Raw genomic sequence first — 57,671 nt, forward strand, 5'->3', positions numbered from 1 at the left:
AAGCTCAACCTCGCCGAGATCCTGAAGCGGCCGGCCGCGTTCGCCTCGATCAGCCAGAACAACTCCCTCTATCGCCCATGGGGTGCCCAAGCGGCCGAGCGGCAGTGGGAACGGGGCACCATCGAGGCAACCGTCAAGGCCGCCGAAGCCGCCCGAAGAGCCGCCAACTTCAAGTCGTTCAGCTGGATCGGGTACTCGGTCTTCCGGGAAAATTACCCGCAATCGATCTTCGACAAGGTCCAGTACGAGACCTGGGTCGAAGGTCTGACTTTCGACGAGGCGAAGAAGAAGGCCGACAATGAGCTCGTCGACGAGTTGAAAGCGCTGGTCCAGCCGGGCGACCTCCAGTTCAACGAACTCGCTCTTCAGACGGCGTTTGTCGGAACCCAGCTTCCGCTCGAGCTGTCGCGCAATAAAATCGAGGTCATCGTTCTGACGGGCATCCACCTCGATTGGTGCATCGAAGGCAATGCCCGGGCTGCCCGAGACAACGGCTATCTCCCGATCGTCATCGGCGACGCGACCGCAACGCAGAAGCCTGAGCAGCAAGCGGCCGCCTACGAGCGGATCAACAATTTCTTCGCGCCCGTGATCTCATCGGATCACTTCGTCAGGCTCCTGTCCCAGCCGGCTTGAAACGGAACGGCGCCCCGATACAGCCAAGCCAGCCCCGGCTGAGGCTGGCTCTTCATTGAAGCCGCTGCAAGCCCGGTCCAAGTGGATCATGCCTGCAGTACGGTCGTGATAGGAACCCGAGTTTACCCTATGGATTGCTCAGGATCGCCACAGCGTAGGTGCAGGGCGCGGCACTCTCGTTCTTGAACACGCAGTCGCTCGGCGGTCCCAACTCGAGACAATCCCCCTCCTCCGTTTCATGACGGGCCGAGCCCTTCAGGAAGACGAGGGATCCACTCAGCACCCAGATCAACTGCCGCATGAATGTAGGCCGAGGCCGGCATCGGGATCTCGGCTCCCACTCCCAAGGCAGATGAGGCTTGTCACTTGGGTGCGGTCACGCAAAAATTGGAGCGGACCTTGCCATCCTAGGACCTGGACAGCAGCCTGATGGATCTGACCAGCGCATTCTCATGGGCGAGCCTTTACCTGATGTCCGAGTGGATCATCAGGGTACTGATGCTGGCGATCATCCCGTCCCGCCGGTCTCCCGAAGCCGCAAAGGGGTGGCTGCTGTTTGGGTTTTTTCTGCCCTGGCCGGCGCTCGCCCTCTATCTTCTCATTGGGCGGCCTGACTACCCGAAATGGCGGCGCATGCAATTCGCGAAACTGCCCCATGTGCTCAAACGGGAAGTCGCCCGCGTGAGAGAGCTCAATGCCCGCCAAGAGCCGAATCTGCCATCCAACTTGGCGCAAGCCGCTCGGCTGATCCAAAATCTTGGCCATTTCCCAGCTCTGAACGGCAACGGAGCCGACCTTCTTGATCAATATGATGAGACCCTCGAGCGCATCGCAGCCGACATCGACGCCGCCACTGATCACGTCCATCTGCTCTTTTACATCTTCGCCTTTGACACCAGCGGCAAAACGATCATCGCGGCCCTGGCGCGTGCCGTCGAGCGGGGCGTCGTATGCAGGGTCCTCATCGATGCGCTGGGCTCGCACGCCTGGGCCCCACAGGTCATCAAGGCTCTCGTAGGGGTTGGCGTATCAGCCCATCTCGTGCTTCCCGTCAGGTTGCTGCGCCGCAGATCGACCCGTGCCGACCTGCGGAACCACCGCAAGATCGCCGTGATCGACGGTCAGATCGGGTATGTCGGGTCCCAGAACATCGTTGACGCCGACTTCAACCCGCGTGTCACCAACCAGGAGCTTGTCGTCCGGGTCCGCGGACCTGTCGTACTTGAGCTGCAAGCCGTCTTCGTGGCCGACTGGTTCCTTGAGACGGACCAGGTGCTCAAGGAGCCTGGCCTGTTCCCGGATCCGGTCCACGGCGGCAATGTTGTTGCACAAGCCCTGCCGAGCGGCCCAGACTATCCTGCGGCTGGGGTCGAACGTGTCATCGAGGCCTTCATTCATGGAGCCCGGGAAAAGGTCGTGATCACAACGCCGTACTTTGTCCCGAGCGAGGCGCTGCTTCATGCGCTGGAAACGGCGGTACTGCGCGGAGTTGAGGTCCATATTGTGTTGTCGAAGCCTGTTGACCAAATGCTGGTTCATCTGGCGCAACGCTCTTACTACACGGAGCTTCTCGAGGCCGGGATCAAGATCCACCTTTACCGGGACAAGCTCCTCCACGCCAAGCACCTGAGTATCGACCAGGATATTGCCCTGATTGGATCGAGCAACATGGATATGCGCTCGTTCACGCTAAATTCCGAGATCAGCCTGGTGCTATTCGACCGCGAACTGACGGCGCGGCTCATCGACGTGCAAGCCCGCTACTTCGCGAGCTCCGATCTCCTGCGAGGCGAACAGTGGAAGTCGCGCTCGTTTGCAAGGAAAATTATCGAGAACATCGCCCGCCTCCTCACGCCTCTTTTGTGATGCGTTGGCACTGCGATTTTTCCTTTGACGTCTGAGTGAATGACGATGGCAGCTCGGCCGGCGCCTCGGCGATGAGCAACGCAAAATCGCTCATCGCCGATAAAAGACCGGCGCGTTTCACTTGCCTTTCTTGGAGCCGATCTCCTCGTCCCAGCGACGGAACGCGACGACCATTTTTTCGGGGGGCAGCGGCAATTCGATCGGATTCCCGCTGATCAGTTCCGCATATTCGGGCCGGCCGAACTCCCTGATGACGTCCTGGCTTTCCTTGGGCGCCATGGAGAGCGGCACGTTCTTTACGGCAGGCCCCGGATAAAGGTATCCCTCATCGTAGGAGAAAGCCTGCTGCTCGGGCTTGAGCAAAAAGGCCATCAGGTCGACGAGGACAGCGAGCTTCTCATCCGCGACACCCTTGGGCACGACCATGAAGAATGCATCGGAGACCCAGTGAAAGCCTTTGAGAGTTCCGATCCGGGCACTCTTCGGCACGATGCCGAGCGCGCGCGGGTTGATGTCCCAGCCCGTCGTGGAGATGATGATATCGCGGGAACCTTCCCCGAACTCCTTCATCGTGGCCGTGGTTCCGGAGGGATAGTATTCGATGGAAGAGTTCAATTCGCGCAGATAAGACCAGGTTTTCTCCCAACCGTTGACGGGATCCATCGGATCCTTGTCTCCAAGGATATAAGGCAGTCCCATCATGAAGGTTCGGCCCGGCCCCGAATTGGCAGGACGGGCATACATGAAGCGGCTGGGATGCGCCTTCGCCCAGGCGAGCAGTTCTTCCGCGGTCGTCGGCACATCCTTCACGCGTTCGGGCGCATATTCGAGGAGCGGACCGGACGGATAGTAGTTGATCACCACTCCATAGCCTTGGCCCTGGGCCCGATGCAGGTTCAAAGCGGCAGGCTCGTAATTCTCCTCGATGCCAGGGAACTTGTCGGCATAGGTGGGAAGGAGCTTGATCCAGAGGCCCTGGTCCAGTCCGGCCGCGAGACCGTCGCTTCCCGTCAGCACCATGTCGATATCAATGCGGCCGGCGTTCTGCTGGGCCTTGACCTTGGACGCCAGCTCGGGGGCCGGTGCCTTGACGTAGGTGATACGGGACACGAGGTCGGGCTTGGCCTTCCGGTACTCCTCGAAGGCCTTCTGCATCAGCGCAAGAGCGCCGCCCACATCGATCACGTTGAGTGCTACAGGCGATTTCGGAAGAGCAAGTCCCTGGGCGCGGGCGCCCGTGGAGGCCAGGACGGCCATACTGGCAGCGCCCCCAATGAGTGTACGGCGATCGATGTGCTTCTGCTGACCTTCCATGTCTTCTTCCCCTTCTGGTTTGTTACACGACACGCGTTCCGGCCGATGACGTCCTTCTTCAGCGCATATCGACCCAGCCGCTACGTTCGACGATGCACGGTGCCTCCGTGTTCGACCTGCAGAATCTCTCCATCCTCAGACCAGCTGACATGCCCCGCCGGGGGGATGGGTAATCCGTGTGCTCTCAATGCCGGAGCCAGCATCGATCGAGGATTATCGCAGGCCATCCGGATCGCCTCTTCAGGGCTTGCGAGCTGCCATCGCACGACGTTACCGACTGCCTGGTCCAGGGTCAGCGCGGAGCCGGCAAGATAACGGCTGCCCGGCAGCCGGACACTGCCGTCCGTCCCATGCTCGATGTCCATTCCGGCGAAGGAATAGCGTCCAGGGCAAGCGGCAGCGGCGGAAACCGCATCCGACACCAAAATGGAGCGATCGATCCCTTTCGCACGAAGCATCGTTTTCAGCGCCGGTCGTGGGAGATGAATGCCATCGGCGATGAAGCTCGCATGCAAGTGCTCCTCGGCGAGCTGGGCAAAGATCGTGTTGTCGAGTTTATGCAGCGTCTGCGGAACGCCGTTGCCGAGATGCGTGGACATGCGTGCACCCGCCTCAGCCGCCATCGCAACCGTATCCGCATCGGCGGAAGAATGGCCGACAGCGACGATCTTCCCGGCCCTACTCAGCACTCGAATGACGGCTTCGCTGCCCGGCAGCTCGGGCGCGAGTGTCACGAGGAGAATCGGCCGCGACAGGTCCGCTTCGAGCCCGAAGACAAGTTCGGCGTCTGGCGCCGTCATAGCCTGCGGCGGATGACAACCCGCATAACCATCCGCTGGGTTCAAGAAAGGGCCTTCGAGATGGTATCCCGGCACCATGATCGGGCCCAGCCGGCTCTCCGCCACCGCGCGGTCCAGTGCGGCAAAGCGTTTGGCCAGGTCCTCGGCAGACGCTGTGATGATCGTTGGCAGGCAGGTCGTCACCCCCGTACCGAGCATCGCCGCAAGAGCACGATCCAGCGCATCCGCGTCCAGATCCGGCGCATTGAAGTCGACCCCGGCGAAGCCGTTGACCTGAAGGTCGAGAAGGCCCCTGCTCTGCATCGAGAACTCCGCTCTCGCGGTTAATCATGGGCGGCATGCGCCGCCCATGATTCCGCGTCCCGTGATTCCATGGAAAAGTGGTTGCTGGAAGAGCCGCTACTGCTTCATCTTCGCGCTGCCGATCTCGCGGTCCCACTTGTCGAACATTGCCACCAGAGGCTTTGCATCGAGTGGCGGCTCAATCGGATTGTCGGCAATCATGCTCGCATATTCCGGCCGGCCGAACTTCTTGATGGTGTCCTGGCTTTCCTTCGGGGCCATTTCGAGTGGCACCCCATGAATGGCGGGCCCCGGATACATGTAGCCGTGATCGTACATGTACGCTTGCTGCTCCGGCTTGAGAAGGTATGCGATCATCTGAAGAAGGGCATCGACCTTCTCCTGGGAAACGCCTTTGGGAATAGCCATGTAGTTGGCATCGCCCACCCAGTGGAAGCCCTTGAGGGTCGCGACCTTGAACTCCTCGGGCACGATGCCGAGATAGCGCGGGTTGATGTCCCATCCCGTCGTGGTCGCGATGATGTCGCGCGACCCCTCGCCCAGCTCCTTCATCGTTGCAGTCGTGCCGCCAGGATAGTAGTCGATGCAGCCGTCGAGTTGCTTGAGATAGGCCCACGTCTTCTCCCAGCCATTGACGGGATCCATCGGATCCTTGTCACCCAGGAGGTAGGGGAGCCCCATCACGAATGTGCGGCCCGGTCCGGAGTTCGACGGACGCGCGTACATGAACTTGCCTGGATGCGCCTTGCACCAGGCGAGCAGCCCTTCCGCCGTATCGGGAAGGTCCTTGACGCGGTCCGGCGCATATTCGAGCAGCGGACCGGACGGATACCAGTCGATCACGAAGGCCTGCCCTCGGCCCATCTTCTGCATTGCATAGGCCCCCGGATGATAGAGCTTCTCCAGGTCCGGGAAACGATCCTGGTATTTCGGCAGGATCTCGAGCCAGATGCCCTGTTCCATGCCGGCCGCCAAGGCATCGTTGCCGGTCAGGACGAAGTCGATGTCAACACGACCTGCGTCCTGCTGCGCCTTCAACTTCGCAGCAAGCTCCGGTGCGGTCGCCTTCGTGAAAACGAAACGCGAGACGAGATCCGGATGATCCTTCTTGAAATTTTCGATGGCTGGCTGACTGATCTGGAGATCGCCAGCCACGTCGATGACATTGATGGTGAGAGGGGCTTTCGGCTTGGCCGCGGGAGTTTGGGCAAAGCTGCCGGTGGTCAGAACGACTCCAGCCGTCAGGCACGCGGCTGCACTCAACGCGTTTCTCAGTTTTGTACTCATTGGACGTTGCTCCTTCCTCTGGTTGTTCTCTTGAGACCCGCCCTGGTCCGCCTCACTCCGGATCCCGATCTGCTCCAAGAAGAGAAGTCGATGAGAGCTTGCCGGCAGATGCAGGGTCGAGAAACACGTGGCAGGCCGGATGCCTTTGAAGGATAGACGCTGGACAAGCTGGGGTGACCGGCCCCTCCAGCGCCTTTTGAACCGCATCGGCCTTTCGCGCGTCGGGCACGGACAGGACGACGAGGTCGCTGGCCATGATCTGGCGAATACTCATGGAAATGGCGGTCTGCGGCACGTCGTCGAATGTCGGGAACCATCCTTCCCCGAATTGCTGCCGTCGGCAGACATCATCGAGTTGAACGACGATGTATGGATCATCCACATTGAAATCGGCTGGCGGATCGTTGAAGGCGAGGTGCCCGTTCTCCCCTATGCCGGCGAAGGTCACGTCGATCGGGTGCGCCTTGACCAAGTCCCCGATCCGTGACACCTCCGCCTTGAGATCGCGCGCATCCCCTTCGATAAAATGAAACGCGCCCAGGGTCGGGAGCTTCGACGTGAATCGTTCACGCAGATAGCGCCGGAAGCTTGCCGGATGCCTATCCGACATCCCGATATACTCATCGAGATGGAATCCTGTCACCTTCGACCAGTCGATATCCGGCTCTCGCACGAGGGCATCAAGCATTTCAAACTGGCTTGCGCCGGTTGCGATAATGATGCGAGCCCGGCCCTTTGCCGCGATCGCGTCGCGAATGGCCTGGGCGCCCATCGCGGCGGCGGCTTCTCCAAGGGCTGATTTTGTCGGATAAAGGTGGAGTTTCATGGGGTCCTGTTCGTTTCAGCTTCTGTTATGAGCTCTCGTCCGTGGCATGGATCGGGGTTTGGCATCCTCGGTGTGAGGCCGCTTTGCCGGTCGGCCCGTCGTTGCCCGAACAATGAGTTCCGTCGGGATGATGATACGTTCGTCCTGGATCTGGTCCTTGCTCAGGACCTCCGTCAGCAGCTTCACGGCCTGCGTACCTGCATCGGCGCTATGCGCAGCAACCGTCGTCAAGGGCGGATAGGTCGTGGCTGCCAGCACGTCGTCGAATCCGACGATGCTCATGTCTTGGGGAATGCGCCAACCGAGATCGGCAAGGCCGGCCATGATGCCCTGAGCCACGAGATCGTCGAACGCGACCGTTGCCGTGACAGGCATCTTCGCGAGTTCACCGGCCGCCTTCCGGCCAGCCTCGTAATTCGGGTGATAAGCAGGAACGGAGGTCAGACGGATTCCGAGTTCTTCGGCAGTCGAGATGGCAGCTTGCTGGCGCTGCTCGTTGGCCCAGGAGGCGGGTGGACCACTCACGTAGGCGATGTCGCGGTGGCCCAGGCTCGCAAGATGCTCGATGGCGGCGGCGATCCCTGCGCTGACATCCATCAGAATTCGCGGCAGCCCCTCGATATCCCGGTTGATCAAAACCAAAGGACGGCGCGCCGCGTGAGCTCGCACCCTCCCCTCGTCAAGGCGGGGCGAGGCCAGGATGAAGCCTTCCACCTGCGCCGCCATCTTGGTCAGAAGCATGTCTTCACGCTCCGGCTGCTCGTCCGAGTCGCCCAGGAAGACTGCATAGCCCACGTGATCGGCGTGAGCCTGCGCGGCGCGAATGAGCGGCGGGAAGAAGGGATTGGCGATATCCGGGACCACGAGGGCGATATTACCCGCGCGACCCGTACTTAAGGCGCGCGCAACCTGGTTCGGGACATAGCCGAGCTTTTCGGCCACTTCGTGGACACGTTTTATTGTTTCAGTCTTCAGGAGGTCGGGCCGGCTGAAAGTCCGCGAAACGGTGGCGCGCGAAACGCCAGCAGCTTCCGCCACTTGGCTGATCGTAGGCAGTCCCTTTGGGAGGCCTGTCAAACCGAAGCTCCTCGTCAAGGCCTCTTATGTAACCGGTTGCATAAGGATCCTGTCAAGCGAACTCCTACAGCCCATGCTATCGTGCGCCTGCTTGGCGTCGGCGAGCAGCTGTTCAATCACAATCTTGGGTCCGCGCGGCAGATCGGATTCGGCCTCTTCGATCCGCCAAGGTTTATGCGCCACGCCGCCCACAGCGACGCGTCCTGTGCCGTCCCGCTGAATGATCGCCGCCACCGCGACGAGAGCAAAGGCGTAAGATGCGCGGTCTCGCACCTTGCGGTAGATCTGCCGGCCGCCGGTGGGCGGTGGCAAGGTCGGTGCCGTAATGAGCTCACAGGGTCATGGGGCCAGCCTCCTAGAACCGTTCCGGCTTGAGCAGCGCCAGGACGAGGTAAACGGCGAGGCCCAAGGCGACGATGCCGCCGAGAAGAAGATCGAGGAACATGGCTTGGCCTCCCTCAGAGCCGTTCGGCGGCGCGGGCATACAGCGCCATCAGCGCAAAGAACCCGAGGCCGACGAGAAGATAGACAAGGTCGTACATGACAGCACCCTAACGTGAGTGCCGAACGCTACGCCCGGAGGCCATCAAATCTCGATTGGGAAGTGCGGCCCCGGAAATAAAGACGGCATAAAAGCCGCTTTGTACCGGCATGGGACGGCATCCATCGCGGTCCGCCTCAGAGACCATCCATCGGTGTCAAAGCGAACATTAGCAAGGTCGGCTCGGGGTCAAAATTGCCGCTCCGACCGCTTAACGAATGTCGGCCCTTGAGCGAGACGAACCGAACTCGTTGGGCGCGATTCAGGCTTGCCCGCACAGGAGACGCAATGTCTAAGCCCGCCAGTCTTCGTCGCGATCTGGCGGGCTCCATTGGCTTACACGGGGGATGCGGCCGACGGCCTCGCATGCTCCAGGAAGAAGCGCATCATCTCACGGCTGGCATCAGGTCCCCGTGACTCGGTGTAGGACCCACTCGGACTTCCACCAGACCAGGCATGGCCTGCCCCATGAAGAACCCAATGCTCGAGCAGCGGCTGCCCGCTGTCATCGTACGCGACCGTGCGGGTATAGCCGATCCCACCGGGAGCCTGCCCGTGGTTGACCGTAGTGCGGAGCTTCGCGCCCGCCCCCGACTGAGCAATGACTTGCTCCCCATTGACGGGGTGCACGGTCGTGTCACGATCGCCATGGAACACGATGGTCGGCACAGGCTGCTTGTCCCCACTGTGATAAGGCGCCCCGCCCTGCCGCATGGCGGCAAACGCCGAAGGCATGTCACGCGCGGCCCCACAGGCCAGGCCCGAGTGGACCCCCACGGCCGCATAGAGATCCGGGTAAGCCGAGCCCATGATCGCCGCCGCCGCGCCTCCGGCCGAGAGCCCGGCGACGTAGACCCGTCCGGGCGCGACCGAGAAGTCGCTCATGATCTGACGAGTGAGGCCGGCGATCAGCGAGGGCTCGCCCCGATCCCTCTGCTGATCGGCCGCGTTGAACCAGTTCCAGCACCTGGAGATGTTGGCCGACTGGGTCTGCGCCGGATAGGCGACGAGGAACGTCTGCTCCTCGGCCAGTTCGTTCATCCGCGTGCCTGCGGCAAAATCATCGGGCGATTGGGTGCAGCCATGCAGCATCACCACGAGCGGCACAGGCTGACCCGCGTAGCCGCTTGGAACGTAGAGCTTATAGATGCGGCTTCCCGCTGGGTTGGCAAAGGTCCGCTCGTCGAAGCGGGCTCCCTCCGGCAACGGGGCTGGCGCACGTGGCGGGATTGGACCGGCCAACCCGTCGAGGCCGAGCGCCGAGCCGGGCTGACCCATGCGGTTGAGGAAGCCTCGTAGCGCCTCCGGCACCTGCGGCTGGGCCGGGCCTCCGTCAAGACCGGGAATCTCTGGGACAAAGTGCGAAGGGTTGAAGTTTGGTGGAGTCCAGGCTCCTCCCCTGGAGGATGGCGGTACCATGTCGATGATCCGAGTGGCCCGCCCCAAGGGATATTGGCCGGCATCTTCGCCGGTATTGCTGGAGGAAGCCGGCGGATTGGTGCCTGAAAGCCCTCCCTGAAGGATAGCCATGGCTTCCGCGAGCCGGCCTTCTCGGGTCAGACGGGTTGCTTCGAGAACATTGCTCTGCAGTCTTGCGTTCATCAGTTTGGTCCTGTTGTCGGGCAAAGCGGAACCTGCCCCTTCCTGTGGGGAAGGGTTGGGTAGGCTCCGGAGCATCGGGCGCAAAAGCGGGAACCGGTCTTGCCTGGAAAGATGCTCAAAAACAGTGCCTTACAGCGCCGGATGTGCGTTCGATGCTGTAAACACGGTGAGACGGGCGTGAGCCCTGGCGGTCAGCGAATGCGGTCCTTCAGCGCCTCTTTGACAGCGGGGCTGGCGTGCAAGGCGCCGAGCACGTGAACGGAGGCGATTGTCTGTCGGGCCAGCTCGGGCGCGACATCGCCGGCGATGCTGGCGAGACCGAGAACCTGGATGTGCAACACTTCGCCGGCCGCTTGCACGGCCTCGAGGTCCTGGCGGCTGTAGTGGCGCAGGCCAAGGTCGAGTTGGTGTCGTGCGACGGATTTCGTGACCGCGTCGTTATGCCGGTCGAGCTGGTTTCGTATCGCCGTCCGGATGAAGTCTGTCCTGTTTGAATAGAATCCCTCCTGGACCAGGAGGTCGACATGGCCGAGGTCGACATAGCCGAGATTGATCGTGATTTTCTCGCTGTCGGACGGCCTAGGCCGAAGTTCGTGCACGTTGTTTGCCATAATAACCATCCTCATACCATCCACCTGGATGGTAGATAAGAGTGGTTACAGAGGGATTCAAGACCCAATTCCGATTTGCGCTGAACGCCTCTGTTGCACCAATGAGATTGGGCGAGCTGTCTCAGGAGCCTGGGCCCCTGGGTCACATCAGCCTGTCACGTTGGTTCTCTGTCGTGACCCGATATGCAGGGTGGGCCTGGAGCATCGGACCCAAAAGTGGAATCCGCTTTTGGGATTGAATCCGATGCTCCCTTCTTGGAAAGAGCGCATCGTTCATTGCGGACCCGAAGGGCCGCGTCAGCGAATACCGGGTCCACTTTTCGCTAGCGCGGCCCGCTGGGTCCGCACGATGCGCTAACTGTCCGGATGTGAGCCTCCTTTGCAGCTGCGACAACTTGGAGGGCTTGCGGCAACGCATCTGGATCGGGCGGCTTCGCGTGCCGGTTGGCTGACTTCGGCTCGGCGGGGCAGACCGTCAAAGCGCCAAGCATATGCCTCAATCGCGCAACGCACCTGATCCCCAACTACGTCTCGCCACCAACAGATTAGACAAACCGGAAATCATCGGCGTGGAGGCTTGAGCGCTGCACGTTCTTCAGCGTGATCGTGTTGCTCGTATCGACCGTAATCACCACATCGGAACCGACTTGAGATGCTGCCGCCAGCACGGTTGTCACATCTGCAAAGAGGCTCGTGCTGAACTCGATCACATCACCGGATCCGGCACCGGCCTGGAAGTCGGTGACGACGTCCTTCCCGAAGCCCGTCGTAAACGCGAACACGTCGGAACCAGCACCTCCCGTCAAAGTATCGTTTCCTGCGCCGCCGAAGAGGATATTGGTCGCTGCATTGCCGATCATCACGTTGTTCAGGGTATTGCCTGTGCCGTTGATCGCCGATGTTCCGATCAGCGTCAGGTTCTCCACATTGGCGGCAAGGCCATGGCTGATCGAGCTCTGAACCGTGTCGGTGCCCTGGCTCGCCGCCTCGATGACCACATCGCCTGCATCGTCGACCACGTAGATATCGTTGCCCAGACCGCCGCTCATCTGATCGGCGCCCTCGCGCCCATCCAGTGTATTTGCGCCAGAGTTCCCGGTGAGGACGTTGTTGAGGCCGTTGCCGGTGCCATGGATCGCCGCGGTCCCCGTCAGGGTCAGGTTCTCGAGATTGGCTCCCACGGTCAGGGTGATGGAGCTCTGCACGGTGTCCGTGCCCTCGTCAGCGGCCTCCACGATCATGTCCGCCACACTGTCGACGATGTAGGTGTCATTCCCGACCCCGCCGGAGAGCAGGTCGTTCCCTGCTCCGCCATTCAAGGTGTCATCCCCGATCCCACCTTCCAGCATGTTCGCGCCGGAGTTACCCGTCAGCACATTGGCGAGCTCGTTCCCCGTGCCGTTGATGGCTGCCGTGCCCGTCAGGGTCAGGTTCTCCAGGTTGGCACCCAGCACATAGCCGATCGCGCTTTGAACCGTGTCCGTGCCTGCACTGGCCGCCTCCATCACACCATCGCCGATGTCGTCGACGATATAGGTGTCGTTTCCGGCGCCACCGCTCATCTGGTCCGCGCCTGCGCCGCCATTGAGCGTATTGGCGCCGGAGTTCCCGATGAGCACATTATCGAGTGCGTTGCCTGTCCCGCTGGCAGCGATCCCCGTGAGGGTCAGATTTTCCACAAAAGCACTCAGGGTAAAGCTCACGGAGCTCTGGACGGTGTCGATGCCCTCGTTGATCGCCTCGATCACCACGTCCCCGGCGTTGTCGACGATATAGATGTCGTCTCCAGTGCCGCCTGAGAGCGTATCGGCTCCCGTGCCGCCGTTGAGGGTGTCGTCCCCTGCCCCGCCCGTGAGGACATTCGCGCCGGAGTTTCCGGTCAGGGCGTTCGCCAGCTCGTTGCCTGTGCCATTGATCGCAGATGTTCCGGTCAGCGTCAGGTTCTCGATGTTGGCAGCAAGGGTATAGCTGACGGAGCTCTGGACCGTATCGATGCCTTCGCCTCCCAGCTCGATAACCGTGTCGCCCGTGTTGTCGATCACGTAGGTGTCGTTGCCGAGCCCACCTGTCAGGGTGTCGGCTCCGGCGCCGCCGTTCAGGGTGTTGTTGGCGGCATTGCCAAGCAGGACATTGTCGAGGGCGTTACCCGTCCCTGTCGTCGCCGTTCCAGTGAGCATCAGGTTCTCGAGATTGGCTCCCAAGGTCAGGGAGACCGAGCTCTGAACGGTGTCCGTGCCCTCACCGAGGGCTTCGGCAATGATATCGCTTGCGCTCTCGACGATGTATGTGTCGTTGCCGAGCCCTCCCACGAGGGTATCGACCCCGGCCCCACCATTCAGGATGTCGTCGCCGCCGTCGCCATTCAGCGTATTGGCGGCCGAGTTGCCGGTCAGCACATTGGCAAGCCCGTTCCCGGTGCCGCTGATGGCAGCGGTTCCCATCAGGGTCAGGTTCTCCACGTTGGCAGCAAGCGTATAACTGGCCGAGCTTTGAACCGTGTCCGTTCCCTCGCCCGCGTTTTCGCTAATCAGATCGCCGCCATTGTCGACCACATAGGTATCGTTGCCTTCGCCGCCGATCAGGAGATCGGCCCCGGCACCACCATTGAGGGTGTCCTGGCCGGCCCCTCCATCGAGCGTATTGGCGCCGGCATTGCCGGTAAGAAGGTTGGAAAGCGCATTTCCGGTGCCGCTGATGGCAGCCGTGCCGGTGAGAGCCAGGTTCTCCACGTTCGCCGCGAGGATGTAGCTGCTGGCGGAACTTTGCACCGTGTCGATATCGGCGCTCTCTGCCTCGACAATGACGTCGCCGCCATTGTCGACCACGTAGATATCGTTGCCGGCACCACCGATCAGGGTATCTATGCCAGCCCCGCCATCGAGAGTATTGGAGCTGGCATTGCCGACAAGCACATTGTCGAGGGTGTTGCCTGTCCCGCTGATGGCGGTGGTCCCGGTGAGGGTCAGGTTCTCCACGTTGGCCGCAAGGGTCAGAGTGACGGAGCTCAGGACCGTATCCGTGCCTTCGTCGGTGAGTTCCGTGATCACATCGCTCGTGCGGTCGACGACATAAGTGTCGTATCCGAGGCCACCGATGAGCGTATCGCTGCCACTCCCGCCATCCAGCGTATCGTCGCCGCCCCCGCCGCTCAGCTTGTTGAAGCCGGAGTTGCCGGCCAGCACGTTAGCGAGTTCGTTCCCCGTCCCACTGATGCCCGACGTGCCTGTGAGGATCAGGTTCTCCACGTTGGCGGCAAGCGTATAGCTGACAGAACTCTGGACGGTGTCGATGCCCTCACCGGCGTTCTCGACGATGATGGCTCGCCCTTCGAAGATGTAAGTGTCGTCCCCCAAACCGCCGAGAAGGGTATCGTCGCCCGCGCCTCCCGATGTCGTGCTCCCGCCAAAGCCGATGATCGTGTCATTGCCGAGGCCACCATTGATCAGATCGGCGACACCCCGGAAGCCATAGATCGTATCGTCCCCATCCGTGGCTCCCATCAACTGCTGCCGGATTTGCTCTATGGTCAAGGAGTCTCCGCCGCTGAACTGAAACCTCTCGATTCCGCTGTTCGGCGCATAGAACTGATCGTCGACCGTAATTCTTTGACCCGTGCTTGTGATGTCGATGTACAGGTCGTTCCTATCGCCAGTTGACCGGGAGAAGACGAGATCATTCAGCCCAATTCCTGGGCCAAAGAATAGAATGTCCTCATCCGGACTGCTCGTGCTCCCTGGGTCCGTTATCGTATCGCTGCCTTCATTGATATTGTATCCATATGTATCGCCGCCTTGGCCGCCGTTCAGAAGATCGTCGCCTTGACCGCCGTTCAAGGTATCCTGGCCATTGCCAGCATAGAGTTCGTCGTGCCCTTCTCCACCAAGCAACCAGTCCTCTCCATCCAATCCATCGAGCGTATCGTCGCCTAAACCGCCGGACACGACATCGTCCCCCCCAAAGGCTTGGATGACATCGCTCCCGTCAGTACGGGCATTGCTTAGGATCATCGCACGCAGTTGGGCGGCGCGTAGAATCTGGCCGTCACCGAACGTGATCTTCTCGACACCGATTGCAGCATCCGACGAGAATTGTCCGTCGAGCATGATGAAGCCATCGCTCCCTTGGAAGCTCAGGATAGCATCGTTGACGTCCTGCATCGACCGCGTGACAATCAGGTTCGAGAGGCGCAGGGTCGGCCCCAGAATGAGATGATCGGTTCCCCAAGGGGAACTGCCTGCGATCGTATCGCTCCCATCTCCCTCGTTGTAGCGGTAGGTATCGCTTCCAGCCCCGCCATCCAGCCAGTCGTCACCTGTACCGCCGATCAAGGTATCGTCTCCCGCGAAACCTTTGATCGTATCGCTCCCGGCGCCCCCATCGATATGGTTGCTCAAGGGATCGCCGTTAATCTCGTTCCCACCTTCGGTAGCGGCCAACGTAGCCCAATTATTGAACAACGTCTCCCGGGACCAAACTTCCCCATTTCCGAAAACAATTTCGTCGACGCCATAACGAAAGCCGGATTGGGAAAATTGCTCATCCAGCACGATGGTGCCGACAATCTCATCGCCATCGGAAATAAACTCAAGTCTCAGGTCATCCACATCCGAGGTCGAGCGGATCAACCGAGCATGGGATGAAACCAAGCCGGAACCTAGAACAAGCCGATTAACGGCTCCAGATTCGGAAGCGATATCAGAGATCGTATCGTCTCCATCACCAGGAGTATAAACGTACGTATCACTACCATTGTTACCGATCAGCTTATCGTTGCCGAATCCTCCGATGAGCGTATCGTTACCGCTTCCACCCTCGATCACATCATCGCCTGCTCCAGCCGCGATAAGATCATCGATCCAGAATCCCTTAACCGTGTCTGCGCCATCAGAGATCCTTGCATCAAGGATCGCCCTGTAGACATCCGCTTGCGTCCAGATCTGGCCGTCCCCAAAGACAATTCGGTCAACCTCAGGTCTACCGCCGAAGTCCTCTAGCAGGATGGACCCCATAGCCGAGCCATCGGTTCCTCTGAAATTCAGCGTAATATCATAAGGGTCGCTGGCCGATTGTGTGGCGCTGACGCTCGCAATCGTCAGGCCCGCACCCAGGATCAGCGTTCCACCAAGACTATCCGAAGTGGCGTTTGAAGTGCCGATCGTGTCGTTGCCATCGCCGATATTGTAAATGTAGGTATCCCTGCCCGTTCTTCCAGCGAGGTAGTCATCCCCAAGACCACCTTCCAGATAGTCGCTCACCCCATTGTACCCGATAAGCACATCATTTTCGGACGTCGCGACAAGCCCTTTCGCGCGGATTGTTTCTTGTGACCAGCGAGTACCGTCCGCAAAGCGAATTTCCGAGACTCCCCAGTACCAGGCTAAGAATTGATTGCGGATCGTCAGCGTGTCCTGAGTGCCTGCGATCGTCAGGATCAGATCGTTGCCTCTGCTGTCCTGAGAGAGAACAAGATCATCAGGTGCTACTCCGTCAGCAAGAATCAGAATATCGCCTGATGAGGCCCCATCATCGATCACATCCTGACCATAACCGCGCCCGAATATGTATGTGTCTGCACCGGATCCCCCTTTTAGCGTGTCGTTGCCAGCACCGCCGTCGAGAGTATCGGCGGACGAGAACCCGGTCAGGAGGTCGCCCAGAGGCGTGCCGGCCAGAAGGTACGTACGGATCGTCGCGCGATCCCAAACCGTACCATCGGCAAAGACGAACTCTTCGATGCCTGGCCCATTCTGACTGAATGCCTCCTTGATGGTTAAGCGATCGGATGATCCTGAAATCCGAACAATGAGGTCAAGCGTGATGTCGTCCCTGGCAAGGATGAGATCAGCCGGCGTGACATCGGCGCCCAAGAGAACTCGGTCGATACGGCCATCATCTTTCTCGATGATCGTATCGGAACCGGAACCACGTCCGAAGATATAGGTGTCGGCTCCAGTACCGCCCTCAAGGGTATCATCTCCTGCTCCTCCGTCGAGCGTATCGTTCCGACCGTTCGCCCCAACGAGATAGTCTGCACCTTCCGTCGCAGGAGACAGGCTCATATAGACATCCCACCACTCGATCGCCGTGCCATCGGCGAACTCGAAACGTTCGATTGCCGGTTTGCCGGGTGTCAGCTGATCCAGGATCGTCAAACGATCACCCGTGCCTCCGATCTCAACCACGAGATGATTGGTCCCGTTCTCCCGCCGGAAGACAACCTCGTCGGGCAGGACATCGGCCGTGAAACGCACCCTGTTCAGTTCGTGGGTGCCAAGCCCACCGGTTCCGATGCCATCGTACTCGCGGATCGTGTCAATGCCGAAACCGCGACCGAAAAGATAGGTATCATCGTGTACTCCCCCGCGCAGAAGATCGTTGCCGCCTCCGCCGACCAGGAGGTTTTCATGGAAGAAGGAGCCCACCAGGGTTTCGCTTTCTCCTGTTCCGACAAGAGAGCCAAGGATCTGTTCATAGGAAAGCTCGACCCCTTCCACTGCGAGCGTTTGCTCGACCGCCGCCTTGAACTGCCAGTCGTCCACTGAGAACTGCGATCGGCAGGCTTCGAGCACCAGGAACATGCTGCTCCAGTACTGGAGCTTGGCAAGCTCGCCTGCAGGTGCGTACGTGCGAAGATGGTCCAAAACCGATCCAAGCTGGCTTCCTTGCGGCAGGTTCAGAAAAATTCCGGACCTGAAACTCAGGCCGGGAAAGAGCTGCTGCCCGAGATCCGTCTGCGCCAAGATCTGCGTGAGCATTTTCCCTTTGAGGTCCTGCCAGTACTGGGTGATTTGATCCGCGACGCCGGCATCCGCGCGTTCATCGGCCATCCATAGCTCTGTTCCTTGCAGGAACGGGCTGCCTGTGAACTTTTCGAAAGCCCGGAGCAGAGCGGCATCGACATATTCGCCACGGGCAAAGGTGTCAGCCGTTTCGATGCCCGCCCATTTGTACATGAGAGCATTGATGCGTGCGGCGAGGCTGTAAGCGTCGGCTACCGCCAACCCGGCCAGCTCCGATACCATTTGCCGGAGAACCGGATCTCCCTTCATCGCAAGATGGAGATCCTTCAGGTCGCCTCGCCCCTGCAGATTAGGCAGAGTGGTGTTCCCGGGATCCGTCACATCCTCTCCAGGATCCAGCACGACTTGTCGATCCAAGGTGAAGAAGGCATTGCTCACCGAGGATTGCGACCCATCGGTCCGCGTGAAGGTCGACGTGGCCTCAAGTCTGCTTCCCTCGATCCAGTCGGGATCCGGTTGCCAGATGAGGGAGAGGCGCGCGATTCCGTGCGATGCCAAGGTGCCAAGTTCGCTTGCCTGGCTGAATCCGTCGCCGTTGCGGTCTCGCCAGACCAGGATTTGAGAGAAGCTCACGTCCTGGCTGTCAATGACGGTATCGAAGTTGCTGTCGAATAGCCCCAACTCCCTGAAGCCCACGAGAGACCCATAACCCAGGGCCGACGACAGGGCCCCGCCGCCAATGAGCTCGGACAGGTCGTCGATGATGCCGTTGCCGTTGCGATCGAAGGCTAAAAGCGCATCGTCCGGTCGGACCCAGCCCGTCCGTTCAGCCAATCCGTCGCAATCCAGATCGAAATAGGCTCCTGAATCGCTGAGGTCGTACAGCTCGATACCATCGCCGTCCAGATCGAGAACGAGCGGATCGACCGGGCGTGCGCCCGGGGGCAACGGGGGCTCTGGCGGATCGCCCTCCTTGCGGTCTCGAAGGATTATTCCCCCGTCGCCGTTCGACCAGTTTTCGACGATCACCGTGCTGCCGTCCGGAATCTCTATCATCAAACCCGAGCCAAACTGCGTATACTCCTCTCCATGCGAGCCTACATAGGCGACTGCCCCCTCCTCGCTTTGCGTGCCGCCGGTGAGGAAGACGTCGCCCCATTTGATGCGGTCGCTGCGCTCCGGATCCTTGACGATGTCGCCATCACCTACGATGAACGTGTCCCCACCCGCGCCACCGGTCAGAGTGTCACTGGCGCTACCTCCAGCCAATACGTCATCCCCACCACCGCCCCTGATCTCCACACCCACGTTCGTTCCGCTAAGATCGATCCAGTCGCCCTGTTCGCTGCCGACGATCAGCTCGACGTTTTTCAGAATGATTCCGGAGGCACCGTTTGTAGCATCGCTGACGTGGACGCCAGACGTGGCTTTGGAGAAGTCGACTGTATCCCTGCCTCCGCGACCGTTGATTTCTTTTTCGTTCCCTGAAGCAATGAACTTGTCGTCCTGATTGGTCCCCTCAAATCGCTCAAAGTTCCTGATCCCGAGGACGCGCTCACCACTCTTGAGCTGACCTTCGACAGCATCGACCTCAAGCGGGCCTTCGAGATAAATGGCACTGAGCTGATCGACCCCGTTGCCGCCGTTCAGCGTCAGCTGAGCCACACCTTCGGCGAAAGATTGGAGTTGGAACAAGTCGTCCTGATCCGAACCGGCGATCTCTTCGACTCCGTACAGAGCTGTGGTGCCCGAGTCTGAAACCACGGTAGCGATATGCTTTGTCGGCGCTTGAATGGCTTTTATGATGACGTTGAGTGCTGATCCTACGACTGAAAAGTCGGCCTTGTCCAAACCATCACCACCATCCAGGATGTCGCTTCCACCGGACGCCTGGAGGACGTCGTCGCCTGCACCCCCATGGATGAAATTTGCACCTTCGCTTCCGGAAAGAACGTCATCGGCATTAACCCGGCCAAGAACAACATCAGAGGCGAGAACTCCTCCTGCAGGGAAGAGACCACCATAAGCAGCTTGCAGAAAGCTGTTCACGCGAAGCGCAGTAGATGCAATCGTGGCAGTGGAACCGCTTCCGTAAGCCGCATTCCAGGCATTGGAAATATTCGCCACCCAATCTCCGGTGGATCCGACGAACTTGATCATAGCCAGAGCATGGCAGGTATCCGCCGGATGTTCGAGGATATTGTTGTTCAGAGCCGTGTCATATCCGAGGAAAAGAAAAAGTGGATTTCCGGCCCATCCGCCAGGATCGCCGTTGAAGATCGTCGTTGCCGCAGGTTCAGCGTCTTTTTGTGCTATGTCAGCTATACCTGGAACATGACGGCTAGCGATGATGTCACCCAATACCTTTGAGGCGATCGTGTCGGAAGCATCTTGGAGGAGATTAAGATCAAGATTTTCTCCGTACCTTGTTTGGTATTGTGCGATGGTGTAGGCGCGGATGAACGCACTTTGGCTTCCGATATTCTCGTTAACGTCAGCAGCGCCCTTGAGCCAAGCGATGGAGGCATTCAATTCATCGCGGCCATTAGCGAGCTCGGCGACCCGCCGATAGGCTGCGGCATATCGCTTTGCAGAAAGCAGCGCCTCAATCTCATTCACCTGAGAGGTTGTAAGGGTAAATTCGTCGGACACATCGGACATTATTTGCGCTCGTTCTGCTGACTAAATTAGGGGTTCGTGAAAGACTTGATCAGCCGCTCCACCTCTTCGAGAGTACGCGGCCAATCGCTGGCAGGATGGGGGGGATCGTTCAGGTCAACGCGGATGAGAGTGCCAGGCTTGATCTGTCCCCAGATGCCGCAGGAGGTGCTGGGCTCATGCGTCGGCGCAGGTCCACAGCGTGCTGCTATTTGATTTCTGAAGAGAAGAGGCCCTGTTGAAAACAGTTCGAAGGTTCCGTTGTGATCGGCACGGCGGAACAATCCGTCGCTCACCAAGGCTCCAGTCGCCTTCTCTGCGGGAGGATGGCTTGCAGGTGCATATTCAACGGCGATGATATCCAATCCCTCCAGGCGAACGAATTCTGGGTACCGTTTCATGATCAAACTGAGAGATCTCTGCCCAAGTGAAAAGCCATCAGCTGTGGCGGGAGGATCCTCGGGCCGCTGGCAATATTCCTGGACGCGCCGACCGTCCCGGATCTTGTCCCGCGTTGGAAATGTTTTTCTGCCCACATATATTGTTGGCTGGAACGCAGCAGGTAGTCTGTAGACCGTTTCCTGGATCTTTATTCTGACTGTTTCGGCAGGCACGCATGGCTTACTGCAGCCTGCCAGGAGGTCACACACGATGATGATCGCAACTGTGAGAAAGCGCTTTTGGATCAAGACTGCCTCCTGCTGAATACAATGACTCACGCAAAAATTTTCATATCGAGAGATTGACGTCGGCAATGTCCACGTAGAATACGACATAGTTCAGCGTGAAGACGATGATCACGAGAAACAGCAAGCGGAGAATGAGCATCGCCCCCGGCGAGGTCAAACGGCGTCTTGCAACGCTTTGATCGTCAGCCATCTCAACTCCTCCTACACATTCGCAGACACCTACTGTGGTGGACTGAAGCTGGTATCTTGGAGGAAGAGCAACATGTCCAGCATAGCGCCGACGGGACCGCTGCGGAGGTGAGGAAGCGCCGGATACGTCACGGACAGCCATCTGCAATCTCTCGGCATCACTGGTTCGCCAGCTGACAACCTACGATACAGGTGACAACATTCCTTTCTTCGGTTCAACTACATGAACGTATAGGCTGCGATGCGTGAGGCGGCTCGATCCAGTTCTGTCAGGTGACAGAAACGCGCCTTCGTACACCCGGTTCTCTATGGAGAGGGCTTGTGCAAAGTCCCGTCTCATCATCAAAAGTTGCAAAACCAACTCTCGGCAGAGTTTTGTAAATATCGATTGGCTACGCCCGCCTTTCTATCCTGGACAAAACCCCGCCCCGCAGCTCGACCCTCTCAAGGTCGCCGGGTGCGAGTGGATCTTTCAGGAGACGGCTTCGGGCGCGCGTCAGGACCGGCCGCAGCTTGGCGAACCTCCTCAGGTTCTGAACCGTCGCCGCGAGCAACAACCGGGTCTCCCGCCCCACTCGGCCCGCGTAGTCTCAGACGTGCCAGCCTCAAGATGCGTTTGAGGTAAGCCCGGTCGCAGCGCCTCGTCGAACCGCCTCGCGAGCATCCTGGCCGCCCGCTGCGCGGGCAGGCACAGGCATGTGTCGCGGATCAGAATAGTCGCGGAGAACGACGCTTCACGGCAGTTTGACACAAATCCAATATGTTGATATCAACTTGTAATCACGTTCAAGATGCACGAACTGCGCCCCCAGCGAGCCCGAGGGAAACGTTCGGTCCAAGAGTCCCGATGCATCGACAATCTCGCCGAGACGGAGGAGCAGGATGACGAACTCTCACTATCGCTGGGTCATCGTTGCGGCAGGCGGCCTTCTTGGCTGCATGGCCATCGGGGCAATGTTCTCTCTGCCGGTTTTCCTGCTGCCGATCTCACGAGAGACCGGATGGTCCGTGACCGGCATCTCCAGCGCCATGACGATCGGGTTCGTCTCCATGGCCTTGGCGAGCCTGATGTGGGGAACTCTGTCGGACCGTTGGGGGCCCCGTGTCGTCGTAACGATCGGTTCGATCGTCCTATCGGCGGCTTTGGCCGTCGCGAGCCGCGCGACATCTCTCATCGAGTTTCAGCTCGTGTTCGGGTTGGTGGTGGGTGGCGCCACGGCGGCGATCTTTGCGCCGATGATGGCCTGCGTCACAGGCTGGTTCGACACGCATCGCAGTCTTGCCGTGTCCTTGGTGTCCGCCGGCATGGGAATGGCGCCGATGACCATGTCGCCGTTAGCGGCATGGCTCATCTCCGCTTATGACTGGAGAACGTCTCTACAGATCATCGCCGCCCTTGCGGCGGCCGTGATGATCCCGGTGGCGCTGTTGGTCCGCCGGGCACCGGCTCTCGAGGACCGGAACGGTCCCGCCTTCCCGGGTGGAGAGGCGCACGGTGCCATGTCCATGGGCCAAGCCATGAGGTCACCCCAGTTCATCATCCTTCTTCTGACGAACTTCTTCTGTTGCGCCACACATGCCGGCCCGATCTTTCATACGGTGAGCTACGCGATCACCTGCGGCATTCCCGTGATTGCCGCCGTTTCGATCTATAGCGTGGAGGGACTGGCCGGCATGGGTGGCCGCGTCGTGTTCGGTCTCATGGGGGACCGGTTCGGCGCCAAGGGCACTCTGGTCGCAGGATTGTTGCTGCAGGCTTTCGCCGTCCTGGCATACGCGTTCGTGAGCGAGCTCGGCGCATTCTACGCCGTGGCAGCGTTGGTCGGCTTCGTTTACGCCGGCGTCATGCCTCTCTACGCCGTCCTCGCGCGCGAGAACTTCCCTCTGCAAATGATGGGTACGGTCATCGGCGGGACAGCCATGGCCGGCGGCTTGGGGATGGCCATAGGGCCATTGGCCGGAGGGCTGATCTACGACACCATGGGAAGTTACGTTTGGCTCTACATCGGCGCCTGGGGCCTTGGGCTCGGGGCCTTCCTGATCTCCCTGACCTTCAAGCCATTCTCCAAGGGTCAGCCGGCCATGGCGGCTGCTTAGCAACGGTTCTGACACGCGGGCCACTTCTGCGCGCGCTATGCTCACTTGCCTGCGTCGGCTGCATCGAGGTGCAAACTCATCCGGAGAATGGCCTCCCCCGCGTCCTCACCCGCATCGAACACGTAATCGGCGGCTGCGATATGAAACAACCCGCGAGCGACGTCATAGCGGGCGAGCAGTCGGGACTCGATCGGGAGGGTGACACGGCGGCTTTCGCCAGGTTCCAGACGGACACGTCCGAAGGCTGCAAGCCGTGGCACGAACCCGGCAGGACCCGGCAGGGACACATAGATCTGCGGTGTGTCCGTACCGGGCTGCTTGCCGACATTGGTGACCGTCAGGGACGCCAAAAGGGCGCCCTCTCTCCGCTCCACGGAGAGATCGGAGAGAGCGAACCGGGTGTAGGAGAGGCCAAAGCCAAAGTGGAAGAGCGGGTTCAGGCCCTGGCGGGCGAACCAGCGATAGCCGACATCCGAGCCTTCCACATCATAGGGGATACGGACAATGCCGCCCTTGATGGGCCTGCCCGGGCTCGACGCCATGAGCGCGGGATCGCTTTGCGTCGGACGTGGCAGTTGCCCTTCATCCATCGGGAAGGTGAGAGGGAGCCGTCCGGCTGGATTGACCTTTCCGAACAGGGTCGAGGCGATGGCCTCGCCACCAGCCGAGCCGGGATACCAGGCTTCCAGAACCGCCGGCACTTTGTCGAGCCACGGCATCGTGACCGGCCCGCCGGTTTCCAGCACCACGATTGTTCTGGGGTTGACGGTGGCAATGGCCTCAATCAGCTCATTCTGATGGCCCGGCAGGGCAAGGCCCGCCGCGTCGAGGGCTTCCGTTCGCCATTCCTCCGCAAACACGATGACGACATCCGCATCGTGTGCTCTTTGGGCGGCCGCCGCCACATCCGTGCCGTCCACATAGGAGACCACCCCGGAAGCCTCTGAGCGGATCGCCGAGAGAGGCGAGGACGGATGATAGACCTTCTCGGTACCAAATCCCATGAGATTGGAACCAGGCAGGCGGAGGCTGCCGGGCGGCGTGACGGATGAGGAGCCACCACCGGAGATCACCCCCATATCCGCATGTGCACCAATGACCAGGATATGCCGGGCATCGGGTGACAGCGGCAGCAGGTCGCCTGCATTCTTGAGAAGGACAATGCCGCTCTCGGCCACCTTGCGGGCTACGAGGCGATGTGCGGGAGGGTCAACTGCGTTGGATGCTGGCTTCTGCGCTGCATCGATCACGCCGGTCGCGAACAGGCTGCGCAGGATCCGGCGCACCATGTCGTCGATGCGCGCTCGCGGCACCCGTCCCGCAGCCACCGCATCCTGCAACGGCCGCCCGAAATAGGGTGCCGGGTCCAGCATGGCGCCGGACTGCACGTCAAGCCCCGAGAGCACGGCCTTTTCGGTCGAATGGGTGCTGCCCCAGTCGGACATGACCCAGCCGGCATAACCCCAGTCCCGTTTGAGGACGCGGTTGATCAGGAAGTCGCTCTCAGACGCGTATTCGCCGTTGACCAGGTTATAGCCCGTCATCACGGAGCCGGGCTGCCCGACCTCGATGGCGATCTCGAACGCGAGCAGATCGGCTTCACGCAATGCCTCCTCCCTAAGGTCGGAGCTTGCCATCACCCGCCCATTCTCCTGGGCATTGACGGCGAAATGCTTGACGGTCGAAACAAGGTGCTGGGACTGGATGCCGGCAACCGATTGGCCGGCGATCAAGCCGGTGAGCAATGGATCTTCGGATACATATTCGAAGCTGCGTCCGCCGCGTGGTTCCCGGATGAGGTCGGCGCCACCCGCCAGTTGCACATTGAAGCCTCGCGCGCGGGCCTCGCTGCCGACAACCACGCCTGCCTCACGGGCAAGGGCGGGATCGAATGTGGCACCGAGCAGGAGCGAGGATGGAAGCGCCGTTGCGTCGTCACCCGGGCGCGTATCACCGCGGTTGGTGACCCCAAGGCCTGCATCGTTCTCGATGCGTGCGGGAATGTTCAGGCGAGGAATGGGTTGGTAATAGGCTGCCGCACCGGGCTGGGACGAGGCCGACGGAAGGCTGGGCACCGGCAGAAGTTGCGAAAGCCAAGAGAACTTTTCGTCCTCCGTCATTTGGCGGACGATGCTCTCGGCCCTCAGATCAGGCGAAACCTCAGGGCCTTGCCATGGGCGATGCTCTAGTGAGGGATCTGCCTGGGGTCGTGTCGGCGCGGCCGCAAGCGAGAGAAAGATCGTCAGGCTCATCGCGCCGGCTCTGCGTTTCAAGCGGTCCATGAGGCACCCTTCGGATTGTGAGGATTGGCACACTTGGAATCATTGGGCAGGCACAACAGGTCCAAGTCAGCGCATTCTCGACGCGCCGAGGCCTCCGGTCCGGCGAAGTCGGGGCTATGGGGGGCCTGCCGGTCGTCCGCCCTGAAAAGCCCTGACCGAAGCACAGGCTATACCACCCCGTGTGGCCGATCTGTGGCTCCGTGGAGCCGGATGGAGCCACGCCGGGCGCAAGGCGAAGTAAGACTGCGAAACCAGGTGGATGTGACCGATCTTGGTGCATGGCAAGCTCCGCGCGCCGAAGGCCAGGGCTTGCCAATCGCGCCGTGTGACGGCAATCTCAGCTCGGCAGGACATTGAGCGGGTGTATGCCGGACTATTTTCTCGTCCGGTGACAGGACATGAGGAACGACCAAATCATGATCATGGATGGTGGGAATACCGCTGCTGGAGAGACAGACGAAGCCGCTTTGTCCGAGCGTCGGGCGGGCCTTCTCAGCCGCCGGTCGTTTCTGGTCGGCTCGGCCGTCGGTGTCGGCACGCTAGGGCTGACCGGTTGCGTGACATCCGACGGCATGAGCTTCGCCGAGGCGACGAAGGTCTACGGGCCGGTGCCTGATGAGAAATTCCCGATCCCGGCTGTCGATATCAGCAAGGTCGATCCGAAATATTATCGCCGGACGGTTCGCTACGACACCAAAGAGGCGCCCGGCACGATTATCGTCGATCCTGGCAATTACTACGTCTACCGCGTCGAGGACGACGGAACCGCCACCCGCTATGGTGCCAATGTCGGCCGCGACGGCTTCCGATGGAGCGGTGACGCCTATGTCGGGCGCAAGGCCGAATGGGCGACCTGGACCCCTCCCAAAGAGATGATTCGTCGCCAGCCCGAGGCGGCCAAATACGCCGGCGGCATGCCGGGTGGCCTCGACAATCCGCTCGGAGCCCGCACGCTTTATCTCTATCAGAACGGCGCTTACACGCTCTACACGATCTACGCCAGCAGCGTCCCTGAATCGATCGGCACAGGCATCACAAGCGGCTGCGTCGGCCTCCTCAGTCAGGACATGATGCACCTCTATTCGCGAACGCCGGTCAAGACGAAGGTGGTCGTGCTGCCGGCATAGCAACGGCGCAAGCCCTGGCGCTGCCGGTGCGGGGCTGAAGATGGCGTTCCTGCTCCCTGAGCCGGCTACAGCATCGGACGCAAAGCCGGCTCCCACTTTTGCGTTCGATGCTCCCCTCTTGGATGAGCGCATCGTTCTTGCAAAAAACCGGATCCACTTTTTCGCACGATGCGCTAGCCCTCGTTGGAAGCAGGCAAGACGCAATCCATCATGGCATTCGCGCCAGCCTCATTCGGGCCCGAGAGAGGAGACGGCCTGCAAAGTCGACGCCATCAGCATCCGCGCGCCAGCGATGCTGTGAGCTGGCTCGACATACTCCGCCTCATTATGGCTGAGACCGTCGCGGCATGGCACGAAGATCATGGCGGCGGGAGCGACATGGCTCACAAACAATGCATCGTGAAAAGCCCCCGACAGCATGCGCTTGGTCGCAAGCGTCTGTTCCTTAGCCGCCCGGTCGAGACAGGCAAGCAGCGCGTCCGGAAAGGAGGCGGGAGACATTTCGAAGAAGCGGCGGCTCCGTGCGTCGCACCCAGCCGAATCTGCGGCATTCGCGCATGTCTTCACGATCAGAGCTTCCAACATATCGAGGCTTCCGGCGTCGGGATGCCGTAGATCCACCGTGAACGTGACGGAAGCCGGAATGGCGTTCACGGATCCCGGCTCGACGGCGAACCGCCCCACCGTGAAGCGCGCGAGCTCGTCCTGCGGCATCACGGTGTCGAAGAGCGTCTTCAGGGCTGTGGCGGCGGCGGTCATCGGATCGCGGCGAAAGGAAAGCGCCGTCGTGCCCGCATGGGAGGCCTGCCCGATGATGGTGATCTCGAGCCAGCGGGTTCCCTGGATGCCATAGACGATGCCGACGGGGATGTTCTCCCGCTCCAAGGATGGCCCCTGCTCGATGTGCAGTTCGAGATAGCCCGTGATTGGAAAACCCATCGGCCGCATCCGTGCTTCCGGCAGCGCTTCGAGGGTTGCGTGCAGCTCGTCGGAGAAGATCCCGCCGGTACTTCCCCGCAGATCATTCCATTCCGCCGGGATGGCCTTCAGGGAGAACGCCATGGAGCCCATGCAGCCCGGAGAGAAACGACTCCCCTCCTCATTCGTCCAGGCGACGACCTCCAGCGGCATCTCTGTTTCGATCCCTGCATCCTCCAGGCTTTCGAGCACCTCGAAGGCCGCGAGAGTGCCGAGCGCACCATCGAAGCGTCCGCCCGTGGGCTGGCTGTCGAGATGGCTCCCGATCAGGAACGGCGGCCCATCGCCCCGCCCGCCCCGCCGGATGAAGAGATTGGCTATCGGGTCCTGGAATACCTGAAAGCCTCGCGCCAAGGCGAGTTCCGCCAGAAGGCGCCGCGCCTCGCGGTCTTCCACCGACAAAGCCTGCCGGTTGACGCCGCCCGCGGGGGTGGCACCGATGGCGGCGAAATCATCAAGGCGCTTCAGCAGCCTCTCGCCGTTAACCTGTGCTTGATCGGACATGTGTTTCTCCGCACGATTCAACGATAGGGCGCGTCGTGAAAGGCAATCTCGAGGCTCTGAGCCCGTCCGAAGATAAGGCTAAGCTTGGTGCGCTCGGCCGCATCGAGCGTCGCACCTGCCTGGTCGAGCAAATCCCTTAGCCACAGGGCCTGAGCGGCAAAATCCGCGTGAGCATGGAGATCGACCCATTCCTTCAAAAGCGGATCCCTGATCCGGCAGGAGGCGGCTTCCTTCGACCAGGTCCAATACATCCATTCCGCCGCGAACATGGCGGCCGCGATATCGAGAAACGTGCCGTCGCGGGCGATCTCAAGCATGCCTGACCGGAAGGCCGCCACCTCCGGCAGGCTCACGTCGAAGCTCTTGGGGTTGACGCCGCGCGACGCGAAGGTCCTTTCGAAATAGGCGATCTGCCGATTGGCGAGCGCGTCGAGAACCGCGATGAGCCGGCGCTTGTGCTCGATCCGCTCGGCCTTGGCGACCGCATAAGCGAAGATGGAGATCGCCGTGTCGACGAAGGCGCTCTCATAGACGAGATAGCGTTCGAAGACGTCCGTCGGAAGCCTGTCATGCTTGATGTCCCCGACGAAGCGATGTCCTATCATGGCGTCGAACACCGCGCAGTTTTCGCGCAGGATCTGTTGCGAGAGGGTTTCCGTCATGGTCTCAACTCTCCTACGCCGACTCGCCTGCGGTACGCAACGCACGCATGCGCTCGATGCTCTCCGCCCTATCGTCTCTGTCGAGACCGGACCCAGCCGGAGAGGCCGGGCAATGGATCATGCCGATGAGAACCTTGGCAGAGCTGCATAATTCTCTAATGGCGCTTGAAGATTTTCCAGAGATGCTCTTCATTTCTTATCCTGTTCGGAAATGAACCCATGGACGCTTACGTCATCGGCAATGTCGCCATCGATGAAACCCTCGCGGTCAGCGCCATGCCCGAACCGGGCGCCTCCATTCTCGGCTCGCCGCAATCCCACGACCTCGGCGGCAAAGGCGCCAACCAAGCGGTCGTGATGGCTCGGTGCGGCTTACGCACGCATCTCGTGGCCGGTGTGGGCGAAGACCTGCGGGGCGACCTGGTTCGCCAACGGCTCGCGGCGGAACCCGTGATACAGCATCTTGTTCCGCTTGCGGGTCGGTCAACGGATTTCTCCGTCATTCTCACCACACCGGATGGCGAGAACGCCATCGTCACCACGACGGATTGCGCCCAGAACCTGGATGTCGCGCAATGCGTCGCCGCACTGGACAAGGCGCAGCCGGGCGATCTTGCCGTGCTGCAGGGCAACCTGACCAATGCCGTCACGCGCGGCGTTCTCGAAGCCGCCCGATCGCGCAGGATGGTGACGGCGTTCAACCCCTCCCCCTTGCGGCCCTTCTTCGACGATCTCTGGAGCCTCGTCGATATCGGCTTTCTCAACGAAGGAGAGACTGTCGCCCTCACGGATGCCACCGGCGAGCAGGCTGCGCGAAAGCTTCTCGCCATGGGCGTCAAAGCGGTTGTGCTCACCTTCGGTCGCAATGGTTCGATGCTTGCCACGGACGACCGTCTTATCCGCGTTCCGGCCGTTGCCTGCCCGGTTATCGACACCACGGGCGCGGGCGATACCTTCATGGCGACCGCGCTCGCATCGGCCGCGCTTCGTGACACGGCTCTCGACCGGGCCGCCATCGAGCATGCAAGCAAAGCAAGCGCTCTCACGGTCAGCCGCCCTGGCACTCAATCGGCCTTTCCGACGATCGAGGAGCTCGCTGCGATCCTCGATCGTTAGAGCATCGGACGTGAAAATCGAAATCCGCTTTTGGGATCAATTCGATGCTCCCTTCCTGGAAAGAGCGCATCGTTCTTGCGGAAAACCGGGGCCACTTTTCGCACGATGCGCTAGCGTGCCTCAGTGAGCCAGCCGAGCAGGTTCTTCCAGAGACGGCCATAGCCTTGCCATGCGCAGAAGGCGGGTGACAGCCAGTGGGGACCGATATCCGACGTCCAGGCCGCCGTGCGTCCTTGCCCATGGGTGCCAAGAACCAGCAGCGGATGGCCACCGTGATCGTCGGGCAGGCGCGCCAGCACCTCCACATCCGCACGGTCGCGCAGTTCGACCTCGTTGACGCCGAGCAGCAGCGGCCATTCGCCCTCGAGACCAGCCAGGACGGGATGATCGGGACGGGCAATGGACGCCACGGCGCCTTCGGGTATCTCGACCCGGTCGTCATAAGGAAGGCACCTGACCGGCAAGGTGTCCTCCACCGGCGTTCGGCGCCAGCGAGCCTTGCCGTCGATGCCCTGGAACGAGAGGTAGCCGCCCACCATGAGCAAGCCGCCACCCTTTTCCACCCAGGCCTTGATCAGCTTCAGGCGGTTAGGGACCGTGCGCGAATGAAGCCATACGTCCGGGGGCAATAACAGGGAGTTGGAGCCGATGTCGGACAGGATGAGTGCATCATAGGCATCGAGCCCTGCCATGTCGTAGGGGAATTTTTCGACCGCCTCGTGGGCAGGCATGTAGGTCAGTGCGAAATCGCTGCCTTCCAGGGCCTGCACCAGCGGCTCCGCACCGAGGTGGAAGGTGACGCTGCCGAACTGGTCGAAGCCCTTATAGTGAGTGGCGGAGCTGACCCAACTTTCGCCGACGAGCAGAACTTTCTTAGTCATCGCATAACCATGTTCAAGTTGGTGGGTTTGGACAAAAGCGCTCAAGTCGCGTGGAACACTCTGCGGGGATTGTCCCGCATCATCTGATCGAGAATGGACTCGTTCAGTCCATGCCGCCGCAGGCGCGGCAGGAAGTGGCGCGGGATATAGGCATAACCGTTGCCGCCATACCGGGTCAGCATCATCTTCAAAAAGACATCGTGCGACAGGAGAATTCGGTCACCGTATCCTGCCTCCACGAGTTTCACGATCGCGCGGGCCGCCTCGTCATCGCTGGGGCATTGCACCTGCTGATCGGCATAGAAGAAATCCATGCCGATCATGTCGTATTCGATGAAGGCACCGCGCGCGGCCAGCTCCTGCTGATACCGCTGATCGTCATGGGAAGGATTCATGTGGCATAACACCGTATGCCGCAGATCCGCGCCCTCCTCGGCCACGACATCGAGGACCCGGTGTCCAAGCCTGAACCAGCCGGGCAGATGCACCATGAGTGGCAGGCCCGTGCGCACCTGCGCCTGGGCCGCGCCCCTTAGGGATTTCTCCTCTTCCTCCGTAAAGTCGGACGAGACGCCGATCTCACCGATCAGACCGATCCTGACGTCGCTGCCGTCGGCTCCCTGCGTCGCCTCCCGGACGATTTCGTCGGCGATCTCCTCGGCCGTCATGGCTGCAACTTTTCCAGGGTGCGACGAGCCGAGATAGTACCCGGCCCCCATCACGATGTTGAGACCCGCCGCCTCGGAGATGCGTCGCAGGGCGCGCGGATCACGGCCGATGCCCTGGCATGTCGGTTCGACGACGGTGCGTCCGCCTTCGGCCGCGAAGGACTTCAGTTCGGCGATGGCGAGAGGTTCGTCGTCGAGCGTGATGTTGTGCTTGTTGACGAAAGGATCCTGCCTTAACTCGCCGAGAATTTCCATGCAGACGAAACTCTCGGCGAGGTATTGCCGCTCCCGCGTCTTCGGCGCGTGCCACCAGCATCGGCAGTCGTTGAGGATGTGCTCGTGCATGAGCGTCATGCCGAGCTGATCGATCGTCACGGGTCCCGTGACGGTCATCACCTTGCCCGACCGTACATGCGCCTCTGAGAGTTCCTGGCTCATCGTTCACTTGGCCTTTCGAATGGCGAAGCGGAAATTCGCAGAGAAGATTCGGGTATTGAGCCAGATCGCCAGGAGGATGATCGCTCCGGTGACGATCTGCGTGAAGAAGGGGGATATATGCATCAGGATAAGGCCGTTGCCGATCACCGCGATGGTCATCGTGCCCAGAACCGTGCCAAGGATCGTGCCGCGTCCACCCATTAAGGATGTGCCGCCGAGCACCACGGCTGCCACCACCTGCAGTTCGAAGCCGACGGCAGCGTTGGACGATCCGGACCCTAGGCGCGCGGCGATCAGCAGACCAGCAAGAGCCGAGGCGACGCCCGCAACGAGATAAACGGAGGCGACGATCCACCTCGCCGGCATTCCGACCCGGCGTGCCGCCTCCATGTTGGATCCGACAGCCACGACCTGGCGGCCGTATTTGGTCGTGGTGATCACCACATAGCCGAGGATCGCCACGCCAACGGCGATCAGCGCCGGAACGGGAAGGCCGAGGAACTCGCCCCGACCGATGGCGAAGAAGCCTGGCACGTTGTTGATGGGAATTGAGTAGCCCTGCGTGAGATAGAGTGCCAGTCCGCGCAGGATCGACAAGCCTGCCAGCGTCACGATGAAAGCCGGGATGCCCTGGTAGGCCACGAACCACCCTTGAGCGAGGCCGATGAGCCCGCCGAGAGCGAGCATCGCCACGACCACCAGAGGCCAAGGAGCGCCCACGCTTAGAATGATCGCCGCAACGGCATTGATGAGCGCGACCATCGATCCGACGGACAGATCGATGCCGCCCGTGATGATCACGAAGGTCATGGCGACGGCGACGACGAGGATCGGCGCAGCCTGGCGCACCACGTTGAGGATATTGCCGACAGTCATGAAGGTATCGGTCGTCCCGGCGAAGAAGGCACAGCATGCAAGAAAGAAAATCGCGATGGAAAGAACCTGCGCATGTTCGGCAAAGAAATCGGCGGCCGGCGAGCCTTTCTGTCGCTCCGTATAGGTGCTCATGGGTTGCTTCCCTCACCGACGATCAGCTTCACGAGATCTTCGAGATTGGTCTTGCCGATCTCCCGCTCCGCTACCTTGGTGCCCTCGTACATGACGGCGATCCTGTCGCAGACGCGGAAGAGATCCTGTAACCGATGGGTAATCAGCACGACCGAAACGCCGCGCGCCTTCACCCGGTTGATCAGCGCGAGCACCGCTTCGACCTCGGCGACAGCTAGCGCGGATGTCGGCTCGTCCATAATCAGGACCTTCGGGTTGAAGGACGCCGCGCGGGCGATGGCGATGGCCTGCCTCTGTCCGCCGGAGAGCTTCTCCACCTTAGCGGTCAGGCGCGGAATGCGGATCTCCAGCGAATCCAGCATGTGCCGCGCCTCGACGAGCATCCGCTTCCGGTCGAGGAATGGTCCCATGGTGAGCTCGCGGCCCAGGAAGAGGTTTCCGACCACGTCGATGTGATCGCACAGGCTCAGATCCTGGAAGACCATGTCGATGTTGCGGGCGCGCGCATCGGCGGGACCGGAGAAGCGTACCGTCTCGCCATCGAGGGCAATCGTGCCCTCGTCGGGGATGTAGGTGCCCGAGATGATCTTCGTCAGGGTCGATTTGCCGGCAGCATTGTCGCCGACGAGCCCCAGGCACTCGCCCGGATAAAGATCGAGATCGATGCCCCGAAGCGCCTGATGCGATCCGAACGTCTTGCGGATGCCGCGGAGCGAAACCCGCGGCGGCACTGTCCCGGATCCGGTCGACCGAGGGAGCTTAGCCCCCTCGGCTCCGGCGACAGCGTGCTGGGGCTGTCGATCCGTCATCATCTGAACACAGCTCGGTAGGGTTCGACGTTCTGCTTGGTCACGATGGTGACGGGCACCGAGATGATGGGCTCCACGGATCCGCCGCTTGAGAGCGTCTTCAGCGCATTGACGGCGGCAGCGCCCATGCTGGCGGGGTCCTGCTGGATGACGGCCACCACATAGCCCTTGTCGATGCCGGCGATAGCCTGCGCCGTGAGATCCCAGCCGAACACCTTGACGCCTTCCTGCTTTCCCTGGCTCTCGACCGCCGCGATGGCACCCATCAGCGCAGGTTCGCCCGTGGCGTAGATCGCCGTCATGTCGGGATTCCCGGTGATCAGGTTCTCGGCCGCCGCGAGGGCATTGTCCTGGATGTTCTGACCGTCGACGACGCCGGCCTTGGTGATGCCCGGGGCGCCGTTGATTGTCTTCTCGAAGCCCTCCTGGCGCACGTTCTGGATGAACGAGTTCAGGGCGCCGACAATGCCGACCTTCGCCTTGCCGCCCATATTCGTCTTCACATAGTCGAGGAAGAACTTGCCCATGTCGGCGCCGGCCGCCGCATTGTCGACGCCAATCTGCGCCTTCTGCGGCCCCTTCGGCAGGATCGCATCGATGGCCACGACCGGAATGCCGGCCTGCGCGGCTTGGTTGACGGCCGGCATGATTCCGTTGACGTCGATGGCCACCACTGCGAGGCCATCCACCTTCTGCTGGATGTAGGTCTCGATGGCGCTGTTCTGCGCCGCGGGATCGTTGTTGGCATTGAAAACGACCAGATTGACACCTGCGGCATCCGCCGCCTTCTTGGCGCCCTCGTTCATCTGATTGAAGAACAGCGCCTGCTGATTGATCTGCACGAGCGCGAAGGTTTTCTTCTGCTGCGCTTCGGCCTGAGAGGGACCGAGGGCGAGAGCCGTGAGGGCAGTCAAGCCCAGGGCGGCGAAGGTTCTGCGTTTCAAGGTCAAGGTCATCTCCTCTGTCTGGTTTCCATCGCAGGTTATTGTTTCGACGGCGGCGCAACGGATTTCCGCACGACGATTTCGACGGGCAGGATCTCCTCGGTGGCGTGAGGCTCCCTCTCCTGCCAGTTTGTTTCGAGAAGCAATGACAAGGCCCGTTGTCCGAGCGCCCGAACGGGCTGGCGGATCGCCGTCAACGGCGGCGCAAAAAGATGCAGGGGGCCAATATCGTCGAAACCGACGATCGAGACATCGTCAGGCACTCGAACGCCCTCCGCCTGGAACACCTCCATCAGCCCGACGGCGATTTCGTCCGAGCCCGCAAAGATTGCGGTCGACGGGCACATTTCAGCGATGAAGCGCCGGGCGGCCTGTCGGCCGAAGCCCGCCGTATAATCTCCTTTGTAGGACTTGAGGTGCGCTGCCGCGCCGAAGGCCCCGCGTATTGCACGCTCCAGCCCGCTGAAGCGCCGGTGGGTGCTGACCATCGCTTCGGGACCGCCGACAAAGAGAACATTCATGTGACCAAATTCCGCGAGATGCCCTCCAGCGAGATGACCACCCATCTCGTTATCGCTGAACAGCTTCGGAGCCTTCGCGCCTGAAACGTCCTCGTCGACGACCACGACCCTGCCGGTCTTGTTGATCAGCTCTGCCAGCTGCCCGTCATCGGGATGGTTCGTCAGGAAGATAAGGCCGTCGATATAATTGCGTGCGATCGACTGAAGGTAGGCGATCTCGCGTCCGGGCCTGTTCAGCGTTGCGTTCAATGCCACCGAGAGCCCTCTTCGGTCCGCCTCTTCTTCAACAGCCGCGACGAGCATCGCGAAGAAGGGATTTGCGATATCAGGAACAACCAAGCCGATCGTTTCCGACCGGCCCAAGCTCAACCGCCGCGCATGTGGGTTGGGCTGATAGTTCAGATCTCGGATCGCGCTCTGGATGCGTTCCTTTGTTTCGGCCGGCAGCTCAAGGGTCCCGTTCAGCATGCGGGAGACAGTCGCGACTGACACGCCAGCCGCGCCGGCAACATCCTTCAGACTTGTGCCCCGGCTATTGCCCACACCAGTCTCGCGATTTTGTAAACCGGTTTACAAGCTGCGCGCAGCCGGGATCGCTGTCAATCAACCGCGCAGCGGCAATAACGGTATACTCCAGAAGCCCTGCACTTTGATCGGGCCGCGCGTCACTACGCCGTCCACCGGTCTGGCGCGGAGCGCCGTCCCGCAAAAGCGAGCATCCTTCTTGCCGGCATGGCGCATCCCGATCTGCGTCCGTCACCAGCGACGACGAACGACAACCGCCCCGCGGGGGCCGTAATAGCTGCGGCGGACGACCGGCCCGTAGTAGCCACGACGGACGGCAACCGCCCGGCCGGGACCGTAGTAGCCGCGCCGCACACCGACGGCGCCATTGGGCCCGGCACATCCGGCGCGGTACACGCCCCGAGCGCAGACGACTGCGCCGGCCTCGGTGGAGCTCAGGGCGAAAAAGCCTCCGAGGAGGCTGAGAACGATCAGAACATGTCTCATCACGTGTCCTCTCCGCAACCGATGGATCCTGCCGGGTGGAAACCCGCAGCAGGTCGCCTATCCTAGATCCTGGCGCGCCCGCCGCTTGACCGAATAGGACACGTGTTTACACCTTGAGACACATGCCCCTCCCTGAGTGAGGCGTCCTGGCTTCCGTTCAGCGCGGACGATCCAAGGCTGATATTCCTTCGCCGAAACGGCTCGATCGACAGGGCAGCCGATCCGAAGCCACGGCCTTGCGGAGCGCGCGATGTCGGTTCCTTGATGGGGACGAGCCCGTGGAAATCCTGGCCGTCTCTCCCATCGACCAAGTCCCTTCAGAGCAACTCAGACTGACGCACATCAGGTCCTCGCCAACATGGCTGACCTTACTTCATTTGCTTGGGCGTCCGAACAGGGCCAGCGGCATCATGGCAGTTGCATGACGTTGAGATGAGTGGAGACTGCGATAGTTCGCTGGCAGCACTCTTTCGCAATCGGACGAAACGCTTGTTCTGCCTGCCGCGTTAAGATTGTGACGCCGCGGCTCACGGCAAAGCTCAAACAGGATAAGTCTGCAGAACCGGCTCGCTGATCCCCTCTCGTATATTTATAGGGATTCTGAATGGAGCTTCGAATTCCTGACGAGCCGAGAGCAAACCGTTTCGAGTTGTCAACCTGGGCCAGAGCGACTGAGCCGCGATATGGCGAGGAGAGGCACGATGGCTCTATTCGAAGACATGTTCAAGGGTGGAAATATCGTCACGGGTCTGGCGGTTGGCATCGGGGCAGCCGTTGTGGCGCCAGCGGTGATTCCTGCGCTGCGCCCATTCGCGAAAGCAGTGATCAAAGCCGGCCTCGTGGTATATGATCAGGGCCGCGTGGCTCTTGCCGAGCTCAACGAACGAACAAGCGACATCGTCGCCGAGGCGCGAGCAGAACTCTCTGAAGCGGCTGGCAGAGATGAGAGTGAGACAGCTCCGGAGTCCCGCATCTCCACTCAGCGAGCGGCGGAAGCCGGAACACCGACCCCAGCTTAAGCGACGCTGGCAAGATTTCCTTCTCCAACGAGTCCATGAATGAGCCGCGGACGAATATAGGAGAGCGCAAATGTCCTTGGTGGAAGACATCTTCAAGAGTGGCAATGTGGCCACTGGGATTGCTGTCGGGTTGGGAGTGGCGGTTGTTGCTCCCGTGCTTGGGACGGTCTTGCGCCCTCTGGCCAAGTCCGTCATCAAGGCCGGCCTGATCGCGTATGACCAGGGTCGCACGGCGATGACCGAGCTGAATGAGAGAACCGGCGATATTGTCGGGGAGGCCCGGGCCGAGCTGGCAAGTGCCAGAGATGAGAATGACGAGCAGGGTAGCAAGCGTGGCCGTCGCAGCGCTCGTACCGAAGGGCCTGCTCCAGCATAAGCCGGTGTACGTGCCCCGAGAGCACTATTCGCCGTGAGTTGCCTCCATGACGCGAGCAGCTCGGATTCAAGGTAGGTGGTGATAGCACCGCTTCCCTGGCGGCTGACTTCAGGAGGGTTTCTTTGCACCAGTCTCTGAGGTCCTTGCCACAGGACGGCCAGCCGAACCCATCCGAAACCTTGCATGCTGCCGACGATGATCATGCGCTGTCCGAAAAGCAACCTGCGCCTGCTCTCATTGAACCGCTTCACACGGCCGTTCCCGGCCGAGCGCGACTGAGAATCGGCGGCCTCAAGGGATCCGAGCCGCTGCAGCAGCTTCTTGAGCGGGGATTAACGCGGGCACCCACTGTCCAAAGCGCAGCCGCCAGCAGCCTGACCGGTAACGTGACTGTTTATTACGATCCGGCTGCTCCGCTCCAACCCATCGTTGACTTCGTCTCCGGGCTGCTGCGAGGCGAGATCGCTTTTTCGGAAGACGAGATATCGCAAAAGCCTCAATCCACGGCCTGGCACGAGCGGGCGCTTGAGCACGTCCTCTCCGTTCTCGGCAGTTCGGAAGACAGGGGACTGACTGATACAGAAGCCCGGAATCGTCTGGCCTCCAACGGTCCGAATGCCTTGCCGCCTCTCCCAGAGCGGTCGAACCTGAGTATCTTGATAGCCCAGTTCGAGAGCCTGCCGATCGCCTTGCTGGCAGGGGCCGCCGCTGTTTCAGTCATCACCGGCGGCGTCCTCGAAGCCGCCGCGATCCTGGGCGTTGTTGCGGCAAACGGGATGATCGGCTACCAAACGGAGAGCCGGTCCGAACGCACGATCCGAAGCCTCTCTCTCCCCTCTGCGCAAACCGCCAGAGTGGTTCGCGACGGTGAGCCACGGGACATACCGGCGGAAGCTCTCGTTCCTGGCGATCTTATCCGGCTCAGCCGCGGTGTCGTCGTTCCAGCCGACGCGCGTCTGGTGAGCACCATGGATCTGATGATCAGTGAGGCAACGCTCACCGGCGAGAGCCTGCCCGTGAGCAAATCTCCAGGCGACCCCGTCGAAGCAAATGTTCTGCTCGCCACGCGTACCAACATGGTCTATCGCGGCACCATCGTGACCGGGGGCAGTGGAACGGCCCTCGTGGTTGCCACAGCCGGACAGACGGAGGTTGGACGCATCCAGAGACTCGTCGGCACGACGGTCTCGCCCGAGACTCCTCTTCAGCGCCAGCTCGATGATCTCGGCCGGACCCTCGTCTGGGCCACCATGGCAGCAGGCGGCGTGCTCTTCGGCATCGGCTGGCTCCGCGGCTTCGCGCTTTTCCAGATGGCCCGCTCCGCATTGTCGCTAACGGTTGCCGCGTTCCCGGAAGGGTTGCCGATGGTGGCCACCACGACCTTGGCGCTCGGAGTGGAGGACATGCGCAAGCACGGCATTCTGGCCCGTCGCTTGGATGCGGTGGAAACTCTCGCGTCGGTCCAGATCGTCTGCTTCGACAAGACGGGCACGCTCACCCTCAACCAGATGTCTGTCACGACCGTTGCTATAGGCGATGACATCTATCGCACTCATGGCGGCGCCTTCCTCGATCGGAACAATGCCGAGTTGAGCGTGGCCGGGGACCATCGGTTCAAGACTATGCTGAAAGTCGCCTGCCTGTGCAGCGACACGGAGATCGAGGACAGTGATGGTCCGCTCGTCCTCAACGGCTCGAGCACCGAAAACGCCCTCGTTCGGGCAGCCCTTGGCCATGGCGTGGATGCCCGTGTCCTACGGCGGCAGTTTGCTCGTCTGTCCGTGCAGCACCGCAGTGAGGCCTATCGCTTCATGGTCACCACCCATGCTGATGGTAGCGCTGTTCTCATGGCCGTGAAGGGCAGCCCCCTTGAGGTCCTGGCCCGCTGCCGGTGGGAGGCACTGTCAAATGGTAGCCGAACGGAGCTGACGCCTGCTCGCATCCTCGACATCGAACGTCTTAACCTGGCCATGGCGCGACAAGGTCTACGGGTGTTGGGATTTGCCTGTAGCAATCCAGGGCCCGCGTGCTCCGGCCAGGGTTTCGGCGGTATCGATAACCTGACCTGGCTCGGCTTGATGGGCATGGCGGACCCGGTCCGCCCGGAAGTACCCGCGCTCATCGCCACGCTCCGGCACGCGGGGGTGCGGACCGTGATGCTTACCGGAGACCAGGGCGCGACCGCACGAGCCGTGGCGGAGCAGATCGGGCTGTCCGGTCAGGAGGACATCAAGATTCTGGACGCGGCGGATCTGGAACGTCTGGACGCGACGGGCCTCGCCAGCGCAGCCCGGGAAACACATGTGTTTACACGTATGAGCCCGGCACAGAAGTTGCAGGTCGTGCATGCCCTGCAGGCGTCCGGCATCGGAATCGCGATGGTTGGGGACGGCGTGAACGACGGCCCGGCCTTGCGCGCCGCTAACATCGGTATCGCCTTGCGTCAGGATGGATCGGCAGCGGCCCGGGAGGTCGCGGACATTTTCCTGGATACGGACGATCTCGGCAGCCTCGCCCTGGCCATTGAGCGAAGCCGTATGGTTCACACCAACGTCCGCAAAGCGATCCATTACCTGCTCAGCACCAATTCGAGCGAGATCCTCCTGATGTTGATGGCCGCGGCCCTTGGCTCAGGCGGGGCTCTGTCACCGCTGCAGCTTCTCTGGATTAACCTGATCTCGGACGTCTTACCTGGGATCGGACTGGCTTTGGACCCGCCGCATGCGAACGTCATGGGCCGCCTGCCGGAAGCTGCGAGTCGGCCTATCGTTCACGGCAAGGATCTTAGCCGCTTGTCCGTGCAAGCGACGGTTATGGCGGCCGGATCGATGGCCGCCGGAGCGCTGGGCGTCGCCCGCCATGGCCTCGACTCTCCACAGGCACGGGCGATGACATTCGATAGTCTCGTCATGGCTCAGCTGCTTCATGCCTTGACGTGTCGATCCGCGACGGTCAGCGCCCTGAGCCCAGGCCAACTTCCGCCCAATCCGACATTGTCCAAGATCCTCGTCGGATCGGCAGCTGCCCAAGCCGCCGTGATGCTCCTGCCCACCGTGCGAGGCCTCATGGGCCTGGCTCCCCTCGGGCTCGGTGATCGCCTTGTGACGCTGGCAGGAGGATTGTTGCCGTTTGCGTTTAATGAGGCAATGAAGTGCGCCTGGAACTCGCCGGACTCGAATTCCGAAATCCTGCATTTTTCCCGAGAATGTGGACAGACTGAAGACGGGTCAGGACGCTTCGCCCCGACATCTCCCATCGTGCCGGAACGGACCCCCTAATCGCCTTAGAACAGCGGACGTGAAAAGTAGAATCCATTTTTCACGTCCGATGCCCTAGGCTGCGGCAGACAGACCCTGCGGCTCACGTGAGGTCGGAAGACCCGGAATTAATGCCGCCTTTGACGTGATGAACGCGCGCAGCAACACCTCAGCAATCCATTCCGCAAGCTGGAACGGCGGCTGCCGCATCACGACTGACAGGGCGATCTTCACCAGGAACGTCGCAAGGTCAACCTTACCGCCTGTCAGCCTTTGGATGGAGGTGTCGAGACGGTCCACCGTCCTTTCAGCATCGGGGCGTGCCTGCGATCGGACCGTGGCCCTTCCGAGATCGAGTTCCAGAAAAGGATTGCGCAGCACGTCCAGATCAAAACCCGGTCGATGGTTGATGAGGACACTTGCGGTGCACGGATTGACCTTGATGTCGACGATCTCAGGGTGATCGATCAGGCGGCGGCGCAAATTCTGGAAGTATTGGGCGTCATGCCGCCGCCCCGGGACCTTGATCCGAAGACGGCCCGCAATGCGATGGACAATGTGGGCGCGATGCCGCTGCTGCATGGTCAAAAAGCTCGTGATTCAAATCGGCAAAACATTTGCGATAAGCAGCTGATCCAACTGCCTTCGAACGCGCCTATATGGTCATAAGACGAAGGTTTGATGACAGGCCCCTAAGGACCTGCTGCAATCGACGCCGAGTTGTCGCCGGATTTCACCGAGGGTCTTACGTAAAGAAGGATGTCACCAAGAAGATGAGGCACCCGGCGCAGGCACCAACGATGGTGCCGTTCATCCGGATATACTGCAGATCGCTTCCGACCACGAGCTCAAGCCGGTCCGTGACCGTACGGGTGTCCCAGCTCCTGACAACCTCCGCAATGAAACCGCCGATCTCGCCGCGCCAGGTGATAATATATTTAGCCAAGCGTTGGAGAGCGCCATCAATATGGCTCTGCATGGCTTGGTCGGCGGCCAAGGTTTGGCCGACAAGGTGAAGCCCCTGCTCGAGCGCAGTGCGCATCTTGGACGAAGGCTCAGCCAGATCATCGAGCATGGTATGCGACAGTTCGCCCCAGACCGAGGCGATCCAGGCCTGGACATCAGGATGGCTCAGGATCCGGTTCTTCGAGGCATTGAGCTGCTCCCGCTGCTCGGGAGAGTTGAGAAGTTCGTCGATCAGGGTCGCAAGGGCTCCCCTGAATTTCAGCCGCACGTCGCTGTCCGGCTTAGCTAAGCCGTGCAATAGATCCATGATGCCAGAGACGATGGCTGCTGCGATACGGCGGTCTATCGTCTTTGGAATCCACCACCGGCTGCGCTCCCGCACCAGCTCATCGATTTGGCTCCTGTTGTCGTCGAGCCATTGCACCGTAATACCAATCGCTCGCTCGAACAGGACATCCGCCTCCCCGCTCGCGGTCGTCATCTCGATGGCGCGCCCGATGATAGGAGCGAGATCCGTCTGGCGAAGCTGTTCGCCGAGCGTACGGTTGGCAAAATCGTGGATATCCTGGCTCTCGAGTGTGCGGATCAGATGGGGCACGGCAGCAATAACCGTACCCGCGATCACGGGAGCTGTTTCGGGAGCGGCCAGCCACTTGGCGATCCGCTGCCCGGCATGTGCTTTCCTCAGCTTCGCGAGCAGGGCCTCCTCCGTCAGGAAGTGCCGTTCGACGAAGCGACCCAGGGTTCGCCCGATCCGGTCCTTGTTGTTGGGGATGATCGCTGTATGCGGGATGCGCAGGCCCAATGGATAGCGGAACAGCGCAGTCACGGCGAACCAGTCGGCAAGCCCGCCGACAATACCGGCCTCGGATCCTGCCCGAACCAGGAGCGTTCCGAAGCCGGGCTCCCGGACCAGATGGGTAGCCGTATAAGTTGCTCCCATGGCTATGAGAAGGCCTGTCGCCAAGCGACGGTTGCGCCTCAATCGCTGCCGAGCTCCGTCCTCATAAGAGCTGTTGTCCGGCTCGTCGCCGAAGCGTGGCAGCGCTGTCGGTGGATGAGGCTTATCCGGCTGCATGGGTGATCCATCAATTGTCCGTCCAATGAGCCATCGCCCCGGATACGACGGCGACAGGCTCAAACCTATGGTGCGATCTGAATGGCTGGTATCCTGATTTACCTAACGTCCAAGTCGAGCATTGGTTAGGCGTCCCCCGGAGATTGTCATTGAAGGATTTTTGACATGGCGCCCATTGCAGTCGTCGAACATCAGCTGCCGGGACGTGCCCGGCTTCGAATATCCTCGAAGAAGGGCGATGTGACGTGGTTTGCGTCGCTTGTGCGGCAGCTCGCAGGCCACCCGAAGATTGATGAATTGCATGCCAATCCGCGGACCGGAAGCATTCTGATCCGGCATCAAAAGCCGATTGACCTCCGAGAGCTTCTCGCAACCACAGGCAGTCTGATCGAGATTGTTGCAGAGGGGCCAGGACTCATCTCCGCGCCCGCTCCACAGATCGAGGCTTTGGCCGCAACTCCTGCCACCCTCGATGGCGTGGCCACGGGACTCCTCGGCTTGAGCGCCTTTCAGGCAGTTTACGGACAGCCCCTAGGGACAGCCGTCGAACATTTCTGGAGTGCCTATGGCTCCGCCAGGGTTCTCAGGAACCCACCTCTGGCAGCGGGATTTGCCGCCCTGGGGCTTTACCAGCTCATGAGAGGGCAGGTGATCGGGTCGGCAGCCTCCCTGCTTTACTATGCGCTCACCGTTCACCATGTCGCCGAAGGTAGGGGCTGGGAAGAAGCATCCTTGAAGGGAGACCGCTCCCATGGCGCCAATCAAGGTTGAGCGCTAACGCATCGGACACGGGAAGTGGATCTGCACTTTTGGCATTGCATCCGATGCTCCCACTATCGAACAGCGTATCGTGCGAACAACCGGATCCGCTTTTTCGCACGATGCGCGAGAATCGACGAGGCCGCCATGAATGGAGGGGAAAATTCGTTCCCCTCCGTCACTCGTCAACTGGGCGCAGATCGCAAAGGCCACGCCTTGATCATAAGGCAGTCACATCCGAGACCTGCAGCAATGCAGCCGTTTGATCGAGGGTGATCCTGAAGCGCGCCACCATCTCGCGGACTTGCTCCTCCGTGATGATCAGAGGAGGACAGAATGCGATGACATCCCCAATGGCGCGGATGATCAATCCATTCTCATGAGCACTTGAGAACACCCGTGCTCCAACTTTTCCTACGGGGTTGAACTTCGCCTTTGTCTTCTTGTCAGCGACCAACTCCACTCCGGCAATGAGTCCGACGCCCCGGACTTCGCCCACGAGGGGGTGATCTGCCAGCGCGCGGAGTTCCGCCTGCATCACCTCACCGACACGGCGCGCATTCTCGACAAGGTTCCTTTCCTCGATGATGTCGAGGTTTTCAAGCGCAACCGCCGCAGGAACCGGATGACCCGACGTCGTGAAGCCATGACCGAACGTGCCGATCTTGGAAGAGTTGTCGGCGATACCGTCATACAGGTCTTGGCTGATCATGACCGCCGCCAGCGGCTGGTAGGACGAGGTGATCTGCTTCGAGAGCACCATAATGTCAGGGTCGATTCCGTAATAGTCGCAGGCGAACATCGTCCCAAGGCGCCCGAAGCCATTGATGACCTCATCGGCGACGATGAGGACATCGTACCGGCGGCAGACCTCCTGGACTTTTGCCCAGTAGGTCGCGGGAGGCGGCAGGACACCGCCCGCCCCCATCAGCGGCTCACCGATGAAAGCTGCGACCGTCTCAGGCCCCTCCTCCAGGATCACCGCCTCGAGTTCCGCCGCAAGGCGGTCCGCGAAGGCCTCCTCGCTCTCGCCCGGTTCCGCATATCGATAGTAGTGCGGGCAGGTGACATGTCTCACCGGGACGAATGGAAGATCGAAATCGCGATGGTTTGCCGCAAGCCCCGTCAGGCTGCCAGAGGCCAGAGTGATCCCATGATATGCATTGGTGCGGGCGATGAATTTCTTCTTCTGCGATAGCCCCCGCGCGTTATTGTAATACCACACCATCTTGATGACGCTGTCGTTTGCCTCGGAGCCCGAGTTCGTGAAAAAAGCGCGCTTGAGACGGGCGGGCGTCATCTTCACAAGTCTCTCCGCCAGTAAAACGGAGGGCTCGTTCGTTTTGTGAGAGAACGTGTGGTAATAGGGCAGCTTCGCCATCTGCCGGCTGGCGGCCTCGACGAGACGTTTCTCTCCAAAACCGACCGCCACGCTCCAGAGGCCGGCCAATGCTTCGATATACTGATTGCCCTGGTCGTCGTAGACGTAGATCCCCTCACCGTGATCGATCACGATCGGCCCGATCTCTTCGTGCTTGCGGGCATTGGTGACGGGATGGAGCACGTACTCCACATCGCGGGCAGCAATCGAGTTGGGATGTCCACGCATGATTTTCTCTATCCTTCCGGTGTGCTCGATCGTGATGATCCGAGGCGTGTGAATGGTGCTCCTGCCGCCTTCTTCATGGAGCCGCCCGGAGAGCGATCCTCTCCTGGCGCCACCTGAGCAAGGCGGCCAGTCCTGCAAGGCAAAGCGTACCGATGATCAGCAGCAAGGCGGCGGCCACGACCGTCGGGCTGATATTCTCCCGGATACTCGAGAACATCTGCCGGGCCAATGTTCTTTGATTGGGTCCTGCGACGAAGAGGGTGATGACCACCTCGTCCAGCGACGTCGCGAACGCGAAGACGGCACCTGAGATGATGCCAGGAAGCGCCAACGGGAATGTCACCCGGCGGAAGACTGTGACGGGTGTGGCCCCCAGGCTGCTGGCAGCCCTCTCGACGGAGGGATCGATCCCTTGAAGCGACGCGGACACGCTCACGATCACGAAGGGAACACACAGGACCGCATGGGCGATCATGACGCCCGGATAGGTACTCGCAAGGCCAAGCCGCACGAAGAGCATCTGCATGCCCACGCCCAGAACGACCGCCGGCACCACCATGGGAAGGAGGAACACCGTCCTCAACAGGTTCGTGAAAGGCAGGGTCCTGGTCCGCATGCCCAGGGCCGCCAGAGTTCCCAGGATCGTGGAGAGCAGGGTCGCCCCAAGTCCGATGATCAGACTGTTCATGATCGAGAGGCGCCAAGCGTCCGCCGTCGCCAGTTCCCTGAACCAGCGGAGGGAATACTCCTCGATCGGATAGGTGAGGAAGACGCTCGACGTGAACGCCAGAGGCAGAATCGCGACAATCGGCATGAGCAGAAACGTCACGATCAAGACACCGAACAAGGTCTGAACCGTCCGAAACACGGCCTCATGCCCCCAGCACTTGGGGTGACTTCGAGAGTCGCCCATAGATGAAATAGAGGATCACTGTCACCACAAGCAGGATCATGCCGAGCGCTCCGGCAAGCCCCCAATTGGCCGTTCCCATGGCGTAGAACGCAATGACGGAACTGATCATCTGGTCATTGGCGCCGCCCACGAGAGCCGGAGTGATGTAGTAGCCTATGGCGACCATGAAAACCAGAAGAGAACCGGACAACAGGCCAGGGAGGCTGAGCGGCAGCAGCACGCGCCAGAAGGCCCGCAGAGGCCCCGCTCCCATGGAGGCAGCAGCCTGCATCAGGTTGCGAGGAACGGACAGGAGGACACTGTAGATCGGCAGGACCATGAACGGCAGGAGAACATGCGTCATGGCGATCACCACGCCGATGCGGTTGAAGATCAACGGTAAGGGGCTGTCGATCAGGCCTGCGGCCTGCAAGGCTCCGTTGATCAGCCCCTCGTTCTGCAGCAGGACGAACCAGGCCGTGGTACGCACGAGCAACGACGTCCACAGAGGGACCAAGACCGCCAGCAGAAGCACCGTGCGTTTCCAGCCGGTCACGGCCGCAGCCAGCATCGCATAAGGCAACCCGATGGCTGCGCAAGCCAGCGTCACGATACCCGCTACCAGGAACGTGCGGATCATGATCAGCCGGTTGGCCGATACACCAGGCTCCTCGCTGACGACAGTCCCGTCCGCCTCCCGCTTCATATCGACGGCTGCCAGGAGGTTGCGGTCCGTGTAGGGAGGCACCGCATCCTTGAGCGCCAGCCAGAAGCGGGGCTCCTGCCAGCGCCGATCAAGGTTCGCCAGATCGATGGTCGCCGCATTGCCCTCATCGCGGACGGCGGTCGTCGTGCGGGTCATCAGGGTTCGAAAACCAGATACGGCGCTGTTGAGCCGCCGGACCGTCTCCCCCAGGGCCTGCTGGTCGCCGGCCTGTCTGAGATCCTCAACCAGAGCCTGCTGGACCTGCGGCGGCGGGAGATCCTGTCCATTCCAGGATACGATGGAGGCCGCAGTCCTCGGCAGCACACGGCTGACCGTGTCATCAACGACGGCCGCCATCATCATTGTCCAGAGAGGCCACAGGAAGAACACTGCAAGAAAGGCCAGAAGCGGCACGATCAGCAGCAATGCGCGCAATCGCTCGCGTGCGGGTGCCCTGCTCATGGCGTGAGCACCGTGCAATCGCGGGGATCGAACGATACCACGACGGGGGTCCCAACCGTCCAGTCGCCCGCGAGGCGCTCGCACCGCGCCGTGAAGGTAAAATTGCCCCGCGCCAGCTGCACCCGCATGTGATCTCCATGATAGATGCAGTCGGTGATCATCATGTCGAGCACATTGTCTCCAGTGGGGTCCGCTCCGAGCCGCATCCGCTCCGGACGCAGCGAAAACCACGCCTTCTGTCCCGGCTCCAATTCCGGGCCGGGGCGGACCCTGGCCACAAGGTCATCGCTGAGGGCGATGGTCGCGTGCCCATCCCGGACATTGACGACATCGGCTTCAATCAGGTTCGTTTCTCCGATGAACTGCGCGACGAAGCGCGTACGGGGCATATCGTAAATCACATGGGGGCTGTCGATCTGCTCGATCCTGCCCGCATTGAACACCGCGATCCGGTCGGACATCGTCAAGGCTTCGGACTGGTCATGCGTTACGAACACGATCGTCAGGCCGAGCCGCTTGTGAAGCTCCCGTATCTCCAGCTGCATGTGCTCCCGCAGCTGCTTATCGAGGGCGCCAAGGGGCTCATCCATCAGGATGACCCTGGGCTCAAAGACGAGAGCCCGCGTCAGAGCAACCCGCTGCTGCTGCCCGCCCGACAACTGAGAGGGCCTGCGGCTCTTCAGATGCCCCAGTCGAACCATGTCGAGGGCCCGATCGACCTTCCGGGCGATCTCAGCCCGGGGCAACCTTTTCATTTCGAGGGGAAACGCGACGTTCTCGGCGACCGTCATGTGGGGAAAGAGGGCGTAGTTCTGAAACACCACCCCCATTTCGCGCCGGTGAGGCGGCAGCTGGTCGATGCGGGCGCCATCGAGCGTGATCGTTCCCTGGGTCGGTCGCTCGAAGCCCGCCAGCATCATCAGGATCGTCGTCTTGCCCGAACCGGACGGGCCAAGAAGGCTCAGGAACTCGCCCTTGTGGATGGTAAGATCCAGCGAGTCGATGACGGTGAGCGAGCCGAAGCTCTTTGAAACGGACGCCAACTGAATGAAGGGCTGCATCTCTCTGCTCTATCCGGCTCTGATCGTGCCCTGTGAGGTTGTTGCGTCGCCTACCACGTCCCGCCAGCGGCAGGATGTCGTCGAAATCCTTCCGAGCCGGAGAAAGCGTGAGACAGCCTCTGCACGCTCTCTCCCTGTCAAAAGGCCGGCATTCGATTTACTGAGCCAGCCATGCGTTAAAGCGCTTGTTCAACTCTTCGATGTTGTCGATCCAGAAATCCGCATCGAGCGGAGCGGAATTCGCGAGGTTGTCAGGCGCCGTTGGCAAGTCCTTTTGCAAGTCGGCGGGCACCTTTGCCGCAGCCTCCTTGTTCGGCAGGCCGTAGGCGATGTACTCCGGCAGCTTCACCTGGTTCTCGGGCTGGCTGGCGAACGTGATGAAATCCATCGCCTGGTCCTTGTTGGGGCTGTCCTTGAGGATGACCCAGCTGTCGATGGCGTACAAGCTACCGGGCCAGACGACCTTGAAGTTCCTGCCCTCGGTCTTGTTGATGCCCGAAATGCGTCCATTGTAAGCGGAGGTCATCACCACCTCGCCGGACGCGAGAAGCTGCAGAGGCTGTGCACCGGATTCCCACCAGACGATGTGCGGCTTCAGCTGATCGAGTTTCTTGAACGCACGATCGACCCCTTCCGGCGTCGCCAGCACCTTGTAGACGTCGGCGGGCGGAACACCGTCGGCCATCAGGGCAAACTCGAGCGCATATTTCGGTCCCCGCCGGAGGCCACGCTTACCCGGGAACTTGTTTACATCCCAGAAGTCGGACCAAGATTTCGGCGCCTCCTTCAGGCGATTGGCGTCGTAGCTCAGAGCCGTCGACCACACGATGGCCCCGACCCCGCAATCATCCACGGCCGCGGGCAGAAACTTGTCCTTGCCGCCCAGCTTGTTCCAATCGATCTTTTCATAGAAGCCGTCGGCGCAGCCGAGCGCCAGTTCCTCGGCCTCGACCTGAACAACGTCCCAATTGGGCGTACCGGCCTTGACCTTGGCGGCCAAAACGCCGATACCGCCATCCCAGCTTTCTTCAAGGACCGGCTTGCCGGTTTTCTTGGAGAAGGGTTCGAAGTAGATCTTGCGTTGGGCATCCTGGTAATTGCCGCCCCAGGAAACTACCGTGAGATCACGGGCCTGAACGGCCTGCACGCTCCAGCCGATGAGCAAGGCGGATACGTAGCCGGCGACGGAAAGCATCTTCGCGGAATTCATCGTCTATCCCTCTGTTGGTTATTTTCCTCTGGGGGAGCCGAGCATAACGTGGCCGATTAACGGCTGCCAAGGCCGTTCCTTGGTGAGAATAATCACCACCACGCCTCTGTGACACCCGCGGTGACGACAGACGTCTCGGTCTGTCAGCATCTCAGTACGTGGGCGGCGTGACCGCACTGATGATGGTGCTTGTCCCGCCCGATACGTTACGAAACCGGTGGGGTACCCTGCTGTCGAAATAGTAGCCGTCGCCTTCTCCCAGGACCTTGCTCTGATCCCCGACCGTCACTTCGACGGCACCGCGGACGACCATCCCGGCCTCTTGGGCCGAGTGGGAATACGGCACGCCGGAATCGGCCCCAACCGCGTAGGTCTCGTGCAGCATCAGAATCTGGCGGTTGGGCTGATTCACCCCCAGCATCCGATAGGAGATCGTCTGTGCCTTTCCGATCTCCACCCACTCGCTGGCCGGATAGAACGGCGAATAGGGCGCGGCCGCGTTCATCTCGGCGAAAAACCCGGTCAGCGTCGTTCCCAGCGCATCTAGAATGGCGCTCAGGGTGTCGACCGAGGGGCTCATACGGTCGCGCTCGATCAGCGAGATCGACGAGTGCGAGATGCCCGACCGCAACGCGAGCTCCCGAACACTCAATCCGCGCCGGCGGCGCAACTCCAGTAATCGTGCTCCAATCTTCGGCATTGCAATCTCGCATGATGAAGTTGCCGTGCTCGCGAGCGCCTTCCCGGAGAACTCTGGTCCTCGACACCCCGGAGCCCCCTTGAGCCTCCCATGCACAACCCTACTCCTGGTGAGAATTATGAACAACCCGGTCAAGCTGTCTTGAGGACAGCGGCCCGATCCGTGAACTTGGGTCAACGCACCGGGAGGAAGCAATGTCGACCCTGACCGCGAGCACGCGCGCCAAAATCACTTTTCTCAAAGCCTCGAAGCACGATGCTGCAACGGAAACCGCAGAGATCGAGGCAACCGTCAGAGGCATCATCGCGGACGTCCGCGACAGGGGAGATGCCGCTCTCCGCGGCTATTCGAAGGCCTTCGATCAGGCTGACGTTACGGCCTTTGAGGTCAGCGACAAGGAGCGTGCCGAGGCCATCGAGAATCTCGACCCACAAACGCGCCGTGACACCGAATTCGCGATCGAACGCGTCCGCGCCTTTGCACAGGCTCAGCTGGGCACGCTCCTGCCGCTCGATATCGAAGCCCTGCCCGGCCTTCATCTGGGCCACCGTGTCATCCCCATCCGGACCATCGGCGCCTATGTTCCGGGCGGGCGCTACCCTCTCCTGTCCGCTCCGGTCATGACGCTCGTGCCCGCGAAAGTCGCCGGATGCGAAGAGGTCATCGCCTGCCTGCCCCCTAAGGCGCATCCGGCTATGGTCGCGGGTTGTCACCTGTCCGGCGCGGACCGCATTTTCCGGGTAGGCGGCGCCCAGGCGATTGCCGCCATGGCTTTTGGAACGGAGACGATTCCTGCGGTGGATAAGATCGTTGGGCCCGGCAATGCATACGTGAACGAGGCGAAGCGGCAGGTTTTCGGGCGTGTCGGCATCGATCAGCTCGCAGGCCCAAGCGAAATCTTCGTGGTCGCCGACGATACCGGAGATCCCCAATTGATCGCCGTGGATCTTCTCGCTCAGGCCGAACACGACGTGCGGACGCGGGTGGGGCTCATCACCACGAGCCGGAGGCTCGCGCAGGCAACGCTTGCGGAGGTGGAGCGACAGCTACGCGACCTGCCGACCGCGCCTGTCGCCGGGCCCGCATGGCGCGACTATGGCGAGGTCGCGCTATGCGAGGACGAGGAAGCAATGGTTGCCTATTCCGACTTCATTGCTGCCGAGCATCTTCAGGTCCACACAGCCGATCCTCACGCGACCGCGCGTAAACTGCGCAACTACGGCTCCCTCTTTATCGGGCCACTCGCCAGCGTCGTGTACTCGGATAAGTGCTGCGGAACCAATCATACGCTGCCGACCATGGCGGCGGGACGATATACGGGTGGGCTCTGGGTCGGATCCTACGTCAAGATCTGTACGCATCAGTGGCTGGATGAACGTGGGGTCGCCGCTGTGGCGCCGCCGGCGACCCGACAAAGTCAGAGCGAGGGCCTGGAGGGCCACCGCCGCGCAGCAGCAATCCGGATGAAGACGGCCTGAAGGACACATCCGTATCGGACTGACTCAACCAGGATGATCCTCGCGCCTGCCGACCGGCGGGGCTCCGAGAAGGGTCCCGCAAGATGATGCCTATCTCGAATGAGTGTCCGATGTCTCCAGCTTAAGTGATGAACGTACTCGTAAGGCGTGAGGCCAGATCCAAGACTTGCGCAGCCGTACGAGGAACCGCCGGCACGCGCCAGCTCCGGACCTCGCGTTCTTTGACGGCCGGACGGGCTAGTACTGGGGACCCGCTGTCCATCCGACCGATGGTCTTGCTGGGCGAGAGCATCGAACGCGGGATGTGGGGACGGGTTTTGCGTGAAAAGACGCTCGAGACCGTAGGCCGACAGCATCGGATATGGGTTCGATTTCACATCCGATGCTGTAATTGCCAGTGGCCGATGATCACTTCCGCGTGGAGGACCGCCTGCCGCCCTTCCGGCTATTGCCGCTGCCCTCGCCCGCCGAACCGCCGAGTGCACTCGTCACGACCTCCCCTGCAGCTCCGATGGCAGCCGCTGCGACCTCCAGCGGAGCAGCAACGATCTCGGCGCCGAGACTTCCTGCGGCCGACACGGCATCCCTGCCTTGCTGGGCCACACGGCCCTGCCCCTGTTCGCTGCCCTGCGGCTTCTCGAGCACGTTCGCGACGGCCCTGAGAGCCTCGGCCATGACAGCGCGTGCCTGCGGCGAGGTGAGCGTTGTCTCAAGAGTCGAGAGCCATGCCATCGGGTTCAGCATGCTGCCCTGCGACCGCGAGCGGGCCTGTGTCGCGGAACGTGACCTCGACGCGCCGGAGGTCGAGCGTGCCGCCGTGCGTGACCCTGCGGAGGAACGGGCCTTCGCCGGAACAGCCTGGGACTTCGTCGCGGACCGGGAGCCGGCCATCGCCTTGGGCTGCGCACGCATAGCCTTGGGCTGCGCACGCTTGGCAGTGGTGGTCCCTTTCTTAGTGACACTTCGGGAGGAGGACTTCTCCGACGCCTTCCGGCTCCTACTAGGTTGGGAAGTGCCATCCTTCTTGTTCGTAGCCATTGTCATTCCTTCATCTGCTAAGGCCGAAAGCGGCCGGGCCGAGGAGCAGTGATCCTCGACCATGATAATGACAACGTGGCCGTTCGGTTCACTCGCGCAAGACGACCCTGTCACTTCGCACAGCTTTCGCCCCGAGACATCCGGCAGCAATTACATGCAATGGAATCGTCACGGATCCGGTTCTCGCGTTGGTCTCCAGGAGTTCCGGACGCCTCTTTTGTTCGCGTCCGCTTGAGCCTGATTGCCAGATGTGCCGTGAACCTCGCGTCCTTTAACCATGTGGCGACCAGTTCCATCCTACGGTTTGTCCGACTCATCAAAGACATGCAGCATTGTCACAGGAGCGGGACTGAATGCGGGGACAGGCCGATCTCTTTCAAGGACTGGACGTGATCGCTCCATCCGTCCAGAAGCCCGTCACCTCTGACATCCAGCTTAAGCCTCAAGGGCAAAGGCGAGCGTTCCGATTGGACCCGGCCAATTTCGAAATGGCCGCCGATAGCCTCGAGGCGAGCGGGCAATATCGCATTCTCCGCCGCCTCCTTCCTCGGCCCGTGACCGCGTCCCGCATCGCGCTTCCAGGCGGAAAGCTCGCCGTCATCGTGGACACCGAAACCACAGGTCTCGACCATACGCGCGACGAGGTCATCGAGATTGGGATGGTGGCGTTCTCGTATGATGAGGATGGCCGCATCGGCGAGGTCGTCGGCACCTTCAATGCTCTGCGAGAACCATCCGTCCCGATTACGCCCGAGATCACGCGTCTGACCGGGATAACGCCCGACATGGTCAGAGGCCAGTCGATCGACTTGGACGCCGTTGAGGCCTTCATCCAGCCGGCCCACCTGGTGATCGCCCACAACGCTCGCTTCGATCGTCCCTTCTGTGAGCGCTTGATCCATGGATTTTCGTTGAAGGCGTGGGCCTGCTCCCATGCGGAGGTATCCTGGTCCAACTTCGGCTTCGAGGGCTCGAAGTTAGGATATCTGCTCTCCCAATGCGGCTGGTTTCATCAGGGCCATCGCGCCGTCGAGGACTGCCATGCGCTTCTCGAGGTGCTGGCCGCTTCTCTGCCCGGCGATGCGGGCAGCGCCATGTCCCATCTTCTGATTTCGGCGCGTAAAGCCCTGCTGCGGATTTGGGCGGAAGGCAGCCCCTTCGAGATGAAAGATGAGCTTAAGAAGCGGGGCTATCGCTGGAATGATGGCACAAACGGTCGCCCCAAATCCTGGTTCATTGAAATCGCCGAAGACGCGTACGAGATGGAACTGACCTTTCTGCGGCGGGAGATTTACCGCCGGGACGTGGAGCCGTTCACCCAGAAGATCACAGCCTTCGAGCGTTTCCGCTCAACTTCTTGATTTAGCCTCATCCACCACGAGAGTGTTCATGGAGGTCCGAGACCGCCGAACACGCAGTCGGCCTCTCACTCACACCGGACGAAAACGCTGATCCGGCTGGCTGCATCGGCCAAGTCCGGCGGCGACAAGCGCATCGGGCTGGCGGAGGTCCGAGGGGCGATTCGGGCGCTTTCCAGAAAGGTCGCAAGCGTTCCTGCCTTGATGGCGAAGTTCACGTTCTGAGGAACATCACCGATCGCGACGACCGTTGTGAGCGCATTGAGTTTCGACGTGACCACGCCCACCACGTTCCCGTTCTCGTCCATGAGCGGACCGCCGCTGTTCCCTGGTTGAACAGGGCTCGAGATCTGGAGGAAGCGGGAATCGTCCGCGATGCCCGCGAGCGCGGTCACATTGCCAAGGGTGAAATTACCGGAGCTTGCAAGGACACTGTTCAATGGGAACCCGAAGGCCGCAACGCTCTCGCCCAGACGAACTCCTATGCGAATAGAAGCGGTCGTATCGGGTGCGTAGTCGAGCTTCAGCAGAGCAAGATCATTGGTCGTGTCCCGGGAGATGACCCTCGCAGGAAGCGGCGAGCCGTTGGCAGGCTTGATTTGGATGGCCGTGCACCCTTCGATCACGTGGTTGTTCGTGACGACGTGTCCCTCTTGCGTTACGAAGAAACCGGTTCCCGAGGATGAGCTCTTGCCTTCCTGAGGAGCCGGACCGGGCGCGATCGGTGCGGGCCTTGCAACTGCGACATTCTCCGGGCGCGGCGCCGAAGTGCTTTTCGGGAGATACCCCTCCTGCTCAAGGTGCTTGCGCAAGGCTACCGGGAACGAAATGGTGCGCTCCTTCCCGTCAGGGCAGGAGCCGTTCACCTTTGCAACCGTGCATTCGGTCAGGGGCCAATCGCTGGATCGGTCGTACAGAGGAAGCATTCGGCTCCAGGCATCCTCAAACTCGCCGACAACAGACTTCGTTGCGACCCATGCTGCCAGAAATCCGTTGGAGTGCCAGAGACGCGGCTCCCGGGTCGCGAGGTACTCGATCCGGAAGAGCTCCTGGCGCATATAGGCTCGAAAGTCCGGATGCATCGTTACATCGATAAGACGCTCGCCGGAGAGCTTTGAAATCGTCTCCGGGGCCCAGGAGCCAGCATAGGGGGCAAAGGCGTAGAGGAAGCTCTGATCGACGCTCAACAGCTCGGCGGCGCCATCGCCGTCGATGTCATCGAAAGTGTAGCCGCCGTCTCCGTCGATCGTCTTGCCTTGAACGACGCGCCACTCCGGCCCGATCTTCGTTGCGATCTTCGTGACCGTGCAACAATGTGCGCCGCCCCAGAATGACGAAAAGATGACCTGCGGCTCGGGATTGGTTGGATCGAGGCGCGCGACGGAGACCTCGGCGTTCGGAACCTCGTTCGAGCTCTCCTCGAGGCGAGCCGAGAAAGCGAGGCGACCATTCGCGTGTCCGGACAGGACGGGGAACCGTCCACCGCCGCTGTCGCTCGGAAGGCTCGAGATATCGAGAACCAGCTCGCCGGTGCGCAAGACAGCTTGCTTCGAGCCGTCATACTTCGCCTGAGCGAGCGGCGTGAAGGTCGAAGGCCGCCAGACCTCGGAGATGTATCCCTGGCCCTTGGTAATGATCGTGTCATCCGGGATCTCGCCCGCCCGGACCAAGGCGTCCTTGTAAGCACGAGGATTTGGAATTCGCTCGGGACCGGCGACGATGGCGTACCAGCCATTGGTCGCCTGCATGACCCTGATATTGGGGAATCGCCACCGGAACACGCGTGCGACACCGACAGCCTCGTCAACACTCTGCCGGCTCGCGAAGGCGACCCATCGCGCATCGCCTGAAAGCGTATACGAGCTCGCCCGAACCGGCGAGCTGAACGCACAAACGGCGATCGCGGAAACAACAGAGACGAGACGCATGAGCCACCCCTAACGGCACCCGTTCAGCCGCTGCCGCGCTGGCATGTCAGCTTAGAACAAGTTTCGGGTGACCGAGGGCACGCTACTCCACATATCGGTTTCGGGATAGGCAGAGGAGCCGCACTCGTGCAGGAAGGGGGGCCTCGTAACGGAGTCGTTCACAGACTGTGACCCATAGATCCGCGCCCTTGATCCAACGCCCTCTGCTCACCCGGTTGCGGCACTCTTCTCCTGCCTCGAACATCGGCCCTAAAACCGGGGTCCGCTTTCCGCTATCATGACCCGCCGGGTTCGCACGATGCGCTGGTCACCTCTGCTACGGCGCATCGTGTCTCGTGGCGCGGCGAGAGCATAAGGGCATCACCCCCAAAGCGGACCGGGCAGGCGCCGCGTCATGCGTGTCGGGGATTATCCGGCGGGAGATCAGGCATTACCACAGACCACCTTGGATGCGACCAGGTCGGCATATCGGGCGTCATCGATCCCAATTTCGGACAGCACCACCCGGTTATGTTCGCCAAGCCTTGGAGCGGGTGTCCTGATGGAGCCGGGCGTACGTTCGAGCCGGGGCACGACATGATGCATCGGCAGGACGCCCATGTCCGGATCGGGATAGTCGGAAACCACCTCACGCGCGATGAAGTGCGGGTCATCGAGGATCTGGGAGGTATCGTAGATCGGGCCGATCGTGACTTCCGCCGCCTCGAAGAAGGCGACGTTCTCCGCCTGCGTCCGCTCGGCGATGAAGACGCCGATGATGGCGTCCAGCTCCTCGGCGTTCCTGACCCGGTCGGCATTCGTCCGGAACCGGGGATCGTCGATGAGGTCCGGCCGCCCGATGGACCGGAACAGGCGTTCGGCCATCTTCTGGATCGAGGCGGAAAGGCTCACGTACCGGCCGTCCCTGCATCGATAGGCATTGCGCGGAGCCGAGTTCGTCGAACGGCTTCCCGTGCGCGGCTTGACCTTGCCGGTAAGCCGGTAGTTGGCGGATTGAGGTCCGAGGATCGAGAAGAGCGGGTCGAGCAATGGCAGGTCGATGACCTGTCCCTGTCCGCCCTTCAGCTCCACCTCGCGCAAGGCGATCATGGCCGCGGAGGCGCCGTAGATGCCGGCGATGCCATCGGCGAGATACATCGGGGGAAGGACGGGTTCCCGGTCGGCGAAACCGTTGATGGCTGCAAATCCGGAGATGCCTTCCACCACGGTGCCGAACCCGGGACGCTGGCTGTAGGGACCATCCTGACCCCAACCCGAGATGCGCATGACCACGAGCCTCGGATTGAGCTTCAGCAAGGTATCGGGGTCGAGCCCCATCTTCTCGAGAACGCCGGGCCGGAAGCTCTCGATGAACATATCGGAGGAGGGTACGAGAGCCTTGATGATCTCGCAGGCTTGAGGATTTCTCAGGTTGAGGCAGAGACTCTTCTTGTTGCGGGCGTAGACCTTCCAGTGCGTGCTGACGCCTTCGGTCTTCCAGGCTCGCAGCGTGTCGCCCTCGGGCGGCTCGACCTTGATCACCTCGGCGCCGAAATCGGCCAGCATCTGCGTGCAGACATTGCCCGCGAAGAGGCGCGAAAGATCGAGGA

Annotated in this window: 45 protein-coding genes and 2 pseudogenes (2 of these 47 only partly in view); 12 read left to right on the forward strand and 35 right to left on the reverse strand. The window is 61.1% G+C overall.

Annotated features, from left to right (window positions below):
- Nucleotides 1-636, forward strand: the 3' portion of a protein-coding gene (locus AB8841_RS04680) for a cysteine hydrolase (RefSeq protein WP_370434676.1). Its footprint begins 147 nt before the window's first position; only the last 636 of its 783 coding nucleotides appear in the window; its start codon lies off the left edge, out of view; it ends in the stop codon at nucleotides 634-636.
- Between the two features lie 127 nt (nucleotides 637-763).
- Here the strand turns inward: AB8841_RS04680 and AB8841_RS04685 are convergent, their stop codons facing one another.
- On the reverse strand, nucleotides 764-937 hold the full coding sequence (locus tag AB8841_RS04685; protein WP_370434677.1) for a hypothetical protein: 174 nt from the start codon (nucleotides 935-937) through the stop codon (nucleotides 764-766).
- A 128-nt stretch (nucleotides 938-1,065) separates the two neighbouring features.
- Between AB8841_RS04685 and cls the strand changes: the two genes are divergently transcribed.
- Nucleotides 1,066-2,502 carry a cardiolipin synthase gene (gene cls, locus AB8841_RS04690; protein WP_370434678.1) on the forward strand — a complete coding sequence of 479 codons (1,437 nt, stop codon included), beginning with the start codon at nucleotides 1,066-1,068 and terminating at the stop codon, nucleotides 2,500-2,502.
- 117 nt (nucleotides 2,503-2,619) lie between these two features.
- Here cls and AB8841_RS04695 read toward each other — a convergent pair whose 3' ends face one another.
- The 13 genes and pseudogenes from AB8841_RS04695 to AB8841_RS04755 form a co-directional block, all read right to left on the reverse strand.
- A complete protein-coding gene (locus AB8841_RS04695) occupies nucleotides 2,620-3,816 on the reverse strand; it encodes an ABC transporter substrate-binding protein (RefSeq protein ID WP_370434679.1) in 1,197 nt (398 codons plus the stop codon).
- Nucleotides 3,817-3,896: 80 nt separating this feature from the next.
- Nucleotides 3,897-4,799 (reverse strand): N-acetylglucosamine-6-phosphate deacetylase, encoded by a 903-nt coding sequence (locus AB8841_RS04700; RefSeq protein WP_370434680.1) that lies wholly within the window; start codon nucleotides 4,797-4,799, stop codon nucleotides 3,897-3,899.
- 216 nt (nucleotides 4,800-5,015) lie between these two features.
- The gene (locus tag AB8841_RS04705) at nucleotides 5,016-6,206 is read right to left on the reverse strand and encodes an extracellular solute-binding protein (RefSeq protein WP_370434681.1); all 1,191 of its coding nucleotides are present in this window, start codon (nucleotides 6,204-6,206) and stop codon (nucleotides 5,016-5,018) included.
- A gap of 52 nt (nucleotides 6,207-6,258) precedes the next feature.
- Entirely contained in the window at nucleotides 6,259-7,032 is a 774-nt protein-coding gene (locus AB8841_RS04710; RefSeq protein ID WP_370434682.1) for a glucosamine-6-phosphate deaminase, read from the reverse strand.
- Between the two features lie 15 nt (nucleotides 7,033-7,047).
- The gene (locus AB8841_RS04715; protein WP_370434683.1) at nucleotides 7,048-8,109 is read right to left on the reverse strand and encodes a LacI family DNA-binding transcriptional regulator; all 1,062 of its coding nucleotides are present in this window, start codon (nucleotides 8,107-8,109) and stop codon (nucleotides 7,048-7,050) included.
- Nucleotides 8,110-8,133: 24 nt separating this feature from the next.
- Nucleotides 8,134-8,448 (reverse strand): annotated as a pseudogene (locus tag AB8841_RS04720) (xanthine dehydrogenase family protein subunit M); the annotation flags it as partial.
- A gap of 16 nt (nucleotides 8,449-8,464) precedes the next feature.
- A complete protein-coding gene (kdpF, locus tag AB8841_RS04725; protein ID WP_370434684.1) occupies nucleotides 8,465-8,554 on the reverse strand; it encodes a K(+)-transporting ATPase subunit F in 90 nt (29 codons plus the stop codon).
- A 432-nt stretch (nucleotides 8,555-8,986) separates the two neighbouring features.
- Nucleotides 8,987-10,252 (reverse strand): PHB depolymerase family esterase, encoded by a 1,266-nt coding sequence (locus tag AB8841_RS04730; RefSeq protein WP_370434685.1) that lies wholly within the window; start codon nucleotides 10,250-10,252, stop codon nucleotides 8,987-8,989.
- A gap of 191 nt (nucleotides 10,253-10,443) precedes the next feature.
- Nucleotides 10,444-10,863 carry a CopG family transcriptional regulator gene (locus tag AB8841_RS04735; RefSeq protein WP_370434686.1) on the reverse strand — a complete coding sequence of 140 codons (420 nt, stop codon included), beginning with the start codon at nucleotides 10,861-10,863 and terminating at the stop codon, nucleotides 10,444-10,446.
- A 545-nt stretch (nucleotides 10,864-11,408) separates the two neighbouring features.
- Entirely contained in the window at nucleotides 11,409-20,264 is an 8,856-nt protein-coding gene (locus AB8841_RS04740) for a calcium-binding protein (protein ID WP_370434687.1), read from the reverse strand.
- A gap of 26 nt (nucleotides 20,265-20,290) precedes the next feature.
- Complete coding sequence (locus AB8841_RS04745; RefSeq protein WP_370434688.1) at nucleotides 20,291-20,950, reverse strand: hypothetical protein; 660 nt, start codon at nucleotides 20,948-20,950, stop codon at nucleotides 20,291-20,293.
- Nucleotides 20,951-20,990: 40 nt separating this feature from the next.
- On the reverse strand, nucleotides 20,991-21,140 hold the full coding sequence (locus AB8841_RS04750) for a hypothetical protein (protein ID WP_370434689.1): 150 nt from the start codon (nucleotides 21,138-21,140) through the stop codon (nucleotides 20,991-20,993).
- A 627-nt stretch (nucleotides 21,141-21,767) separates the two neighbouring features.
- Nucleotides 21,768-21,890 (reverse strand): annotated as a pseudogene (locus tag AB8841_RS04755) (MarR family transcriptional regulator); the annotation flags it as partial.
- 131 nt (nucleotides 21,891-22,021) lie between these two features.
- Here AB8841_RS04755 and AB8841_RS04760 point away from each other — a divergent pair.
- On the forward strand, nucleotides 22,022-23,236 hold the full coding sequence (locus AB8841_RS04760; RefSeq protein WP_370434690.1) for an MFS transporter: 1,215 nt from the start codon (nucleotides 22,022-22,024) through the stop codon (nucleotides 23,234-23,236).
- Nucleotides 23,237-23,277: 41 nt separating this feature from the next.
- Here AB8841_RS04760 and AB8841_RS04765 read toward each other — a convergent pair whose 3' ends face one another.
- Nucleotides 23,278-25,518, reverse strand: a complete 2,241-nt coding sequence (locus tag AB8841_RS04765) for a glycoside hydrolase family 3 C-terminal domain-containing protein (protein WP_370434691.1) — start codon at nucleotides 25,516-25,518, stop codon at nucleotides 23,278-23,280.
- Nucleotides 25,519-25,940: 422 nt separating this feature from the next.
- On the opposite strand from AB8841_RS04765, the gene AB8841_RS04770 reads away from it, so the two are divergent.
- Entirely contained in the window at nucleotides 25,941-26,645 is a 705-nt protein-coding gene (locus AB8841_RS04770; RefSeq protein WP_370435538.1) for a L,D-transpeptidase, read from the forward strand.
- 228 nt (nucleotides 26,646-26,873) lie between these two features.
- On the opposite strand, the gene AB8841_RS04775 is transcribed toward AB8841_RS04770, so the two are convergent.
- Entirely contained in the window at nucleotides 26,874-28,127 is a 1,254-nt protein-coding gene (locus tag AB8841_RS04775; RefSeq protein WP_370434692.1) for a Zn-dependent hydrolase, read from the reverse strand.
- 17 nt (nucleotides 28,128-28,144) lie between these two features.
- Entirely contained in the window at nucleotides 28,145-28,789 is a 645-nt protein-coding gene (locus AB8841_RS04780; protein WP_370434693.1) for a TenA family protein, read from the reverse strand.
- Nucleotides 28,790-29,008: 219 nt separating this feature from the next.
- On the opposite strand from AB8841_RS04780, the gene AB8841_RS04785 reads away from it, so the two are divergent.
- Nucleotides 29,009-29,905: a ribokinase gene (locus AB8841_RS04785; RefSeq protein WP_370434694.1), complete on the forward strand. Its 897-nt coding sequence runs from the start codon at nucleotides 29,009-29,011 to the stop codon at nucleotides 29,903-29,905.
- 110 nt (nucleotides 29,906-30,015) lie between these two features.
- Here AB8841_RS04785 and AB8841_RS04790 read toward each other — a convergent pair whose 3' ends face one another.
- The 7 genes from AB8841_RS04790 to AB8841_RS04820 all read right to left on the reverse strand — a co-directional run bounded on the left by AB8841_RS04790 (nucleotide 30,016) and on the right by AB8841_RS04820 (nucleotide 36,185).
- Entirely contained in the window at nucleotides 30,016-30,786 is a 771-nt protein-coding gene (locus tag AB8841_RS04790) for a glutamine amidotransferase (protein WP_370434695.1), read from the reverse strand.
- Nucleotides 30,787-30,827: 41 nt separating this feature from the next.
- The gene (locus AB8841_RS04795; protein WP_370434696.1) at nucleotides 30,828-31,892 is read right to left on the reverse strand and encodes a phosphotriesterase; all 1,065 of its coding nucleotides are present in this window, start codon (nucleotides 31,890-31,892) and stop codon (nucleotides 30,828-30,830) included.
- Between the two features lie 3 nt (nucleotides 31,893-31,895).
- Nucleotides 31,896-32,900 (reverse strand): ABC transporter permease, encoded by a 1,005-nt coding sequence (locus tag AB8841_RS04800; protein ID WP_370434697.1) that lies wholly within the window; start codon nucleotides 32,898-32,900, stop codon nucleotides 31,896-31,898.
- Entirely contained in the window at nucleotides 32,897-33,712 is an 816-nt protein-coding gene (locus AB8841_RS04805; protein WP_370434698.1) for an ATP-binding cassette domain-containing protein, read from the reverse strand. Before AB8841_RS04805 ends, AB8841_RS04800 begins: the two co-directional genes overlap by 4 nt.
- Nucleotides 33,709-34,665, reverse strand: coding sequence for a substrate-binding domain-containing protein (locus tag AB8841_RS04810; protein WP_370434699.1), 957 nt, complete (start codon nucleotides 34,663-34,665; stop codon nucleotides 33,709-33,711). Before AB8841_RS04810 ends, AB8841_RS04805 begins: the two co-directional genes overlap by 4 nt.
- Nucleotides 34,666-34,691: 26 nt before the next feature.
- Nucleotides 34,692-35,717 (reverse strand): LacI family DNA-binding transcriptional regulator, encoded by a 1,026-nt coding sequence (locus AB8841_RS04815; RefSeq protein ID WP_370434700.1) that lies wholly within the window; start codon nucleotides 35,715-35,717, stop codon nucleotides 34,692-34,694.
- A 213-nt stretch (nucleotides 35,718-35,930) separates the two neighbouring features.
- A complete protein-coding gene (locus tag AB8841_RS04820) occupies nucleotides 35,931-36,185 on the reverse strand; it encodes a hypothetical protein (protein ID WP_370434701.1) in 255 nt (84 codons plus the stop codon).
- Nucleotides 36,186-36,886: 701 nt separating this feature from the next.
- Between AB8841_RS04820 and AB8841_RS04825 the strand changes: the two genes are divergently transcribed.
- The 3 genes from AB8841_RS04825 (at nucleotide 36,887) to AB8841_RS04835 (ending at nucleotide 40,858) form a co-directional block, all read left to right on the forward strand.
- A complete protein-coding gene (locus AB8841_RS04825; protein ID WP_370434702.1) occupies nucleotides 36,887-37,204 on the forward strand; it encodes a DUF5132 domain-containing protein in 318 nt (105 codons plus the stop codon).
- A gap of 70 nt (nucleotides 37,205-37,274) precedes the next feature.
- Nucleotides 37,275-37,580, forward strand: coding sequence for a DUF5132 domain-containing protein (locus AB8841_RS04830; protein WP_370434703.1), 306 nt, complete (start codon nucleotides 37,275-37,277; stop codon nucleotides 37,578-37,580).
- A 386-nt stretch (nucleotides 37,581-37,966) separates the two neighbouring features.
- Nucleotides 37,967-40,858, forward strand: a complete 2,892-nt coding sequence (locus AB8841_RS04835) for a cation-translocating P-type ATPase (RefSeq protein WP_370434704.1) — start codon at nucleotides 37,967-37,969, stop codon at nucleotides 40,856-40,858.
- Nucleotides 40,859-40,912: 54 nt separating this feature from the next.
- Here AB8841_RS04835 and AB8841_RS04840 read toward each other — a convergent pair whose 3' ends face one another.
- A complete protein-coding gene (locus AB8841_RS04840; protein WP_370434705.1) occupies nucleotides 40,913-41,419 on the reverse strand; it encodes a hypothetical protein in 507 nt (168 codons plus the stop codon).
- Nucleotides 41,420-41,582: 163 nt separating this feature from the next.
- Nucleotides 41,583-42,881 (reverse strand): DUF445 domain-containing protein, encoded by a 1,299-nt coding sequence (locus AB8841_RS04845; protein ID WP_370434706.1) that lies wholly within the window; start codon nucleotides 42,879-42,881, stop codon nucleotides 41,583-41,585.
- Between the two features lie 165 nt (nucleotides 42,882-43,046).
- Here AB8841_RS04845 and AB8841_RS04850 point away from each other — a divergent pair, with 165 nt between their 5' ends.
- The gene (locus AB8841_RS04850; protein WP_370434707.1) at nucleotides 43,047-43,652 is read left to right on the forward strand and encodes a hypothetical protein; all 606 of its coding nucleotides are present in this window, start codon (nucleotides 43,047-43,049) and stop codon (nucleotides 43,650-43,652) included.
- 208 nt (nucleotides 43,653-43,860) lie between these two features.
- Here the strand turns inward: AB8841_RS04850 and AB8841_RS04855 are convergent, their stop codons facing one another.
- The 6 genes from AB8841_RS04855 to AB8841_RS04880 form a co-directional block, all read right to left on the reverse strand.
- The gene (locus tag AB8841_RS04855) at nucleotides 43,861-45,249 is read right to left on the reverse strand and encodes an aspartate aminotransferase family protein (protein WP_370434708.1); all 1,389 of its coding nucleotides are present in this window, start codon (nucleotides 45,247-45,249) and stop codon (nucleotides 43,861-43,863) included.
- A 73-nt stretch (nucleotides 45,250-45,322) separates the two neighbouring features.
- Nucleotides 45,323-46,063 (reverse strand): ABC transporter permease, encoded by a 741-nt coding sequence (locus AB8841_RS04860; protein ID WP_370435539.1) that lies wholly within the window; start codon nucleotides 46,061-46,063, stop codon nucleotides 45,323-45,325.
- Nucleotides 46,064-46,121: 58 nt separating this feature from the next.
- The gene (locus AB8841_RS04865) at nucleotides 46,122-47,309 is read right to left on the reverse strand and encodes an ABC transporter permease (protein ID WP_370434709.1); all 1,188 of its coding nucleotides are present in this window, start codon (nucleotides 47,307-47,309) and stop codon (nucleotides 46,122-46,124) included.
- Nucleotides 47,306-48,370, reverse strand: coding sequence for an ABC transporter ATP-binding protein (locus AB8841_RS04870; protein ID WP_370434710.1), 1,065 nt, complete (start codon nucleotides 48,368-48,370; stop codon nucleotides 47,306-47,308). Before AB8841_RS04870 ends, AB8841_RS04865 begins: the two co-directional genes overlap by 4 nt.
- 157 nt (nucleotides 48,371-48,527) lie before the next feature.
- Nucleotides 48,528-49,565: an ABC transporter substrate-binding protein gene (locus AB8841_RS04875; RefSeq protein ID WP_370435540.1), complete on the reverse strand. Its 1,038-nt coding sequence runs from the start codon at nucleotides 49,563-49,565 to the stop codon at nucleotides 48,528-48,530.
- 166 nt (nucleotides 49,566-49,731) lie between these two features.
- On the reverse strand, nucleotides 49,732-50,280 hold the full coding sequence (locus tag AB8841_RS04880; RefSeq protein WP_370434711.1) for a cupin domain-containing protein: 549 nt from the start codon (nucleotides 50,278-50,280) through the stop codon (nucleotides 49,732-49,734).
- 194 nt (nucleotides 50,281-50,474) lie between these two features.
- Between AB8841_RS04880 and hisD the strand changes: the two genes are divergently transcribed.
- Complete coding sequence (gene hisD / locus AB8841_RS04885; protein WP_370434712.1) at nucleotides 50,475-51,758, forward strand: histidinol dehydrogenase; 1,284 nt, start codon at nucleotides 50,475-50,477, stop codon at nucleotides 51,756-51,758.
- 408 nt (nucleotides 51,759-52,166) lie between these two features.
- Here hisD and AB8841_RS04890 read toward each other — a convergent pair whose 3' ends face one another.
- A complete protein-coding gene (locus AB8841_RS04890) occupies nucleotides 52,167-52,433 on the reverse strand; it encodes a hypothetical protein (RefSeq protein ID WP_370434713.1) in 267 nt (88 codons plus the stop codon).
- On the opposite strand from AB8841_RS04890, the gene AB8841_RS04895 reads away from it, so the two are divergent.
- Both AB8841_RS04895 and AB8841_RS04900 read left to right on the forward strand, forming a co-directional pair.
- Nucleotides 52,432-52,848, forward strand: a complete 417-nt coding sequence (locus AB8841_RS04895) for a hypothetical protein (RefSeq protein ID WP_370434714.1) — start codon at nucleotides 52,432-52,434, stop codon at nucleotides 52,846-52,848. The two genes, AB8841_RS04890 and AB8841_RS04895, sit on opposite strands and share 2 nt — an antisense overlap.
- 301 nt (nucleotides 52,849-53,149) lie before the next feature.
- Nucleotides 53,150-54,157, forward strand: coding sequence for a 3'-5' exonuclease (locus AB8841_RS04900; protein ID WP_370434715.1), 1,008 nt, complete (start codon nucleotides 53,150-53,152; stop codon nucleotides 54,155-54,157).
- Nucleotides 54,158-54,222: 65 nt separating this feature from the next.
- On the opposite strand, the gene AB8841_RS04905 is transcribed toward AB8841_RS04900, so the two are convergent.
- Together AB8841_RS04905 and AB8841_RS04910 are read right to left on the reverse strand one after the other, a co-directional pair.
- Nucleotides 54,223-56,082: a S1C family serine protease gene (locus AB8841_RS04905; protein WP_370434716.1), complete on the reverse strand. Its 1,860-nt coding sequence runs from the start codon at nucleotides 56,080-56,082 to the stop codon at nucleotides 54,223-54,225.
- 423 nt (nucleotides 56,083-56,505) lie between these two features.
- Nucleotides 56,506-57,671 carry the 3' portion of a CaiB/BaiF CoA transferase family protein gene (locus AB8841_RS04910; RefSeq protein WP_370434717.1) on the reverse strand. 70 nt of this gene lie beyond the right edge of the window, so only the last 1,166 of its 1,236 coding nucleotides appear in the window; the start codon falls outside the window, past its right edge; the stop codon is at nucleotides 56,506-56,508.

Origin of the sequence: Microvirga sp. TS319 (assembly GCF_041276405.1) — a bacterium.
GTDB lineage: Bacteria > Pseudomonadota > Alphaproteobacteria > Rhizobiales > Beijerinckiaceae > Microvirga.

Bases quoted from the DNA above. Each gene is read 5' to 3' on its own strand.
- AB8841_RS04875 (WP_370435540.1), bottom strand. From the start codon at position 49,565: ATGCTTTCCGTCGCCGGCTACGTATCCGCCTTGCTCATCGGCTGGAGC.
- AB8841_RS04830 (WP_370434703.1), top strand. From the start codon at position 37,275: ATGTCCTTGGTGGAAGACATCTTCAAGAGTGGCAATGTGGCCACTGGG.
- AB8841_RS04855 (WP_370434708.1), bottom strand. From the start codon at position 45,249: ATGCGTGGACATCCCAACTCGATTGCTGCCCGCGATGTGGAGTACGTG.
- AB8841_RS04825 (WP_370434702.1), top strand. From the start codon at position 36,887: ATGGCTCTATTCGAAGACATGTTCAAGGGTGGAAATATCGTCACGGGT.
- AB8841_RS04860 (WP_370435539.1), bottom strand. From the start codon at position 46,063: ATGCCGATTGTCGCGATTCTGCCTCTGGCGTTCACGTCGAGCGTCTTC.
- AB8841_RS04905 (WP_370434716.1), bottom strand. From the start codon at position 56,082: ATGCGTCTCGTCTCTGTTGTTTCCGCGATCGCCGTTTGTGCGTTCAGC.
- AB8841_RS04845 (WP_370434706.1), bottom strand. From the start codon at position 42,881: ATGCAGCCGGATAAGCCTCATCCACCGACAGCGCTGCCACGCTTCGGC.
- hisD (WP_370434712.1), top strand. From the start codon at position 50,475: ATGTCGACCCTGACCGCGAGCACGCGCGCCAAAATCACTTTTCTCAAA.
- kdpF (WP_370434684.1), bottom strand. From the start codon at position 8,554: ATGTTCCTCGATCTTCTTCTCGGCGGCATCGTCGCCTTGGGCCTCGCC.
- AB8841_RS04790 (WP_370434695.1), bottom strand. From the start codon at position 30,786: ATGACTAAGAAAGTTCTGCTCGTCGGCGAAAGTTGGGTCAGCTCCGCC.
- AB8841_RS04685 (WP_370434677.1), bottom strand. From the start codon at position 937: ATGCGGCAGTTGATCTGGGTGCTGAGTGGATCCCTCGTCTTCCTGAAG.
- AB8841_RS04890 (WP_370434713.1), bottom strand. From the start codon at position 52,433: ATGGCCGAGGCTCTCAGGGCCGTCGCGAACGTGCTCGAGAAGCCGCAG.
- AB8841_RS04865 (WP_370434709.1), bottom strand. From the start codon at position 47,309: ATGAGCAGGGCACCCGCACGCGAGCGATTGCGCGCATTGCTGCTGATC.
- AB8841_RS04775 (WP_370434692.1), bottom strand. From the start codon at position 28,127: ATGTCCGATCAAGCACAGGTTAACGGCGAGAGGCTGCTGAAGCGCCTT.
- AB8841_RS04695 (WP_370434679.1), bottom strand. From the start codon at position 3,816: ATGGAAGGTCAGCAGAAGCACATCGATCGCCGTACACTCATTGGGGGC.
- AB8841_RS04805 (WP_370434698.1), bottom strand. From the start codon at position 33,712: ATGATGACGGATCGACAGCCCCAGCACGCTGTCGCCGGAGCCGAGGGG.
- AB8841_RS04730 (WP_370434685.1), bottom strand. From the start codon at position 10,252: ATGAACGCAAGACTGCAGAGCAATGTTCTCGAAGCAACCCGTCTGACC.
- AB8841_RS04880 (WP_370434711.1), bottom strand. From the start codon at position 50,280: ATGCCGAAGATTGGAGCACGATTACTGGAGTTGCGCCGCCGGCGCGGA.
- AB8841_RS04820 (WP_370434701.1), bottom strand. From the start codon at position 36,185: ATGAGACATGTTCTGATCGTTCTCAGCCTCCTCGGAGGCTTTTTCGCC.
- AB8841_RS04795 (WP_370434696.1), bottom strand. From the start codon at position 31,892: ATGAGCCAGGAACTCTCAGAGGCGCATGTACGGTCGGGCAAGGTGATG.
- cls (WP_370434678.1), top strand. From the start codon at position 1,066: ATGGATCTGACCAGCGCATTCTCATGGGCGAGCCTTTACCTGATGTCC.
- AB8841_RS04895 (WP_370434714.1), top strand. From the start codon at position 52,432: ATGACAGCGCGTGCCTGCGGCGAGGTGAGCGTTGTCTCAAGAGTCGAG.
- AB8841_RS04780 (WP_370434693.1), bottom strand. From the start codon at position 28,789: ATGACGGAAACCCTCTCGCAACAGATCCTGCGCGAAAACTGCGCGGTG.
- AB8841_RS04850 (WP_370434707.1), top strand. From the start codon at position 43,047: ATGGCGCCCATTGCAGTCGTCGAACATCAGCTGCCGGGACGTGCCCGG.
- AB8841_RS04750 (WP_370434689.1), bottom strand. From the start codon at position 21,140: ATGGCTGACGATCAAAGCGTTGCAAGACGCCGTTTGACCTCGCCGGGG.
- AB8841_RS04770 (WP_370435538.1), top strand. From the start codon at position 25,941: ATGGATGGTGGGAATACCGCTGCTGGAGAGACAGACGAAGCCGCTTTG.
- AB8841_RS04705 (WP_370434681.1), bottom strand. From the start codon at position 6,206: ATGAGTACAAAACTGAGAAACGCGTTGAGTGCAGCCGCGTGCCTGACG.
- AB8841_RS04735 (WP_370434686.1), bottom strand. From the start codon at position 10,863: ATGGCAAACAACGTGCACGAACTTCGGCCTAGGCCGTCCGACAGCGAG.
- AB8841_RS04785 (WP_370434694.1), top strand. From the start codon at position 29,009: ATGGACGCTTACGTCATCGGCAATGTCGCCATCGATGAAACCCTCGCG.
- AB8841_RS04870 (WP_370434710.1), bottom strand. From the start codon at position 48,370: ATGCAGCCCTTCATTCAGTTGGCGTCCGTTTCAAAGAGCTTCGGCTCG.
- AB8841_RS04800 (WP_370434697.1), bottom strand. From the start codon at position 32,900: ATGAGCACCTATACGGAGCGACAGAAAGGCTCGCCGGCCGCCGATTTC.
- AB8841_RS04840 (WP_370434705.1), bottom strand. From the start codon at position 41,419: ATGCAGCAGCGGCATCGCGCCCACATTGTCCATCGCATTGCGGGCCGT.
- AB8841_RS04710 (WP_370434682.1), bottom strand. From the start codon at position 7,032: ATGAAACTCCACCTTTATCCGACAAAATCAGCCCTTGGAGAAGCCGCC.
- AB8841_RS04765 (WP_370434691.1), bottom strand. From the start codon at position 25,518: ATGGACCGCTTGAAACGCAGAGCCGGCGCGATGAGCCTGACGATCTTT.
- AB8841_RS04810 (WP_370434699.1), bottom strand. From the start codon at position 34,665: ATGACCTTGACCTTGAAACGCAGAACCTTCGCCGCCCTGGGCTTGACT.
- AB8841_RS04900 (WP_370434715.1), top strand. From the start codon at position 53,150: ATGCGGGGACAGGCCGATCTCTTTCAAGGACTGGACGTGATCGCTCCA.
- AB8841_RS04740 (WP_370434687.1), bottom strand. From the start codon at position 20,264: ATGTCCGATGTGTCCGACGAATTTACCCTTACAACCTCTCAGGTGAAT.
- AB8841_RS04760 (WP_370434690.1), top strand. From the start codon at position 22,022: ATGACGAACTCTCACTATCGCTGGGTCATCGTTGCGGCAGGCGGCCTT.